Annotated in this window: 43 protein-coding genes and 1 tRNA gene; 18 read left to right on the top strand and 26 right to left on the bottom strand. The window is 42.3% G+C overall.

Features of this window, described 5'->3' with window-relative positions; translation table 11 throughout:
* Nucleotides 1-395: hypothetical protein (locus tag PF479_RS07450; protein WP_298004333.1), on the bottom strand; the 395-nt coding region annotated here is incomplete at its 3' end.
* 117 nt (nt 396-512) lie between these two features.
* Between PF479_RS07450 and PF479_RS07445 the strand changes: the two genes are divergently transcribed.
* A complete protein-coding gene (locus PF479_RS07445; RefSeq protein WP_298004330.1) occupies nt 513-1,691 on the top strand; it encodes a nucleoside-diphosphate kinase in 1,179 nt (392 codons plus the stop codon).
* A 71-nt stretch (nt 1,692-1,762) separates the two neighbouring features.
* Here the strand turns inward: PF479_RS07445 and PF479_RS07440 are convergent, their stop codons facing one another.
* Nucleotides 1,763-3,100: an aspartate kinase gene (locus PF479_RS07440; RefSeq protein ID WP_298004327.1), complete on the bottom strand. Its 1,338-nt coding sequence runs from the start codon at nt 3,098-3,100 to the stop codon at nt 1,763-1,765.
* Nucleotides 3,101-3,361: 261 nt separating this feature from the next.
* On the opposite strand from PF479_RS07440, the gene PF479_RS07435 reads away from it, so the two are divergent.
* Nucleotides 3,362-5,803, top strand: a complete 2,442-nt coding sequence (locus PF479_RS07435) for a helicase C-terminal domain-containing protein (protein ID WP_298004324.1) — start codon at nt 3,362-3,364, stop codon at nt 5,801-5,803.
* Nucleotides 5,804-5,841: 38 nt separating this feature from the next.
* Entirely contained in the window at nt 5,842-6,825 is a 984-nt protein-coding gene (locus PF479_RS07430) for a dihydroorotate dehydrogenase-like protein (protein WP_298004321.1), read from the top strand.
* Between the two features lie 72 nt (nt 6,826-6,897).
* On the opposite strand, the gene PF479_RS07425 is transcribed toward PF479_RS07430, so the two are convergent.
* Nucleotides 6,898-7,164 (bottom strand): co-chaperone GroES, encoded by a 267-nt coding sequence (locus tag PF479_RS07425; RefSeq protein WP_298004318.1) that lies wholly within the window; start codon nt 7,162-7,164, stop codon nt 6,898-6,900.
* Between the two features lie 150 nt (nt 7,165-7,314).
* Between PF479_RS07425 and PF479_RS07420 the strand changes: the two genes are divergently transcribed.
* The 4 genes from PF479_RS07420 (at nt 7,315) to PF479_RS07405 (ending at nt 13,554) form a co-directional block, all read left to right on the top strand.
* A complete protein-coding gene (locus PF479_RS07420) occupies nt 7,315-7,770 on the top strand; it encodes an SEC-C domain-containing protein (protein WP_298004315.1) in 456 nt (151 codons plus the stop codon).
* 189 nt (nt 7,771-7,959) lie between these two features.
* Nucleotides 7,960-8,805, top strand: coding sequence for an RNA polymerase sigma factor RpoD/SigA (locus tag PF479_RS07415; protein ID WP_298004312.1), 846 nt, complete (start codon nt 7,960-7,962; stop codon nt 8,803-8,805).
* A 212-nt stretch (nt 8,806-9,017) separates the two neighbouring features.
* On the top strand, nt 9,018-11,681 hold the full coding sequence (gene ppdK / locus PF479_RS07410) for a pyruvate, phosphate dikinase (RefSeq protein ID WP_298004309.1): 2,664 nt from the start codon (nt 9,018-9,020) through the stop codon (nt 11,679-11,681).
* A 235-nt stretch (nt 11,682-11,916) separates the two neighbouring features.
* Nucleotides 11,917-13,554 carry an ABC-F family ATP-binding cassette domain-containing protein gene (locus PF479_RS07405; RefSeq protein WP_298004288.1) on the top strand — a complete coding sequence of 546 codons (1,638 nt, stop codon included), beginning with the start codon at nt 11,917-11,919 and terminating at the stop codon, nt 13,552-13,554.
* Nucleotides 13,555-13,615: 61 nt separating this feature from the next.
* Here PF479_RS07405 and PF479_RS07400 read toward each other — a convergent pair whose 3' ends face one another.
* From PF479_RS07400 to PF479_RS07390, 3 genes are all read right to left on the bottom strand, one after another.
* Nucleotides 13,616-14,641, bottom strand: a complete 1,026-nt coding sequence (locus PF479_RS07400; RefSeq protein WP_298004285.1) for an ABC transporter permease — start codon at nt 14,639-14,641, stop codon at nt 13,616-13,618.
* Between the two features lie 11 nt (nt 14,642-14,652).
* Complete coding sequence (locus tag PF479_RS07395; protein WP_298004282.1) at nt 14,653-15,534, bottom strand: ABC transporter ATP-binding protein; 882 nt, start codon at nt 15,532-15,534, stop codon at nt 14,653-14,655.
* A 109-nt stretch (nt 15,535-15,643) separates the two neighbouring features.
* The gene (locus PF479_RS07390; protein ID WP_298004280.1) at nt 15,644-16,309 is read right to left on the bottom strand and encodes a redox-sensing transcriptional repressor Rex; all 666 of its coding nucleotides are present in this window, start codon (nt 16,307-16,309) and stop codon (nt 15,644-15,646) included.
* 49 nt (nt 16,310-16,358) lie between these two features.
* Between PF479_RS07390 and PF479_RS07385 the strand changes: the two genes are divergently transcribed.
* From PF479_RS07385 to pyrB, 4 genes are all read left to right on the top strand, one after another.
* Entirely contained in the window at nt 16,359-17,513 is a 1,155-nt protein-coding gene (locus tag PF479_RS07385) for a hypothetical protein (RefSeq protein ID WP_298004278.1), read from the top strand.
* A gap of 275 nt (nt 17,514-17,788) precedes the next feature.
* Nucleotides 17,789-18,937 (top strand): PQQ-binding-like beta-propeller repeat protein, encoded by a 1,149-nt coding sequence (locus PF479_RS07380; RefSeq protein WP_298004275.1) that lies wholly within the window; start codon nt 17,789-17,791, stop codon nt 18,935-18,937.
* Between the two features lie 82 nt (nt 18,938-19,019).
* Nucleotides 19,020-20,549, top strand: coding sequence for a P83/100 family protein (locus tag PF479_RS07375; protein ID WP_298004272.1), 1,530 nt, complete (start codon nt 19,020-19,022; stop codon nt 20,547-20,549).
* A 17-nt stretch (nt 20,550-20,566) separates the two neighbouring features.
* Complete coding sequence (pyrB, locus tag PF479_RS07370; RefSeq protein WP_298004270.1) at nt 20,567-22,144, top strand: aspartate carbamoyltransferase; 1,578 nt, start codon at nt 20,567-20,569, stop codon at nt 22,142-22,144.
* A 101-nt stretch (nt 22,145-22,245) separates the two neighbouring features.
* On the opposite strand, the gene PF479_RS07365 is transcribed toward pyrB, so the two are convergent.
* Genes PF479_RS07365 through PF479_RS07350 form a run of 4 tightly spaced genes read right to left on the bottom strand, consistent with a single transcriptional unit; the run spans nt 22,246 to nt 27,540 of the window.
* Nucleotides 22,246-24,801 (bottom strand): penicillin-binding protein 1A, encoded by a 2,556-nt coding sequence (locus tag PF479_RS07365; protein ID WP_298004267.1) that lies wholly within the window; start codon nt 24,799-24,801, stop codon nt 22,246-22,248.
* A gap of 44 nt (nt 24,802-24,845) precedes the next feature.
* Complete coding sequence (locus tag PF479_RS07360; RefSeq protein ID WP_298004265.1) at nt 24,846-25,817, bottom strand: hypothetical protein; 972 nt, start codon at nt 25,815-25,817, stop codon at nt 24,846-24,848.
* Between the two features lie 5 nt (nt 25,818-25,822).
* Nucleotides 25,823-26,716, bottom strand: coding sequence for a M23 family metallopeptidase (locus tag PF479_RS07355; RefSeq protein WP_298004263.1), 894 nt, complete (start codon nt 26,714-26,716; stop codon nt 25,823-25,825).
* On the bottom strand, nt 26,713-27,540 hold the full coding sequence (locus PF479_RS07350; protein ID WP_298004260.1) for a PHP domain-containing protein: 828 nt from the start codon (nt 27,538-27,540) through the stop codon (nt 26,713-26,715). The genes PF479_RS07355 and PF479_RS07350 overlap by 4 nt, the downstream gene beginning before the upstream one ends.
* A 161-nt stretch (nt 27,541-27,701) precedes the next feature.
* Between PF479_RS07350 and PF479_RS07345 the strand changes: the two genes are divergently transcribed.
* Together PF479_RS07345 and PF479_RS07340 are read left to right on the top strand one after the other, a co-directional pair.
* On the top strand, nt 27,702-28,652 hold the full coding sequence (locus PF479_RS07345; protein WP_298004257.1) for a cyclic nucleotide-binding domain-containing protein: 951 nt from the start codon (nt 27,702-27,704) through the stop codon (nt 28,650-28,652).
* On the top strand, nt 28,652-29,314 hold the full coding sequence (locus tag PF479_RS07340) for a Crp/Fnr family transcriptional regulator (RefSeq protein WP_298004254.1): 663 nt from the start codon (nt 28,652-28,654) through the stop codon (nt 29,312-29,314). The genes PF479_RS07345 and PF479_RS07340 overlap by 1 nt, the downstream gene beginning before the upstream one ends.
* Nucleotides 29,315-29,324: 10 nt before the next feature.
* Here the strand turns inward: PF479_RS07340 and PF479_RS07335 are convergent, their stop codons facing one another.
* A complete protein-coding gene (locus PF479_RS07335) occupies nt 29,325-29,693 on the bottom strand; it encodes a PilZ domain-containing protein (RefSeq protein WP_298004251.1) in 369 nt (122 codons plus the stop codon).
* Nucleotides 29,694-29,824: 131 nt separating this feature from the next.
* Here PF479_RS07335 and PF479_RS07330 point away from each other — a divergent pair.
* Together PF479_RS07330 and PF479_RS07325 are read left to right on the top strand one after the other, a co-directional pair.
* Nucleotides 29,825-29,896: transfer RNA gene (locus PF479_RS07330), tRNA-Thr, on the top strand.
* A gap of 152 nt (nt 29,897-30,048) precedes the next feature.
* Nucleotides 30,049-31,251, top strand: a complete 1,203-nt coding sequence (locus tag PF479_RS07325; RefSeq protein ID WP_298004248.1) for an MFS transporter — start codon at nt 30,049-30,051, stop codon at nt 31,249-31,251.
* A gap of 54 nt (nt 31,252-31,305) precedes the next feature.
* Here PF479_RS07325 and PF479_RS07320 read toward each other — a convergent pair whose 3' ends face one another.
* The 10 genes from PF479_RS07320 to PF479_RS07275 form a co-directional block, all read right to left on the bottom strand.
* Complete coding sequence (locus PF479_RS07320) at nt 31,306-31,719, bottom strand: hypothetical protein (protein WP_298004244.1); 414 nt, start codon at nt 31,717-31,719, stop codon at nt 31,306-31,308.
* 9 nt (nt 31,720-31,728) lie between these two features.
* Entirely contained in the window at nt 31,729-33,156 is a 1,428-nt protein-coding gene (gene pyk, locus PF479_RS07315) for a pyruvate kinase (RefSeq protein WP_298004242.1), read from the bottom strand.
* Between the two features lie 68 nt (nt 33,157-33,224).
* Nucleotides 33,225-34,220 (bottom strand): GGDEF domain-containing protein, encoded by a 996-nt coding sequence (locus PF479_RS07310; RefSeq protein ID WP_298004239.1) that lies wholly within the window; start codon nt 34,218-34,220, stop codon nt 33,225-33,227.
* A gap of 154 nt (nt 34,221-34,374) precedes the next feature.
* A complete protein-coding gene (locus tag PF479_RS07305) occupies nt 34,375-35,601 on the bottom strand; it encodes an LL-diaminopimelate aminotransferase (protein WP_298004237.1) in 1,227 nt (408 codons plus the stop codon).
* Between the two features lie 35 nt (nt 35,602-35,636).
* A complete protein-coding gene (locus PF479_RS07300) occupies nt 35,637-36,596 on the bottom strand; it encodes a hypothetical protein (RefSeq protein ID WP_298004233.1) in 960 nt (319 codons plus the stop codon).
* Nucleotides 36,593-37,000 (bottom strand): hypothetical protein, encoded by a 408-nt coding sequence (locus PF479_RS07295; protein ID WP_298004230.1) that lies wholly within the window; start codon nt 36,998-37,000, stop codon nt 36,593-36,595. The genes PF479_RS07300 and PF479_RS07295 overlap by 4 nt, the downstream gene beginning before the upstream one ends.
* A 31-nt stretch (nt 37,001-37,031) precedes the next feature.
* Nucleotides 37,032-38,123 (bottom strand): aminopeptidase, encoded by a 1,092-nt coding sequence (locus tag PF479_RS07290; RefSeq protein WP_298004227.1) that lies wholly within the window; start codon nt 38,121-38,123, stop codon nt 37,032-37,034.
* Nucleotides 38,120-39,430 carry a Mur ligase family protein gene (locus PF479_RS07285; protein ID WP_298004223.1) on the bottom strand — a complete coding sequence of 437 codons (1,311 nt, stop codon included), beginning with the start codon at nt 39,428-39,430 and terminating at the stop codon, nt 38,120-38,122. Before PF479_RS07285 ends, PF479_RS07290 begins: the two co-directional genes overlap by 4 nt.
* Nucleotides 39,430-40,728 carry a histidinol dehydrogenase gene (gene hisD / locus PF479_RS07280; RefSeq protein ID WP_298004220.1) on the bottom strand — a complete coding sequence of 433 codons (1,299 nt, stop codon included), beginning with the start codon at nt 40,726-40,728 and terminating at the stop codon, nt 39,430-39,432. The genes PF479_RS07285 and hisD overlap by 1 nt, the downstream gene beginning before the upstream one ends.
* Before the next feature lie 79 nt (nt 40,729-40,807).
* Nucleotides 40,808-41,152 (bottom strand): FHA domain-containing protein, encoded by a 345-nt coding sequence (locus PF479_RS07275; RefSeq protein WP_298004217.1) that lies wholly within the window; start codon nt 41,150-41,152, stop codon nt 40,808-40,810.
* 166 nt (nt 41,153-41,318) lie between these two features.
* Here PF479_RS07275 and PF479_RS07270 point away from each other — a divergent pair, with 166 nt between their 5' ends.
* Nucleotides 41,319-41,753, top strand: coding sequence for a response regulator (locus tag PF479_RS07270; RefSeq protein ID WP_298004214.1), 435 nt, complete (start codon nt 41,319-41,321; stop codon nt 41,751-41,753).
* On the opposite strand, the gene PF479_RS07265 is transcribed toward PF479_RS07270, so the two are convergent.
* From PF479_RS07265 to nrdR, 4 genes are read right to left on the bottom strand one after another with little or no spacing between them, the layout of a single operon-like run.
* On the bottom strand, nt 41,724-42,452 hold the full coding sequence (locus tag PF479_RS07265) for an anaerobic ribonucleoside-triphosphate reductase activating protein (protein WP_298004211.1): 729 nt from the start codon (nt 42,450-42,452) through the stop codon (nt 41,724-41,726). The two genes, PF479_RS07270 and PF479_RS07265, sit on opposite strands and share 30 nt — an antisense overlap.
* A gap of 4 nt (nt 42,453-42,456) precedes the next feature.
* Nucleotides 42,457-42,966 carry an anaerobic ribonucleoside-triphosphate reductase gene (gene nrdD, locus PF479_RS07260; RefSeq protein ID WP_298004209.1) on the bottom strand — a complete coding sequence of 170 codons (510 nt, stop codon included), beginning with the start codon at nt 42,964-42,966 and terminating at the stop codon, nt 42,457-42,459.
* A complete protein-coding gene (locus PF479_RS07255) occupies nt 42,966-45,077 on the bottom strand; it encodes a ribonucleoside triphosphate reductase (protein ID WP_298004206.1) in 2,112 nt (703 codons plus the stop codon). The genes nrdD and PF479_RS07255 overlap by 1 nt, the downstream gene beginning before the upstream one ends.
* A gap of 27 nt (nt 45,078-45,104) precedes the next feature.
* Nucleotides 45,105-45,560: a transcriptional regulator NrdR gene (gene nrdR / locus PF479_RS07250; protein WP_298004203.1), complete on the bottom strand. Its 456-nt coding sequence runs from the start codon at nt 45,558-45,560 to the stop codon at nt 45,105-45,107.
* A gap of 190 nt (nt 45,561-45,750) precedes the next feature.
* Between nrdR and PF479_RS07245 the strand changes: the two genes are divergently transcribed.
* Nucleotides 45,751-47,430 carry an AMP-binding protein gene (locus PF479_RS07245; protein ID WP_298004200.1) on the top strand — a complete coding sequence of 560 codons (1,680 nt, stop codon included), beginning with the start codon at nt 45,751-45,753 and terminating at the stop codon, nt 47,428-47,430.
* On the opposite strand, the gene PF479_RS07240 is transcribed toward PF479_RS07245, so the two are convergent.
* Nucleotides 47,427-49,655 (bottom strand): hypothetical protein, encoded by a 2,229-nt coding sequence (locus PF479_RS07240; RefSeq protein ID WP_298004197.1) that lies wholly within the window; start codon nt 49,653-49,655, stop codon nt 47,427-47,429. The genes PF479_RS07245 and PF479_RS07240 overlap by 4 nt on opposite strands.
* Nucleotides 49,656-49,732: 77 nt before the next feature.
* Here PF479_RS07240 and PF479_RS07235 point away from each other — a divergent pair, with 77 nt between their 5' ends.
* Nucleotides 49,733-50,242 (top strand): nitroreductase family protein, encoded by a 510-nt coding sequence (locus tag PF479_RS07235; RefSeq protein ID WP_298004194.1) that lies wholly within the window; start codon nt 49,733-49,735, stop codon nt 50,240-50,242.
* Nucleotides 50,243-50,249 lie beyond the last annotated feature (7 nt).

Below are 50,249 nucleotides of genomic sequence, written 5' to 3'. Positions count from 1 at the left end.
TCATCACACAATTGAAAATGTGCGTTGACAGCTCCTGTCAATTGACCGGCGGGAGCTGTTTCAGAAATCATCATTTCCAGCCGTAGTACTGCGTTTCCATAGTATTGGACAATCTCAGCTTCATCCAATACTCCTTCAGAATAGAGGGTGGAGCCGAAGAGTATTGAATTTGAAACCAGCCCTTCCAGGCGAAAATTCACCGGATCAAAAGTCTGATGATAATCTTCCGGAAAGAGAAACTCCACCGATATAACGGCTTTTTCTCCAGGTCTATAAGTCTCCTTGTCCAAGGTCATAATCAGTTCCGGGTCGGGTGGTCCGCTTTGTCCGGGAAGACTGATCTGGGAAAATAATGGAGCAAGACCGCAGATCAGAAATATTAAAAATAAATACAATTTCTTATTCATATATAGGAATATAAATAAGTTTGATTCATAAATCAATGTTGACCTCAGAGCATAACGCTGTTACATTAGGCATTATTATATTATTTAAAGGTAAAGAAAGAACAAATGTCCCAAGAACTGTCCTATATTTTAATCACACCTTATACTATTGCAAAGTCCAGAACAGGGGGTGTTCTTTCAAGACTCCTATCAAGAATTGATCTGGAATTGGTTGGTACTCAGATATTTGCTCCCTCTCAGGAACTGGCTGATGCCTATGCCGCATCCTTATATAAGCAATCAGTTGCCACAAGTTCAGCCAGTGCAAGATTGCTGAGTGATTTTGTCCTCAAGACATTTACTCCCACAAACGGTCGCCGCCATAGAGTCATGATGCTTCTTTTTCAGGGAGACGATGCCTGCAAAAAACTCTCTGATATTGCGGGAGCACTCTATCCTGAAAACAGGAGTATTGAATCCATAACGGGTGAAACAATTAGAGATACCTATGCGGATCTGGAAAAGGATCAAGAGGGTAAAATCATCTATTTTGAACCTGCCGTGATGACCCCCCGCAGTCAGCGGACGGCCATTGAAAATATGAAAATATTCGCGCCTTTTATAGAGAATGAGCCCAATATTGTAGAAAATATGGTATATCCTGATAATCAGGCGGTGGAACGGACTCTGGTTATTATCAAACCAGATAACTGGAAGTATGCCAGTTCCCGACCTGGCACCATCATCGATATGTTCAGCAGAACTGGTCTCCGGCTGATCGCATGCAAAAAATATCAGATGAGTGTTTCCGAAGCCCTTGAATTCTACGGGCCCGTTAAAGATGCCCTTATTTCAAAGCTGGGACCCATGATCGGAGCAAGAGCCAAAGTCGTGCTTGAAAAAGAGTTTAACCTGCCCCTATCCATTTCTCTGGATAAAACTCTTCAGGACAGTTTTGGTGTTGAATATGCTACGGATCAGTTTTATAAAATAATTGAGTTCATGTCCGGCACCAGACCGGATAAGTGCCCCCAGGATGAACTGGAACAACCTGGTAAAGTCAAATGCATGGTTCTTATCTATGAAGGAGTGAATGCGGTCATTAAAATCAGGGATGTCCTGGGACCGACAGATCCGACAAAGGCTCCCGGTGGAACGATTAGAAGAGAATTCGGTCATGATGTGATGGTCAATACGGCTCATGCATCAGATTCAGAAGAAAATGCACGCCGGGAAATGACAATTGTTAAAATGCAGAAAAACAATTGTGCTAAAATCATGAAAAAGTATCTTAAGAATTTGTAAATACAACTCTGACAATAAATAAAATGGCTGCCCCCTGTTGTGAGGAGAGCAGCCTTTTTTTATTGAATTTATCAGCTCAGGAAAGAATCATGCAGTTTTTGTATGGCAGAATCCGCTTTTTCCTGGGGAACAACAACGGATAAATTGATATCTGAGGACCCCAGGGAGATCATTCTCACGGGAGTCTCTTCCAAAATTGCAAATACCCTGGATATAAAACGGGAGTCTTTCCAAAGATCCTGTCCCACCATACAAATAATACTCTTATCATGCTCCACGGATATACTCGCTATAAGGCTGATCTCTTTGATGATTGATTCCAAATCCTGGGTATTTTCAATGGTTATGGAAACTGACACTTCTGAGGTAGATATTAAATCAACAGGAGTCTTGTATTTCTCAAAAATGGCGAAGATTCTGCTGAGAAATCCATAGGCATTGAGCATCTTGGAAGAGCTGATATTAATCAGAGTGATTTCTTTTTTTGCGGCAATGGCCTTCAGTCCTGTACCTGTAAGAATATGCTCTATTCTTGTCCCGGGGTGTTCGGGGTTTCCAGTATTTTTTACCAGAACAGGAATCTTGTTCCCAACCGCCGGTTGAATGGTTGCCGGGTGGACCACTTTGGCACCAAAATAGGCCAGCTCCCCGGCTTCTCTATAGCTTATGGATTGGATGGTCTTAACTCCTTTAACCGTGCGGGGATCAGAACTCATGATACCGTTAACGTCTGTCCATATCTGAATTTCATCCGCTGAGAGTGCCGACGCGATGATGGCTGCTGAATAGTCGCTGCCTCCCCGGCCCAGTGTCGTGGTGACCCCCCCCTGGGTGGACCCTATAAAACCCTGAGTCACTAAAAGGACTCCGGCTTCAGGAATGACTCTTTCTCTTATCCTGTCGTCTATTATATCCATTAATGGGGATGCTGCACCGAAGTTTTCATCGGTAAGCATAAACTCCCGTGCATCCAGAAATCTGGCTACCATATTTCTTTCCAGAGCTCGGTGGTTGATGATAGTTGTTGAGAGCCTTTCCCCGAAGGACAGAAGGGCATCCTGACTTCGGCTGGAGCATTCTCTGAGTAAAGACAGACCCTTGAGAAAGGAAATAAAATCATTAAACAGAGTATTCAATTTAGTTTCACAGTTTTTTAAATTCTCACCGCTTAGAAAGGAGTAGGCCGTGAGAAGATGAATACTCTTTAACTCTTCAAAGGGAGGAACCGAATCTGCCATTTTTCCAGATTCTGCAAGATTAATAAGTTCCAGGATGCAATCTGTTGTTTTTCCCATGGCTGAGGAAACAAGAACCGGTGCTTTATCAAGTTGAGCCTCGGCTATATTGAGAGCCTTATCTATCCAAATATTATCCTGAACAGAAGTGCCTCCGAATTTCATAACAATCATAATGTCTTCCTTTTTATCATTTCTAATATCTGTATAAATCTTTAATTTTAGTTGAAAAATATACATTTAGGGCCGTTTTGTCAACAAATCAGATCAGTTTGATTCTGTAATAGGCCTGCCATCGGCCAGTTTCATCTGCTATACTTAGTATTCATGAATAGGTCGGAAAAGCAGAGAGACTCAACACATAATTTTTTTTAAACTGATTCTGGTTTAAACTCAGGGAACCAGGTACTTTTTCACATTACCGGAGCAAAACATATGAAGCAGACCGATTTAACCGGCCGATTTATTGAGAATATCCGTTTAATAATGCTGTCTGATATTGATGAGAGTCAAGGATCTGAAGTCCTATGGGTAGCAAAAATTGATGAGGATAAAATCGTCTCCCATGTCACGGTTGTTGCCAGAGGACATGAATCGGCTGTTCCTGCCATAGCTGGTCAAATGGAAAAAGGGGATGTGATTATTCATAACCATCCGTCGGGAATACTCAGACCCAGTGATGCCGATCTAGCTCAGGCTTCCATGCTGGGGAATCAGGGAATAGGTTTCTTTATTGTCAATAATACAGTGGATGCTGTTTATGTGGTTGTGGAACCGGTATTGTATACCCCGGAAGTTCTTCTGGATGTTTCAGAGCTGGATTCCCTTCTTTCTCCAGGAGGACCGCTTTATGATATTGATCCCTATTATGAGGAACGACCCTGTCAGATCCATCTGCTGAATACCATCAGTAAGGGCTTCAACGAAGAAAAAATTATAGTTGCCGAAGCGGGTACTGGTGTTGGAAAATCTTTTTCATATCTTATTCCTGCTTTAAAATGGGCCTATATTAATGAGCAGCGGGTCGTTATCTCGACGGCAACCATCAACCTGCAGCAGCAGATTATGGAAAAAGACCTGCCTTTAGCCCAAAAACTCTGCGGAACCGATGTAAAAGCAGTTCTGGTGAAAGGCAGAAGGAATTACCTGTGTAAGAGTCGCCTTCAGGATGCACTGGATGAGAATTCTCTGTTCCGTGAAAAGGATGATTTTCTGCTCCAGATTAAAGAGTGGGGTGAAAATTCAAGAGATGGTTCTGTCACGGAACTCCCTTTTGTCCCCCCCGAAGAAGTCTGGTCAAAGGTCTGCAGCGACCCTGATGCCTGTTTTGGAGCCAGGTGCAGACATTTTGAGCAGTGTTTCGTCATGAAGTCCAGAAGAGAAGCTGCTGCAGCTGGTGTTCTGGTGGTGAATCACCATCTTTTCTTCGCCGATCTTTCGCTGCGGATCAGTGGCATGGGATTTGAAGGAGCTGCTATACTGCCGTCCTTCCATAAGGTGATATTTGATGAAGCCCATAATATTGAAAAAAGTGCCACAAGTTATTTTTCGAGCGAATATAACAGACTTCAGCTTCTCAAATACCTCAAACGTTTGTATTTGCAGAAAAAGGGACGCTCCCTGGGGATATTAGTTCGCATGGAGAAACTGATCCCTCCCCCTGCTGGCATTCTGTATTCGGAGATGATCAGAAATTTGAGATCCCAGGCGGAAATTCTGGATGCCCTGGCCTTCGATTTTTTCCCTGAGGAATCTTCAGTCCGTCTTCAGGATAACAGTCATCCTGATTATGTCAGGAAAATAAGAGAACCCTTACTGCAGACAAGGGAAAAACTGGCAGAACTTATTCAGGCATTAAACCGATGGTATGATCTTCTCCCGGAAGAAGATCTGGAAAACACTGTAGTTCTCGAATTTAAAATGATCATTAACCGTCTGAATCAATATTCAACATTTCTGAATAAATTCAGCCAGTTTGATGCAGAAGAAGAGGAGGTTGTATTCTGGCTTGAAAAAAAAATTCGGGACGGGAACTCCTATGTCCGCTTCATCATTACACCCCTTGATATCTCAGGATGGATGAAAACCGGTATCTATGACTCTTACAGTACCATCGTATTTACATCTGCTACTTTGACGATGGACAAAAGTTTTATATACTGGCAGAGAAGAATGGGATTGCAGGATCAACTTCAGGAGAGACTTGTTACCAGGCAGTTTGAGTCCCCTTTCCCCTACAAGGAAAATGTTTTGCTGGGACTGCCCGAGGATATGCCGGATCCTTCATCAGGAGAATACAGGAAGGCACTGGTTACTTCCATCAAACAGTTACTGGAATGCAACGAAGGGCGTGCACTTGTTCTGTTTACTTCCTATGAACTTCTTAAATATTGTTATGAAATCCTGCTGGATGAATGGTCACTGCCAGAGATAAATCTCCTCCGTCAGGGATTTGAAGACAGAGCCCGACTGCTTAAAAGGTTTGGAGAAGATACGGGGAGTGTTCTCTTTGCAACGGATTCTTTCTGGGAAGGTGTGGATACGCCCGGCGAGTCATTGAGAATGGTCATCATCTGCCGTCTTCCCTTCAGGGTTCCCACGGATCCGGTCTATCAGGCGCGGCTGGAGGCTGTGGTGAAAAGGGGAGGGAATGCCTTTCGCGAACTCTCTCTCCCAGAGGCTGTAATGAAGTTCAGACAGGGTTTTGGAAGATTGATGAGAAGAACCACAGATCGTGGCGCGGTTATTGTCATGGATTCACGGATCGTATCAAAAAATTACGGAATTGTATTCTTAAGATCTCTTCCGGAAACCATTGTTTCAAAAAAGAGATTTGCTTCAGTCCTTGAGGATTTGGAGAATTTCATATATGTATAACAGAAAATGTTTTATAGTTTTATTAGAAGGAGTAGCGAATGGCTGATTTACGTACAACTTATATGGGGCTGGAATTGAAGAATCCCTTCATCGTTTCCAGTTCCGGACTCACAGATTCTGTAGAAAAGGTGATCAAAGCAGAACAAGCCGGTGCTGGAGCAGTTATTTTAAAATCCCTCTTTGAAGAAGATATTGCCAATGCCGCCCAAAAGGATGGTTCGCTGGATACCTATGCCACTCACCCCGAAGCCATGGAATATATTACCCATCTGGGAATGCTACAGCATCCTGATGCCTATCTGGAATTAGTAGAACAGTCCGTCAAGGCTGTAAATATACCAGTGATCGCCAGCTTGAATTGTTATTCTGATGAATGGTGGCTCGATTATGCACAGCGGATTGAGAAAATGGGTGCTCATGGTCTGGAATTGAACATTGCTCTTGTTCCCGTATCGGTAAAAAACAGCACCGAGGATGTGGAAAAACAGATCATCAGCATCGTCAAAAAGGCAGTGAAGGCAGTCAATATTCCTGTTTCCGTTAAAATCGGTTCCTCCTTCTCATCTCTTCCTGAAATTACGAATAAAATCAGACGGGCCGGCGCTTCGGCTATTGTATTATTCAACCGTTTTTACAGGCCTGATATAGATATTGAAAAGATTGAGTTCAAGAATGGAAACCCTCTTTCATCAGAGGATGAATACGGAGTTGTTTTGCGCTGGACTGGTATTCTTTCAGATCTGATCGATTGTGATTTTTCAGCGACAACCGGGATACATACAGCTGAATCGGCCATTAAGCTTATACTGGCAGGAGCCAATACCGTTCAGATCTGCTCAGTCTTATATAAACATGGTATATCATTTCTAACAGAAATGATTCAGCAAACCGAAGAATGGATGGATCGAAAAGAGTTTGTTAAAATTTCAGATTTTTTCAGTCTGCTCAGCATGGATGATGATGAAGAACGAAAATACTATCAGAGACTACAGTATGTGAAGGCTCTCAAAGGCCTGAAGTAGTCGTCTTCAATTCCTTAAAATGAAAAAAGCTGCTCATTACGAGCAGCTTTTTCTGTTTTTGCATAAGAAGAATTATTCTACAATTGCAATGATATCCTGCATTTTAATGATGAGGTGATCCACATCATTAATGCTGATTATTGTTCCTGCGTACTTGTCATACATTACCTTGTCACCTGCTTTCACAGTGATCAGCTCCTTATCGTCACCAATGGCCACAACGGTTGCAGTCTGAGTCTTTTCCTGAGCAGTTTCAGGAATATACAGACCAGAGGCAGTTTTGGTTTCTGCTTCAACTACTTTCAGCAGTACACGATCTCCTAAGGGTTTAATTGTCATGATAGATCCTCTCAATTAATTTAAAAGTTATTCATCTGATAATATACGGATTCTGGATAGGGGGGTCAAGAAAAAAGGACTATGAAAACAGGACTGTCGAATTTTCTTATTTTATTTGCTTCCTTTTAATTAAATTATTATTTTCAAAACATGGTTGCCCGGCAAAAAAATAATAAAGATGAACAATCTCTTTACGAAATGAATCCCTATGGAATGCCCCGCCAGAAGAACAGCCGGGAAGATGACCATCAGGCTTTTATCGCCATTCAGGTAGAGCGATACCTCAAACGAAAAACTCAGAAGCGTTTTTGCTCAGAAGCAGAAAAAGATGTCATCCTTCAGATTATAGGGGAGTATTGGAAGAATATAAGTGAATCCCCCCAAGTGGGTCATATGGATACAGATGATAAAATAAATACTTTTTATCATCAAACTCTTGTTTTTCCTTATTTTGTTGCCGACGAGGAGTCACTCATATGCATCGATTTTACAAAAAAAAGAAAATTGCGGTCTGATGATGACTGTTTCTGTGGTAGTGGTAGACCCTATAGAGAGTGCTGTGGAGGCATCAATACCCTCAAAGATCTATTAAATGGTTCATTCTGACACATAAAAAGGCTTTTAAACCATGTCTGGGTCAGGCTGACTCAAGGTTCTTCATTTTAAATTTCTATCAGTCATTAAAAATAAGATTTAATATTAATAATTTCTTTTATAGTAATCAATTATATTTAATAGTGGGATAGTCCTGAATTTTGGCACGGTATTTGTACTTATATAGGCAGGAGGACCTCAATGGCCTATACAAAATACAACGATGATGAAAATATTCTTTCAATATACCTGAAAGAAATAAATAAAATTCCTCTTTTAACCAGGGAAGAAGAAGATGATATTGCAAGAAAAGCTGTTAAAGGTGATCAGATTGCCAAAGACAGACTCGTGCGGTCCAATCTGCGTTTTGTTGTTAATGTTTCCAAGAAATATCAGAATCAGGGACTCCCTCTGGATGATCTTATCAGCGAAGGTAATATTGGTTTAATCAATGCTATCGAAAAGTATGATCCAGAAAAAGGATATCATTTCATATCCTATGCTGTATGGTGGATCAGACAATCTATTCTTAAAGCTGTGTATGAAAAATCCAGAATGATCAGACTCCCCTTGAATCGGGCCAACGAGCTGGTCCAGATTGAAAAAGTCCGTAAGGAATTGACCAAGATAAATGGAGAAGATCCCGATGCAGAAGAAATTTCAAATAATGTAGGGATCCATGTGGATGATGTCAAAAAATTGATGAACATTTCGAGAGACCTTGTCTCTCTTGAATCACCGACCCACAGTGAAGACAGTGTCTTAGGTGATTTTATTGAAGATGATCAATACAAAACTCCGGATAATCTGGTCATGGATATATTATTGTCTGAAGATATCAACAGTGTTCTTTCTACTCTGACTCCTAAAGAATCAGAAATACTAGAAAAAAGATTTGGTTTGAATGGTATAAAGCCTCTTTCTCTCAAAGAAATTGGAGATCACTACGGTTTGACTAAAGAAAGAATCAGACAGATCGAGAAAAAAGCCATTACCAGACTACAGCATCCCTCCAGAATTCAGTTTCTGAAAGCTTACGTTGCCTGACCTTAACAATTGTATAGTCTCCTCCTAGTGACAGCTATACGCCTGATTAGTGTTATGTTTTCGATCGAGTAGAATAAGCTATACGTCTGTATAGCTTATTTGGAATTCACCTCTCATATTTCCTTGACAGTTTTTCAGACCGGAATTAACATTTGGTAAGTTAATATGGATTATCCGTGTTAATTGAAAATTTAGTCGTTAAGAGGGACAGTATGAGTCAAGAAAAATTTGTTTACTTTTTTGGTGGAGGATCCGCAGAAGGAAAATCGGAAATGAAAGATACCCTGGGGGGAAAGGGTGCCAACCTGGCAGAAATGACAAATCTAGGAATTCCCGTCCCTCCTGGTTTCACTATCTCAACCGATGCATGTGAACTCTATTATGAAAACAATAAAGCCTATCCCGATTACATAGTTAAAGAAGTGGAACAACACCTCAAGAAACTGGAAGCCCAGATGGGTATGAAACTGGGTGATCATGATAATCCGCTTCTTGTCTCCGTTCGTTCCGGTGCCGCTATTTCCATGCCGGGTATGATGGATACGGTCCTGAATCTTGGATTGACTGAAAAAGCAGTAGAAGGCCTGGCCGCCCGATCAGGGAATGAAAGATTTGCCTGGGATGCGTACAGACGATTTATTCAGATGTTCGGGGACGTCGTAAAAGGAGTTCCCCATCATGCCTTCGAAGGTGCTCTCGATTCAATTAAAAGAGATAAAGGCGTTGAAAACGATAATGAACTCGATGCAGCTGACCTGAAAAAAGTGGTGTCCCGTTATCTTTCTGTCTATAAGGATGCTGTGAAGGAACCATTTCCCCAGGACCCCAAGGTTCAACTCTGGGCCGCTATTGATGCTGTTTTCGGTTCCTGGAAAAATGAGCGGGCCGATAAATACCGGGCCATCAACAAGATAGAAGGTCTCAAGGGAACGGCTGTGAATGTCCAGTCTATGGTATTTGGTAACTTTGGAGATACTTCCGGAACGGGAGTCTGTTTTTCAAGGGATCCATCTTCCGGTGAAAATTATTTTTACGGTGAATACCTTATGAATGCCCAGGGCGAAGATGTTGTTGCCGGGATCAGAACTCCGGAAAAACTCAGCACTCTTCAAAGTGGTAGCCCTGCCGTCTATGCAGAGCTTGTTGAAATCAAGGATAAACTTGAAAATCATTATAAAGATATGCAGGATATGGAATTTACAATCCAGGATGGGAAACTGTATATACTTCAGACCAGAAATGGTAAAAGAACCGGTCAAGCCGCAGTTCAGATTGCAGTAGATCTGGTCAAAGAAAAGATGATCGACAAAAAGGAAGCGATCATGAGGGTAACATCGTCACAGCTGGACCAGCTCTTGCACCCTATGATTGATCCGAAAGCTATGAAAGAAATTAAGCCTATAGCCAAAGGACTCAATGCTTCACCCGGTGCTGCCTGTGGTAAGATTGTTTTTACTGCGGAAGAAGCAGAAGCTTGGTTCCTGAAAGGGGAGCAGGTTATTCTTGTCAGAAAAGAGACATCTCCCGAAGATATTGGTGGTATGAATGTAGCTCAGGGAATCCTGACATCCACCGGGGGGATGACCTCTCATGCTGCCGTCGTCGCCCGTGGAATGGGAACACCCTGTGTAGCCGGTTGTAAAGAACTCATCATCAATGAAGAAACAAAAACCATGACTGTCGGGACAAAGATTTTCAAAGAGGGTAACTGGTGCTCTCTTGATGGTACGGATGGACTCGTATATGAAGGAGTTATTGATCTTATTCAGCCCGAACTATCCAGAAATCTCAATGAGTTTCTGCTCTGGACAGATGAAGTCAGAAAATCAGCCAGGAGAAAGGGTGTAGCAGACGGTTTCGGCATCAGAACAAATGCGGATTTACCTGCGGATGCGCTGAAGGGGCGGGAATTCGGTGCCGAAGGAATCGGCCTATGCCGTACAGAGCATATGTTCTTTGATGAAGAAAAGCTTAAATCCTTCAGAATCATGATTGTTGCCGACAGTAAAGAGAAGCGAATCGAGTCTCTGAAAAAGATCATGCCCCTCCAGATTGCTGACTTTGAAGGAATCTTCAGGTCCATGGACGGTCTTCCTGTCAATATCAGACTCCTCGACCCTCCATTGCATGAGTTTGTACCCCGTTCAAAAAGAGACATAGCCGAGCTGGCAGACATCATTGGAATCAGCAAAGAAGATCTACAGATCAGATTGAACTCTCTGGAAGAACAGAATCCTATGCTGGGGCATAGAGGCTGCCGTCTTGGAATTACTTATCCGGAGATTTACGACATGCAGGTCGAGGCTATTGCCCGAGCAGCCGTCAAGGTTCAGAAAGAAGGGATAAAAGTTCTTCCAGAAATAATGATTCCTCTTATCGGAACATATAAGGAATTTGTTCCTCTGCGAGAAAATGCCGAGAAAGTTCTAAACTTCGTGTTTAAAGAGACAGGTACGACCGTGGAATACCAGATTGGAACCATGATTGAAATACCAAGAGCGGCTCTGACAGCGGAAGATATCGCCAAATATGCAGATTACTTCTCCTTTGGAACCAACGACCTGACTCAGATGACCTTCGGGTATTCAAGAGATGATGTAGGGACATTCGTCCCTGAGTATATTAACAAAAAGATTCTCAAAGCCGATCCATTCCAGACCCTTGATCAGCACGGTGTTGGACTTCTGGTGGAACTGGGGGTTCAGAGAGGACGATCAACTAAGGCCGATCTGAAAACCAGTATCTGTGGTGAACACGGCGGTGATCCGGATTCCATCGATTTCTGTTATAGAACCGGACTCAATGTCGTATCCTGTTCTCCCTACAGAGTACCCATTGCAAGACTGGCTGCCGCTCAGGCTGTCATTAGAAACTGATTTTTAAGGGAAATGAAATTGTTAATTTTATTCCTTTAAAGCATATTTGTGTTTGGGGTCTTCTGTGTTACAGAAGACCCTATTTTATTAATCAGGAATATGTGAATCCCGGGAGATTGTCTATCCTGAAAATGATTCTTCTGTATATCCTTTAACTATTGACTTTAAATAACTTTACCTCTAAGTTTCAAGGCGAAAAACTTTAAAAAATCTAAAAAAATTACAGGAGATTCTTTTGATAACGGCAAGTAATATAACTCTCTCTTTCGGTAAGAGATTTCTGTTCAAGGAAGTGAATATAAAATTCACTCCCGGAAACTGCTATGGTCTTATCGGTGCCAATGGTTCCGGAAAATCAACATTTCTAAAAATTCTGTCTGGTGAAATAGATCAGGATTCAGGAGATGTGATTATTCCTCCGGGAGAACGACTTGCTGTTCTTGCACAGGATCATTACGCATTCAATGAACATTCAGTCTTAAACACAGTCATCATGGGACACAAGAAGCTGCATGAGGTGATGGTGGAAAAAGATAATATATATTTGAAAGAAGATTTCTCCGATGCCGATGGTATGAGAGCCTCCATACTGGAAGGTGATTTTGCTGATCTGAATGGATGGGAAGCCGAAAGTGAGGCGGCCACTCTTTTGGCTGGTCTGGGTGTAACAGAAGAGATGCATTCAAAACTGATGAAGGATGTGGATGATACACTCAAGGTCCGAATCCTCTTAGCCCAGGCAATCTTCGGAAATCCTGATATTCTCCTCTTGGATGAGCCAACCAACCACCTGGATATAGAATCCATCCGCTGGCTGGAAAACTTTCTCTATGGTTTCAAGAATACGGTCATTGTGGTTTCCCATGACAGGCACTTCCTCAATAAGGTCTGTACTCATATCGCCGACATTGATTATAACCAGATTCAGATCTATGCCGGAAACTATATGTTCTGGCAGCAGGCTAGTCAGTTATCTGCAAATCAGCGTAAGGATCAGGCTAAAAAACAGGAAGCCAAAGCGGATGAACTGAAAGCATTTATCCAGAGGTTTTCAGCGAATGCCTCAAAATCCAAACAAGCCACTTCCCGTAAAAAAGAACTGGATAAACTGGAAATAAACGAACTGCCTAAAACTTCAAGGCGTTTCCCTTATGTCGGTTTTGAACCAGACCGGGAGCCGGGTACAATCATTCTGGAATTAAAAAATATCAGTAAGACCGTTGATGGCGAGACACTTTTCAAGAATTGGGATCTCACCGTTGATAATGGAGACAAAATCGGTTTTGTCGGCCCTAATAACCAGGCGAAATCAGCCTTTATGGAAATTATAATGGGCAATCTGAAACCTGATACAGGTGATTTTAATTGGGGTGTCACCACTTCTCAATCATATTTCCCTAAAGATAATACCGGTTTTTTTGATACTGATGAAAATATGACTGAATGGCTCCGTAAGTATTCGGAGGAACAGGATGATTCTTATGTCAGAGGATTTCTGGGAAGGATGCTTTTTTCCGGTGATGAATCACTTAAAAAAGTGAAGGTTCTTTCGGGAGGTGAAAAAGTCCGCTGTATGCTTTCAAGAATGATGCTCAGTAAATCCAATGTCATTGTCCTGGATGATCCCACGGCTCACCTGGACCTTGAATCCATTACATCCCTCAATGACGGACTGATTAAATTCAATGGCATTGTTATATTCAGCAGCCATGACCATCAGTTTATCAATACGGTAGCCAACAGAATTATCGAGTTTACTCCCGGTGGAGTCATTGACCGTAAAATGACTTTTGAAGATTACCTTGACAGTGATGATGTCAGGGCAATGAGAGATCGGATGTATGGTGGTAAGCATGAAAGGATGACAATCTAAGCACTTGATTTCCCAATAAAAAAAGGTCCCGTAAGGGACCTTTTTTATTCTAACAAAGCCTTCAATCCCATTTAAAAGTCAAGGCGGCAATGGCCAGGAAGAGCAGTGTCATTCCTGTGAGAATCAGCAATTGAGGTGCAATGACGACAATTCCAGCTCCCTCCAGCATGATTTTTCGAGCCCCATCAATAAAATGAGTCAACGGGAGGAGCTTGGAAATCTTTTGAAGGATCTCAGGTGATCCTTCCAGGGAGAAAAAGACTCCAGATAAGATTATCATGGGAAATGTTACAAGGTTCATCAGTCCGCTTGCCAGTTCTTCACTCTTGATTCTTGCTGCAAATACAAGTCCCAGGGCGATCATACAGAAGATGGCAAGGGCTGTTATCAGAATCAGATTCAAGTAGGATCCTAACATCATAAAGCGGAGAAAAATATTGGTCCCTGCAAAAACAACGACCGATGTCGTTAGAACAATCAAAAAGCGGGATGCCATCTGGGCCAAAATAAAATTAAGAGAAGTGACAGGAGTAGCCTTTAGTCTTTTTAAAACGCCATTTTTTCTATAGCGGACAATGACGAATCCCACTCCGAAGAGGCAGCTGAAAAGCATATTCATTCCAATGACTCCGGGAACCAGCCAATCCACATAGCGAATCGCCTTGCCTGTCAGTTCTTCCCGCTTAAAATTATTCAGACTGAGACCTGACTCCGGGTTCAAGGACGCTAAGAGTTGGAGAACCTCTGCATTTTCTCCCTCTTTATTTATATAATAAGCATTCTGTTCAAAGTCTATTATCATATCCAGTTGATGATGCCTTACTTTTTTGATCAGATCTTCCTGTTCAGAATGATCCATGTCATATTCTATAAATTCAATCTGACTGATGCCTAAAAAGTTAAATTCCTGTTCTGTAGGAACAGGACCGATCAAACCGATCTTGAAGAGAGTATTGTTTCCTGATGAAAAGGCAAAGGAAAAACCAAAGACAAGGACCAGAGGAAAAAGAATATTCCAGTAAAATGTCCCTTTATCTCTGACAAATTCCATTGTTCTGGCCTTAACCATGGCTCTGAATTGTTTCATTATCGGCTCCTTCAGCTGCGTAGGGACGAACCTGTCAGTTTAATAAACAGGTCTTCCAGATTAGGTTTGTGTATAGACAGTCCCATAAGGTTCCAGGAGCATTTCTGAAGATCTTTGAGTGTTTCGTCCAGTACAATCGTCTGAATTTCAAGATTATCCCCGACTATAATACCGCCTTCCGGTAAAGTTCCAGAGATTTTTCCGTGGTGGGGGACTCTGACAAGAACTCCTTCAAAGTGTTTATCCAATAACTCTTCGGGTGGTGCACATTCCAGTATGATCCCTTTGTCCATGATGGCGATTGTATCGCATAGCCTTTGAGCTTCATCCATGTAGTGAGTCGTCAGCAGGACTGTTGCATTTTCTTTTTTGATATTTTCGATTAAATCCCAGAAGTTCCGCCGGGCTTGAGGATCCAGACCAGTTGTGGGTTCATCTAAAAAGACTATTTCCGGTCGGGGAATGATGGCCAGGGCCAGGAGCATCCGCTGTCGCTGGCCTCCGGATAGTTTTCTGTTGTCTCTGTCCAGAATATCCTGGAGTGAACAGATCTCAATCAAATCATCCATTTCCCGGGGAGCAGGATAAAAACTTCTAAAAAGTTCCAGTGTTTCCTTGACGGTTATAAACTCAGGAAGGGATGTACTTTGAAACTGTATCCCCACCTTTTGTTTGAAATGCTTGTCAATTGGTTTTCCCCGGAATAGTATTTCACCACTGTCAGGAGGGATGATCCCTTCCATTATCTCTATGCTGGTCGTTTTTCCGGCCCCATTGGGTCCTAATAGACCAAAACAACTGCCCTGGCGGATTGAAAGATCAATTCCTTTGACAGCCTCAACAGAAGCATAGCTTTTTTTAAGATTAACTACTTTTAGAATATCATTCATCATTCAAAAATAATCAGTGGAAGAGGAGAATGCAAATTAAATATGAGTTAAATCCTATTTTATATTCTGAGACAATAACTCATACTCTTTCAATCATTTTAGAAAGATTGATTCATTCGGATTCATTTTCCTTATAAAAATGAAGGTGAAAAGATAAAACCGCAAATCCCGAGGATAAATCTTCCATCAAAACAAGAATTCTTTCAGAGACTCTCAGTTTGACATTGGTAAAATTCCAGATGGCCTTAATGGTTGTCTCATCGATAATCTCGGCTACATTCTGGGCTTCAGACGGAGGAACAGTCAGAATAATCATGGTAGCACCGGTCAGATTTACCAATGCGTCAAGCTTTTGAACATCTGAAATGATGATACCGTTCTTTTCACTGCCGATTTTTTCAGGACTGGCATCAGCAATACCAACAATCGTGAGGCCATGGATTTTTAATTCTCCATATTTCATCAAAGCGGAGCCAAGGTTTCCGGATCCGACGATGATGGCTTTGTGATTTTTATCCCAATTCAGAAAAGACTGAATCGCCTGGGATAATTCATCCACAATATATCCGATCCTTGGTTTGCCGATGATGCCCGTTACTGCCAAATCCTTACGGACCTGAATGGGTTCAAGATCCAGCTCTTTGGCAATTTTTGTTGCCGAGATGATCTCGAAACCCTCATGAGAGGCTCGCTTTACAAGATTCAGATAGGATGGTAGCCTTCTTATTGTCGGGATACTCGCTACTTTCTGTTTATAATTCTCGTTAATTTTGCTCATTTATTATTCCGTGGATAAAATATCAGGACCAAAATTATAATATTACAATATGGATAAAATGAAAAGTCACTATTCAGATTCAATTTCAGCTAATCTAAAAGAATACCATAAAGTCTGTGTCGAAAAAATAGTGCCCGGTGGGGATGGACTCGTTCGAATGGATGGCAAAGTTGTCTTTATCCCTTCTGTGCTTGAGAATGAGATCATAAATTTCAAGATGGTGAGTGAGGGGAAAAAATTCTCCCGTGGGCAAGTTCTTCAAATTCTCCAACCCTCAAAGGACAGAGTCATCCCATTTTGTTCCTTCTATGACCGTTGCGGTGGTTGTAATTTGCAGCATCTGTCCTATGACCGTCAGTTGAGCTTAAAAGAATCTTTTGTGCGGGAGCATTTCAAAAGGTTGGCAGCTGTCGATTTATCCAATGATTTTCATTTTGTTCCCTCAAAACCCAAAGGATTTCGAAACAGAGTTCAATTTCATAAAGCTGAAAGGGGCTGCGGTTTTAAGACTCGTTCTTCTGATAGAGTCATTCCCGTAAATCATTGTCCGGTTCTGACAGAGTCTCTTAATGTTTTTCTCTCCCGGGAAGAAGGAATAAATCAAGATCGAGAGACCTTTTTCGGTGTGGGTGATCAATTCTACAGGGATTCCATTCTGGAAAATATCAAAGTTCATATAAAGGGTATTCCCGTCCATTTTAGAACGGATCTGTTTTTTCAGAGTAATCTATCCCTGTTACCGGAACTCCTTGATTTCAGTCTCGGTGGATATTCGGGAAACCACGGAATGGATCTGTATAGCGGTGTCGGCCTTTTTTCGGTATTTATGAGAGACCACTTTTCCTCTATAACAGCGATTGAACTCAACCCGAAAACTGAATCCTTCTACAAACAGAATATGGCAGGATATCAATATGACTATTATGGAATGTCCCTGGAGGATTGGCTGAATAAAAAATCAGGAAAATCTGCTGATTTAATCGTTGTTGATCCTCCCAGGACGGGACTGTCACCCAGTGTGCGATCATTTATTCTTAAGATGAATGTTCCTCAGCTGGTCTATGTCTCCTGTGATCCTGTGACTCAAGCCAGGGATACAAAGGACCTTCTTGCCGGAGGATACAAAATTGAGGCTGCCCGGGGGTTTGATTTTTATCCTCAGACTAATCATATGGAAACTGTCCTACGGTTTAGAAAAGACTGAGGTATTTATTCTTTCTGATCTTTATTTTTTTTTCATATCTATCAGAAGGAGTCGCCTGGGAAACAGCCATAGCCGGTGTACTAACAACTCCTCCGGCACAGGGACGGGACGGTAGGATCTACAGTACTGCCGATGACAGGGCTCTTCATTGCCTGGACAGTGTTTCCGGTAAAGAATACTGGCGTTTCAGGCCTGGAAGAAAGTTAAAAGACTTTACCATCGTGTCTCCCGATAGCAGTATCCTGATCTTATCAAGTGAAAATGAACTCATATCGGTGAGCCCGGGGGGGAGGGAACTCTGGCGTTTTCCCCTCGAGAGCGCACCAGTCCTTCCTCCTGCTGTCGATTCCTATGGCACAATTTATCTGATGAGTGATTCTCGTACTCTTATGTGTCTTGATAGAACAGGACGTTTCGTCTGGAAGAAAACCGTTGACATCTCTGCCGTGAATCTCTATGCCCTCTATGATAGAATTTTAGTAATAGGTCACGATTCTACCACCGTGTATTACACGGATGGAGAGTTGGCAGGTCAAATAAAAGAAGCGCCCCTTCATCTTCTGTTTCTGGATCCCTATCTTTACTGGCAAAAACCCGATGGTTCCTGGAACCTGGTTGATATGGATACTCTTGAACTGAGTCCTGCGGAAACAGTTCTGCCTCCGGGAACACTATATCCTGAAGATCATATCCTGGTCAGTTATGAAAATAAGATCATTTCGGGCAGAAAGGACTGGTTTATGGAAGCCATGGAAGCCGGTGAAGACGCCTATCATCCCTATTATCAGTCAGGATCAAATCCCGGAAGATCCAGAAGCATCAATATACTGCCGGGTCAATCTCAGAGGCTGTCCCGATTCAAGGAGAAATCAGGCAGCCCCTTATTGCCGCTGCTGCAGATTGATTCCCAGTTTCTCTCTCAAATTCTTAAAACATATGAATCTGTGAAAAGTTTTCAGGAACTCATCCGGATGGAATCAGACTATGATCTCGTCTTTCAGGAAATATTATCAGACAGTTATGTAGTCAGTTCCGATGTTTACAGGGAGAGTCTGGATGAGTACAGCCGGTATAGAATTTATAATATCCTCTGCCGCTGGGGTAATCTGAAAAGCAGAGAAACCCTTCTATTTTTATCAGAACAGGAACAATCCCCCCAGAATATAGCACTCATTATGGATGGATTAGGACGGATAGGTCTGGATGTTGACGGCAGGAGCATGGTTTGCCTTCAAAAATCAGCAGACCGGTTTCCCCGTGATTCAAATGTACTTCTGGGCGCTGTCAGGAATGCCTCTCTATTAGCCCGGTACAACGGGGGACGGGCCATTCTGAAAATGATGAACTTCTACACAGAATTACAGCAAAAGAATCCAAATGGTTCCCTTATGATGCTGATTCGGACAGAGTTGAAGTCATTTTAAAAAAACAAGCTGAATTTTCAAAGAATTATTTCTATAATAGAACTTATATCCCTAAGGATATATCTGTTTTTGGAGGCTTTCCTTGAAAAAAACTGCCCTTTTTATAAATTTCATTCTAATTTCCATGACTGTTGCCTATGCTCAAACAGTTTCTGAAGAAGAGCTCCGAAGCATAGGGAATAAAAGTGGTGAAATCATTTTTGAAAATTATGTCGGACCCGTCACGGAGTTCAGCACTCGGGAAGAGATACGCGGGATTGGATCTTTCCTGGCAACATCAGATGGAAATGAAGTCAGCTGGAGTAATAAATCCAGGATCATCCGCTCTTACCAGCCGGAGATCCCCGAGGGTCTGGATGCAGATATCCTGGTGATACTGCCGGATGCGGGGGTGGACCATATCAGGAATCTCCGTTTCATACTTTCGGCTTATTTACAAAATACTTTTGATTATTCCCTGAGTAATGCCGACGTTCTTGCCGAGTTTGTGACCTATTACAATGCTGTGTATTATAAAAATCTGGAACATTTTTCAAGCCGATATAAACCTGGTGTCCTCCTAAATATTAATGCCGGGAATGCCGGACTTTCCACACATTATTCTGTATGGGCCGGAAAATCCAGAATCATAATCCCACTTAAATCTGGAGATGCAACCCTGCAAAGCTCTCTTGATACTTCCTTAATCTCGACTCCTGAAGTGATTGAAGAGATGCAGAAGGAAGATGACAAGGCCTTGGACAGCCGTCGGGAAATGGTCGAGATCAGGGAAGAGGATCTCGACAAGAGGCAGGAAGTCCTGGATGAGGAAAAGAAGGCTGTTGTCGAAAAAGAAAAGGAAGTCACTCTAGAGTTTGAAACAAAAAAAGAGGAATTGAAAAAAGCAGAACCTGAATCCATTCAAGAAAAAGTTCTTCAACAGGAAGTAGAACAACTGGAAGAAAAGAAGAAGGCCGTTGAAGAAGAGAAGAAGACTGTTCAGGAACAGGAAAAAGAGATAAAGAAGGAGCAGCAGGAAGTTGTCGAAATGCGGGAAGAGATCGCCAGTGATGAGAACCTTCTGCTCAAGGAAGAGACCAGGGCAACGGGGACCGTCTTGTCTAGTGAAGCCATCCCCGAACCGGAAGGCTTCTGGTTCATTCTGGTTGATAAATCGGGAGATCCAGCGAGTTTTGGAAGTCTCTGGAAGGTCACAAAGGACGGAGTGCCTCTGAAGCAATCAGAATTGAACAGCATCCGGGGAACGAACTATAAAGACAGCAGTGAGGGAATCATTGTCATCGCCGGAAAAAATGACGATAGAACTCGGGTTAAAGCCCTGCTCCTTGATCATGGCACCCTGGAAATTCTAAAAGAAGGGGAGACCGAGATTTATCCGGGAAGTTCTATATGGACACAGGGGAATAATCTATTTATGATTAGCCGCAATGGTCAGAACTGGTCTGTGGGTATGTATTCCCAGTCACTGAAATTATTGCAGCTCAGCTCCCTGAATGTTCATCCCGATACGGGTCTGGTTTTTATTGAAGACCGCGTCCTTGTTCAAAGCGTATCCGGAGGAGTCAAGGCGCTCTCTGTATCCAGTCTGAAAGAAATAGAAATTACAGAATAACGAGGTATGGAAAGCATATGAAGAGTGTCTTTGCAGGCAGAACCATCGCAGTGGTCAATGACCTATCTAGGGACGAACAGCTGTACTTATATAGAAAGACAGCCCAGCTAAAGAAGAAGTATCTGAGCAATGAAGATGTGTCTGAGTTCAGAATCTCTGACCCCGACATGTCGGCTTATCTGATTTTTATGGAGAACAGCACCCGAACTAAAGAATCATTCAGAAATGCCGTCCAGTTTCATGATATCAAGTTAAATGTTTTTGACCCCGGGACATCCTCTTGTACAAAACAGGAAAGCTTTTCCGATACCATAAAAATGCTCTTTGGTTACAGCAAACGATCTCTGTTTATTATGCGCACCGGAGAAGAAGGGGTCTGCCATTTTCTGGAGGAAGAACTGGGAGAATATGCCCATAAAATGTCCTATGACAAGGCGGCATTTCTAAATGGCGGAGATGGAAAGCATGAACATCCTACTCAAGAGTTCCTGGATGAGTTCACCTTTCTTGAAAAAAAAGACTGGGACAATGATGAAATTCACATTGTCTTGACGGGAGATCTGTACCATGGGCGTACTGCTCACTCCAAGGTCGACGGACTGAAGATATTCAAGAAGGTCCGGGTCGATCTTGTTGCACCTCCAGAACTGGCCATGCCGGATTACTATGAACGCCGCATGATTGATAACGGATTTGATCTTAGAATATTTGAAACAATAGAAGACTATCTCAATCAGGATGATGTGGCGGATATCTGGTATTTTACCAGGCTGCAGCTTGAAAGGATGGGAGACAAGGTTAAAGAAAAAGAGCCTCAGTTGAGAACCGCAGTGACTTTTAGAAAAGAATTTTTGGATAAAATCCCGGCAAACTCCAAATTCTACCATCCCCTGCCGCGTCATAAAGTCTATCCTGTTATTCCTGATTTTTTAGACCATACAAGCTATAACGGGTGGGATGAACAGAGTGTTAATGGTTTTTTTACACGAACCATCGAGATTGCCATGGTGGGAGGAAAGGTCGGATCTGACTTTGACGGTCTGGGACTGGAGAGTCATAAGAAAGAGAAGAACTTCATAGAAAAGGTTCCCCTTACCAGGAAATCTCATGTGGAAGACCACTACAAAGTGGGAATTAAACCCGTCAATTCAGGCATCGTCATTGATCATATCGGCTCCGGTGAGGACCTGGAAACCATTTGGAATCAGATTGATAAAATCAGAAGAATCCTAAAATTAAACTGCAGAAGTTCTCATGGAGTTTTTCATTCAAATGATAGAACTGTCTACAAGGGTATTATTTCTCTTCCGGATATCCTGGAACTCAGTGACACCGAAATCAAGAAACTGGCTGCGATTGCTCCGGAATGTACCTTGAATATCATCAAAGATGAATCAGTACTGGAAAAGTTCAGACTCCATATGCCCCCTCAGATATATAATTTTGAAGAGATTTCCTGTAAAAATGAAAACTGCATCTCCCATCCCGAGAAACATCAGCATGTAAATACATATTTTCTAAGGTCAAAGGATTCAAGATTTGTCTGTAAATACTGTGAGAAGAGTCATTCTTTTGAGGACATCTGGGATATTTGATTTTCAATCAGTCAAAGTTCTTAAAAAAATGCTGATCCATCCTTGTCCTTCAGTAGCAAGGGGGTCAGCATTTTTTGGCTTCTTTGAAACTATCAATAAAGTCAGTCCAGAAGATAGGTATTTTCGGTTCCAGAATTCTGATGATCTGAAAAGGGATCATTCAGAAGAAAATCAATCATATTGTCATCAATCTCTTCAAAACCGGATGTGTTCTTGTCTGAGTATGGGTCCTGCAGGAGTTCTACTCCAGGAGCAGAAATAAGGGCAGATGAAACATCATTCAGATATTTTTGCGTCAGAGCCTCATCCCTTGTCTTTTCAAAGGCATGGATAGGACAGTATGTTGTGGGCTGGGTACCTGCCAAAAATATTTCATGCCGGGTACGGGGACAAAGGTCTGTAGGAACCATACCTGAGAGATCACAGACATCCATTTCAACCAGACCGGAACTGGGTTTCGTGAACCCTTTGACAGGCACTCTGCTGTTTATATAGGACATGTATTCACCCCAGATCCAACCGGTTGCTGTTGCACCTGTCTGATTAACTCCCAGGGTGCTTCCTCCCTGATCAAAACCCGCCCACATGACCGTCGTGTAATAAGGAGAAAATCCTGCCGTCCATGCATCCGCCCAGTTTTGAGTGGTTCCTGTCTTGCCACCCATGGGCATTCTGTCAAAACCTTCTACATAACGGGGCAGGTGGCTCAATGTTCCACTCATTGTGGTTGTATGGAGTAGGTCTACCATTATATAGGCTTCTTCCGCTGACATGATCTGGAGGTCTTCTTTTTTCTGCTGATTTCTAAGATCCCGTTCAGGATTGAGAATGATATTTCCATTTCTGTCTTCCACATAACGGATGGCAAGAGGTTCTACGCCTCTCCCCTGATTCGGGAATGTGGCATAGGCCTTTGCCATGCGCAGAGGACTGACTGTAATAACGCCCAATCCCAGTGGATAGACCCTGGGGAAGCGTCTTCCAATCTCCTGTGGGTCTGTATATCCCAACAAACGTGCCGCCCGGCTGATGGCCGATTCAAAACCAATCCCGTCAAGTACTGTGATGGCCGGAACATTCATCGAATTGGCAAGGGCATCCCTCAGAAGAACATTTCCTATCCATTCACCTTTATAGTTCATGGGGGTGTAGGATGATCCGTCAGGATTCCAGAAGACTTTGGGGCCGTCATAGATACGGGTGGCAGGTGTAAATTTCCTGGATGAGATGGCAGCAGAATAGTAGAGGGGCTTGAAGGATGATCCCGGCATCAGCTCACCGTCAACAGCGCGGTTAAACTGATTGGATCGGTTAAACTCACTCCCTCCGACCATGGCCAGAATGTAGCCGGTCTCGTTATCCAGGGTAATCATAGCAGTTTGTACCGTTGACTGCTGGTTTTTCATTCTGTTGTCACCATATATGAACTGACTCAGAGATTTGAGTTCTTCCATTCCGAACATCATCGAGAGCATATCCATGGTGGGATTTACACTGTTTTTAAAATCCTCTTTCGCTCGTTTTTTGTCCTGTGAGCCGGCTATCCGGATATCTTCAATATTCATGGTCAGGGACAGGAGATCTATGATGGGAACGTATACATCATCCACAATATCCATTCTGTTACCGGTGCTTTCCTGGTAAGACTTATTCCAGCGTGCCAGCCCCTTGATGGTCAGTTCATCCGCCTTCTGCTGAAAGTCAAGATTCAGTGTCGTATGAACGATGTACCCGTCTCTGTAGATATCCTGCTTGCCTAAGAGCATTTCATCCAGCTGAGAACGGATATATTCACTGAACCAGGGAGCCTTATCTTCACGGGCAAAGAATGCAGTCGTTTTATTGTCTCTGGACCAGTCATATTTGTTTGTCCAGTAATCAATTAATGTTAATTGGGCATCTTCTGGGCTTAAATAGCCTCTGTTTACCATCTGATTGACAATTTCGGTCTGGACTATTTTTGCCTTTTCAGGAAAACGAATGGGCGAGTACAGTCCCGGCCGGACAAGCTGTATAACCAGCATGACCGATTCAGCCACAGTATTTTCTTCGGCTGAATGATCAAAATAAAATTTGGAGGCTGCTTCCACACCATAAGTATTATGACCGAAGGGCATCTTGTTGATGTAGAGTTCCATGATCTCATATTTTGTCAGCTGTCTTTCCAGCTGAAAAGACCACCAGAGCTCTTTAAGCTTCCGTGTTACCGAGATATCACTTCTGTCTGCATAAAGGTGACCAGCCAGCTGTTGTGTCAGAGTACTGCCACCTGAAAAATACTGCCCGGTAATGATCTTGAAACCAGCTCTGAGTGTTCCATAAAGAGAAAAGCCGTTATGTTTGAAGAAATCCCCGTCTTCTCTTGTAATAAGAGCATAGATGAGGCTTTCTGGAAGGTCTTTTATGGAGACGATTTCACGTTTCTCATCCGAAAAGAATTCGGTGATCAGGTTTCCGTTTATATCCAGAATCTGGGAAGGTAATGCAGGATTATCCTCACCGAAATTCTCCATATTCATGATGTTGAAATTTGTAGCCACCACGAGGCCCGCACTGATCCCGACACCAGCGGTGATAAGAACCAGGAGGGACAATAGTATTATCAGAATTAGTTTTCTGTTACCCGAAAAAATCATAGACTTAAAAGTACGTGCCACTCAATACTTTGTCAAGATGACAGGATATTTTGAGAGACCTGTTTTCAGCGGAAATCCATAAGAATCTCAGGAACCATTGTTATGGTCATTTTCTGCTCCATTTCTGCATTAAAGTCACGGCTGATTCTGAAATTCCCAAGTTCAAAGCGGATACTGTGGCTTCCAGGCTGAATTTCAATTGATTCATCCAATTCCGGGGGTGTCAGAAGACGTTCATCCAGATAAACGGATAAACCAGCAATGGTCTCAATGGTCAGCAGGGGAAGCTGATATTGGAGGACATGATCAAGGCTGAGGGTTTGTCCTGCCTTGAGAGTGAAGGAGAGGGAATCTTCGTTTCCCTCGTCTGTTCTGATATCAAGATTATGAAGACCTGCTCCCAGAATGTAGGGACCTCCGGGCCAGTCATAGCTTTTATTGTCAATGCTGATCCTTATTCCATCCTGGAGTTCTTCACCCCTGTCGTTTAATACATGGAGATCTAAAGAACCTTTATTGAAGAAAACCGGAGTCATCTCAATGGTTATATCTTTATTATAGACAGAGTCTGGTATTCCTTTTGTGATAGGAAGAATCGTGAGAACCATGGGGAAGTTCTCCCTGCTGTCTGTGTCGGAGAGGAGATAGGACAATCTGTCTGGTGACAGGGTATGGTTCTTGTCCAAAGGGATCAGCACATTCAGGGAATCCGAAAAAGTAAGAAAATGCATAAACGCCTGTGTCCCATTGTAGCTGCTTTTCTCCTCGGAAAAGTCCCCTTCCAGATTTTTATAGAGATACAAGGCAAAGCTGTTCCGGTATATAACCATCTCATCGTCCGCCAAAACAGTCAGCTTCAGGCCCTGGATGAGGGGGGAAATATTTTTCAGGTCTATACCGCAGAGATTTTCTATTCGTGTGTTGATACGGGTATTTCCACCGAGGGATAAAGTTCCAGATACAGGACCCCGAATATTTTCGGCAGTCAATGAGAATGTTAATGTTGTATACATAAACAGAAGTAATATTTTTTTCATAGCACTCATTCCCTATCATTGAGAAGAAGATTCTCAGGATCAACTGTTTTAATATTTTTCCGGATTTCAAAGTGCAGATGAGGACCGGTGGATACTCCGGTATTTCCAGATTCTGCTATTTGAAATCCTTCGAGTACCCTCTGGTTTTTTATGACCAGAATTTTGTTCAAATGACCATATAAGCTAGTATAACCGTTCTTGTGTTTTATTATAATAAATTTTCCATAATCTTCAAATTCTCCTGTAGATATAACAGTCCCGTCGGCGCAGGAAAAGATGGGACTGTCCAGGGAAGCCCTGTAATCAGTCCCCCGATGCAGTCCCCATTCTCCTGTCACAGGGTGATTTCTGTAGCCGTAAGGCGAAGTAATGATGCGTTTATTCAGAGGAGAAAGAAAAAGAGGCAACACAAACCTGGCTTTATGCCTGGAGGGTAATGCCAGCCCCTGGTAATACTGAACCTCATGTTTCTCATTTTTAATATTCAGAATAATGGTTAAACTTTGTTTATCCTCGAGAGCCTCTCTGAGAGAGAGCATCCAGGATGACTGGGATTCCGTATAAAGATACAGTCCAGGTGCTGATGGAATAAGAATTTCATTTTCTATTGAAAAATCTGCATTATTCTCAAAACCGTTGATCGTTGCTACCGTATCGACAGGCAGGTTGAAGGCTGCTGAAAGCATGATGAGGGTATCTCCATCCCTGGGTTTATATCTGTAAATGGACAAAGGCGGTGGGGGAGTCCCTCGAGCCTCATTAAAATACCATGACTCCGTCTCTTTCTGCTGTTGTTTAAATAATTTGTCCTTATAACTGGAGGTTTCATGAATAAGAGGATATTGGGCATATAGGGAAAACGACACCATGATAAGGAGCAGGTTTAAAAAGTGCTTCATTTAAATGCTGCCAATAATTCATCCGGAACCGGTTTATTTCCTCCACCCATTCCCAGAGAGCGGTCTTTTCTGTTGGCGCCGTGATAATCGCTTCCACCTGTAACAAAGAGTCCGCATTCCCGGGCTACCGTTTCAAAACGGGTGGCCTGATTTTCCGTAGCTCCCGAATGCCAGGCTTCCACTCCATCCAGTCCCATTTCTTTCCATTCCTTGAATCTGACAGGAAGTTTTCCCCAGGACAGGTAAAGAGAGAGAGGATGAGCAATAACAGCATAACCACCGGCATCATGGATGAGACCGATGGCCTGTTCCATTACCATGACTTTTTTGGGAAGGTAAAATTTTTGACCTGCTCCAAGGAAACGGTCAAAAGCCTGCTTGATATTTTTGGCAAGCTTTCTTTCTACAAGAATTTTTGCAAAATGCGGACGGGCAATAATTCTCCCGCCTGCTGCACTCTTCAAGTCCTCTTCACTGATATGAATGCCTTCATCCCGAAAAAGGTCCAGCATTTTACTATTCCTATTATTTCTGTGACTTCTTACTTCAACCAGAAAATCAGAAAGTGTTGAATCTTTCCATTCTGTTATGGCAAGTCCTAAAAGATGCAACTCTCCGGGATGATGTTTTATTTCCAGTTCAATTCCGGGAATAAACTGGATACCCAGAGCCTCTGCGGCTTTCTGAGCCTCTTCCAGGCCGTCCAGGGTGTCATGATCGGTGAGAGCAAGGGCTGTCAAGCCCAGTTCTGATGCCTGTCTGAGAAGTTCCGATGGTGTACAAGTTCCGTCAGATGCTGTTGAATGAGTATGAAGATCTACCATAAAAACAGAATAAAAAGTTTAATCCCTAAATGCAAGAGATGAGAATAAACCTTTTCACCCTAATTTATTATTGTGAGTCCTTTCATTATTGCCTATAATAATGATTGACACTATGGAGTCCTAAGAATTAATATCTAAAATAGTTTGAGCCAGGAGCCGGAATGCCCCCAAAAGCCATATCTTTTAAAGCAAACTCAATTGTCTACTTCAAGGGTGATAAGGGTGAATCCGTATATATCCTGCAGAAAGGGCAGGTCTCTCTGAATTATCTTGATATTCAAACCGGTCAGGAAATGCATGACTATGTCCAGACCGGGGAATTTTTCGGAGTCAAGGCTGCCTTTGGCAAATATCCCCATGATGAAACGGCTGTGGTCATGGTTAACTCCACGGTCATTCAGTTTACAGTAGATGATTTTGAACAACTCTTATCCAGCAACAGCCGCATCATAATGAAAATGCTTAAAGTATTTTCAAACCAGCTCAGAAGGATACATAAACAGGTTCGCAGCCTCATGTCAGTTGATGAGCAGGTGGATGCCGAAAAAGGCCTGTATTCGGTAGGGGAGTATTATTTTAATAATAAAAAGCATTTACAAGCCGCCGATGCATTCAACAGATATCTGATTTATTATCCCGCCGGGCGCTATGTCGATGAAGTCAGACGGAAAATTGAATATGCAGAAAGCAGGAAGGACTCTATCGAATCAGGCCCTTCTGCCCCTGTCGCAGCTCCGCGAGTTGAATATACGATGGAAAAAGCCCTCGCCTTAAGAGACAAGGGGAATTATGTTGAAGCTTTAAAAGCCTTCATTATTCTTTCTAAGTCAAATCCAGATCAAAAGATCCTGACAGATTTTGAAGCTGGTATCTGTGTGTTCAGGCTGAAAAAAGGAAATGAAACTATCAAACATTTTACGGATATTCTAAAAAGAAATCCTGCCCATTCCCGCATGGGTGAAGCACTTTATTATATTGGAAAATCATATCTCATGCTGGATGACAAAGAAAAAGCTAAGAGTTTTTTGAATAAATCCTCCTCGCTGCTGGATGAAGGCTGTCCCGAACAGCGTGATGCAGTACTGCTTCTTGAACAGTTAGGGGGCTCCTGATGGCTTTAGATCTATCCGTATTCAATCGATTTGCTGTTACATTTAAAGCCGGAGCCGTCATATTTTGTGAGTATGAACCGGGTGATTCATTTTATCTGATTCAATCGGGAAAAGTTAAGATTGTCAAAATCTTCGGAGCCATCGAAAAAACTATTGATATACTTCAGCCCGGGGAATTTTTTGGTGAAATGGCACTGTTGGAAGAAGCACCCAGAAGTGCAACCATTATTGCCACAGAAGAAACTAAGCTACTTGAGTTCAACAGAGAGAATTTTCAGATACTCATGTTGGGAAACCCCCAGATTGCGCTGAAACTTTTGAAACTTTTCGCAAAAAGAATCTATGATCAGAAGAGACGGTTCCAGATTTTGACATTGGAAGATGTTCATGCCCGCGTGGCGGATGTTTTTCTTATGCTCTCTGAAGGTGAGGAGATTCCAGCCGATGAAGAGAACCAGGGAGTGAGAACCTTTCATTCCTCTATTGATGATATTGCTCACTGGGCAGGCATGTCTCCCGAGGATTGTAGAAAAATTCTGGATCATTTTGTCGCTCAAAGACGTGTAGAAGTTTATGAGGGACGAATCATCGTCAAAAATATTAATGACTTCAAGAGATTTGTATCATCCCGCAGGAGTAATCAGGATAAGAAAGAGTCCTGATTATCCATTGTCAGGAATAATCTTTAAGAAAAGAAAGTTCTTTTTCGATCTCACCTTCATTGGGTACATTCAATTCAAGAAGTCTTCTTAGATGAATCATACTGTCCAGATCGATTTCCCTGAAGAAAAAACCTTTCTTAATACCATCTTCGTGAACAAGAACAGAAATTGTTTTGATCTCAATCTCAGTTGACATCAGCTTAATCCTCAGATCATAGGCTTCACCCTTCTGCAAAGAGCTGTCGCTCATGTTGAGGAGTATGCCTTTGAGGGATATGTTGATCAATTCGAAAGGAATCTGTTCGTCGTCACTTAAATGTATATACCCATGTGTCTTGAAATCGGCGCGGTAAAACTTTCTACTGTTGCTGGAATCCATCTTATTTCCCCTATAAAAACATTATCGAATTAAATGAGGAAACTGTCAATTTTTGATCATTATTTTTGTCTTTGAATTTTCAGAATTGAACTTGATATTCTGGGGTCTCTATGTATAATAACTACGATCATGCCAAAATAGCTCAGGGGTAGAGCAACGCTCTCGTAAAGCGTAGGTCGTGAGTTCGAATCTCACTTTTGGCTCTATTTTATCCTTTTGAAAGAGGATAAAAAAATACGATTCAAATATGGTTTAAAATAAGCTGAAACTGCTTGAACAACCACAGAATCAGATTTCAAAGTTCTCATTCCTGATATAGAGAATGGCTTTATTTCTTATTTATGTGGAGTTTTTTATGAAAACCAGCTTATCCCGGAATATCGGTCTTGATTATTCATTTACATTTTTATCCAACCTCAATCTACTCCATGCTCTCTGGATGATATATCTGAGCCTGAAGGGTTTTTCTTTGCTGGAGCTGGGCCTTTTGGAAGGAATCTTTCATATAACCTCCTTTCTGATGGAAGTCCCCACAGGGGCCGTGGCAGACCTCTGGGGACGGAAAAACAGCCGTGTCATGGGACGAGGCTTCTTTATTGCCAGTCAATTCTTTCTCTGGTTTTCCGATCAGTTTGTTTTTCAGGCCGCAGGATTTATTCTCACTGCCATCAGTTATAATCTCGAATCGGGAGCAGGAGAGGCTCTGGTGTATGATTCTCTTGTTACTCTTGAAAAAGAAAATAATTTTATGGGAATCAGGTCCAGGAAGGAGTTGATTTTTCAACTTTCATCCATCATCGCCTTCTTATCCGGGGGCTATTTTGCCACCAAAGATTACAATATTGTGTTCACAGCGACTATCACTCTCGCCATTTTTTCTCTCATCAATGCCTTCTTTATGGTTGAGCCTCCTATTAACAGACAGGAGAACAGTCAAAGTGGCTCGATTGTTCTGAAAATAATTAATTCTCTGATCAAACAGAGCAAAGACAGCATTCTGGTCATAAGAAAAGAAGTCAGGATTGCTTATCTGATTGTATTTACTGAAGGAATCTTTGTCTTCTCCACCTGTCAGTATTTTTATCTTCAGACCTGGTGGAAATCCGAGGGGTTCAGTGAGTGGTATATGGGGATTGTATTTGCGGCCCAGTGTATCATTGCCGGTTTATCAGGATTGGCGGCGCCCGGACTGGACAAAAAGATCGGAGAATTCCGTCTCCTGCTGTTTCTGCCTGTCCTTCTTCTTTTCTCTCTTTGGGGTGTGGCTCTTTCTTCCTGGAAAGCCTTGTTTTTTATATTGACCGGATCTCTTGAAGGAGTTCTGATTGTCACGGTCAGCGATTATATTAATAAATTGATACCCGGAGAGTTCCGGGCCACCATCCTTTCTTACCAATCCATGGTGTTCAGTCTTCTTATGATATTGCTTTTCCCTTTAATGGGTTGGCTGGGAGATAAGTACTCCCTCATATTATCCTTCAAAGTCATTGCTGTTACAGCAACAGCACTCTATGGAATTTACATTTTTACTGTTTTCCGCAGATACAGTAAAGGATGATCCGAATCATGGGATGAATGAGCAGACGGGAATCAAGCTCAGAAAAAGACTGCACTATTGAGTTATTTCATCTTGTACAGAATGGAGCTTGATTCTGTAATAGAGCCAGAGAGCATGGAAGAGTATAAAAATAATCAGAAAGGCCCAGAGAGCGGGAGGATTTCCATGAGTATGATTCATCAGATTTATAATAAATCCGACAATCGCTGTCATTGACCATATTATCTTAAGATTCAGCATAGCAATGAATGTTTTAATATCTGAATTTCTACCTAAAAAAGATTCAATACCGATTCCGAATAAAGCGGCGGCGCATATCCTGGATGCAACAGGATCAACGACAGACCATCCCAGAAGCTTTAAAAAGGCAACGGGAATGATCATAAGGGGAAGTGCGGTAAGGAAATCGGCCACCAAATCAAGAATAAACCAGACTCTCAGTTGCTTTTTTAACATTGCAGTATTCAATAATTTCTTCTAAACCTTTTCTATTTTAATCATATTTGTAGCGTTGCTTTCCAAAAGGGGTATACCAGTGGCATAAATCACAGTATCACCCGCGGCCACATAGCCTCGATCCTTTGCCAGTCTCAGAGCCTGTTTCAAAGTACTGTCTGTATCACTCACATTCTCGATTTTTTCGCCCCGAACACCCCAGACGATACTCAGGTAGCGAATTGTCTTTTCACTCTCTGTGAAGGCCAGTATGGGGACTGAGGTTCTGTATTGACTGAGAAGCAGGGCAGTCCTGCCTGAACGGGTAATGGCTATGATAAATTTAGCAGCTGCCTGTTCAGCCATGATACAGGCGGCATTACATATAGAAGCTTCGTGAGTTTTCAATTTTTCTCTACGTCTGAGGCTTACCAGCCGTTCGCTTGAAAGGTTTTTTTCTGCGGTTTTTACAATTTTTTTCATAATCTTAACTGTTTCCAGAGGATACAATCCCACAGAAGTCTCTCCGCTCAACATGACAGCATCGGTACCATCAAAGACAGCATTAGCAACATCACTGGCTTCTGCTCGAGTGGGGCGGGGGTTGCTGATCATGGAATCCAGCATCTGAGTGGCAGTAATAACGGGTTTGTTTTCACTATTGCATAAAGAAATTATTTGTTTTTGAATAACAGGTACGTCTTCAGTCGGAATCTCGACCCCCAGATCTCCTCTGGCCACCATAATAATATCTGCTTCTTCCACGATACCCTGCAGATCATCCAGAGCTTCAGGTTTTTCAACCTTTGCAATGATAGGAAGATGACAGCCCTTTGATTTCAGGAGGGCTCTCAATTCCCGAATATCCTCTTTTCGACGAACAAAAGAGAGGGCAATGTAGTCAACTTCGGCAGTTGCTAAAAACTCTACATCTCTCCTGTCCTTTTCGGTGAGAGCAGAAAGACTGATGGGAACCCCCGGCAGATTTATCCCTTTCCGGGATTTGAGAATTCCATCATTCATCACTCTGCATTTAATATCGGGAGCCGACACCTCGATGACTTCCATCTGTATCAAACCATCATCGATGAGAATCTTGTGTCCCCGGCGGATATCATCGGCTAAACCGGGATACCCAGCTGTGAATTTGCCGGGAGATTTATTTTCAGGATCGCTGCATAATATAATTTCATCCCCTTCTTTAACAGGGACTTCATGCTCAAGTTTACCCAATCTGATCTTGGGACCACTCAAATCCGCCAGAATGGGAAGATGAATGCCCATTTCAGCAGAGGTTTTATTGACATATTGAATAATTTTCAGGAGTTCCCCGGGTTCTCCATGGGAGCAGTTTACCCTGGCGACATTCATTCCGGCTTCAATCATTTTTTTAAGAACATCCGGATCAGCACAGGCTGGTCCGATTGTACCGATTATTTTTGTACTGGAAAAATCACTTTTATATATCATGGAATTAATTATCATTCACTTTTAACAAAAAAAAAAGCAGATATTTTATGAAAATCTAATCCAGAAGATCAGGCTGTTTCACTGGCCTTGTTGGCTATGATGATAAACTCATTTGGTGAGCGAATTATTTCAGACTGAAAATCAGCTAGACCGTAGTGAAGCAATTTATACGAGGGTGTCGTAGACAGGGTTTCTTTGATATGTTTAATCACATCCAGGGCATTGTTTTTCTCACAGTCCGGCAGGATCAGCAGCATTTCGGCTTTACCAAGACGAAAAAGAGTATCCGTTTCTCTAATCCTCTTGAAAATGCCTCGTGTAATTGAATTTATATGCTCATCACGGCTTCCGTTTAATTCCATATAGCAGACTGTCAGGGGGATCTCATAACGCTCGGCCCATTTCATAGTCTGCTTCAGGACTTTCATCCCCCCAGACCTGCTGAAGATTCCCAGAATAGGATCTCCCTCCTCTGATGAACCTTGAGAATTTTTAAGCTGGTTTAAATTTCTACGGCAGTGATTCAGGTCATCCCGGTACAGATTACTTTGCCTCAGGGACACACCCAGAGACAAAAGGAGAAGATTTAACAGGATAGCCCCGGAGTTTATGAATTCTATAGGGCTGAAAATCCCATGAAAAATTGAGACAACAATGTACTCAATGGTAAAAATAATATAAAAAATCAGATTGGTTTTGTGAGATATAGGAAATGAAAAAAGGAAATAAACTGCAAAAAAAGCCAGTACTATATTGTAAACTATCAGGTTCTGATAGGTATTGAGAGAGAATAAGAGGAGTGGACAGACTATATTTAAGGGCAGACAGGCTCGTATGATATCCTTGTCACCGAGCACTTTCTTTCTATCAAGATTTAATATTATCGTTCCCAGCCATAGAGTACAGAGGGTCTGGGAAATCTGAAAATAAGGTTTGAATTGCTGTGAGAGGAGTGTGTATAACAGGAATATAGAAGAAAGAATGAATAAAGTAACGAGAGAGAAATATATTTGTCTGCTCTTGTCTTTAATACTCTCTGTTCCCGATTCATTTTCAACAGTCATTCATATCTGTCCAATGTTCTTTTTTGTATATTATTATTTTCGGTAGATAATCATCAGAAATTGACCAGGAATCGACAAAAATTATGGGATTCATTTTTCTGAAAAAGGAAAAGATCTCCCGAAATGATCTTCCCCCTTTTCAGAATTCAATTTTTTAATTCTTAAGTGCCTGTGTAATCCTGTCCATGGCCTGCATCACATTCTCCAGACTGTTAAAGGCACTGATGCGAATATAACCTTCACCGCATTGTCCAAAACCACTACCCGGAGTTAATACGACGGCGGCCTTGTTGAGGATCATATCAAAAGTCTCCCAACTGTCTTTTCCGGTATTCACCCAAATATAGGGAGAATTGACTCCTCCTGTGCAGGAATAACCGGCTTCTTTCATTTTTTTAAGGATAATGGAAGCATTATTCAGATAATAATCAATAAGACCACGAACCTGAATCTTTCCTTCTTCAGAATAGATCGCCGCCGCTGCTTTCTGTACTGGATAGGATACTCCATTAAATTTGGTAGAGTGTCTCCTGTTCCAAAGATTCTGAAGTGAATATTCATTTCCTTCGGAATCCCAGACGATGCAGGCAGATGGAACAACCGTATAAGCACACCTGGTTCCGGTAAATCCGGCAGTTTTGGAAAAGCTTCTAAACTCAACAGCCACTTTCTCCGCCCCGGGTATCTCAAAAATACTGTGGGGAATTTCAGGGTCTCTGATAAAAGCCTCATATGCAGCATCAAAGAGAATGAGCGCCTTGTTGGCAATGGCATAATCCACCCATTCCTGAAGCTGTGCTCTTGAGGCAACGGCCCCTGTCGGATTGTTTGGATAGCAGAGATAGATCAAATCAGCTTTAACTCCCTTAGGACCCGGGACAAAACCATTCTCTTCGGATCCTTCAAGATAATTGAATCCTTCATAACGGGCGCCCATAGCTTTTCCGGAGCGTCCTGCCATGACATTTGTATCCACATATACCGGATAAACTGGATCCGGTATGGCAATGGAGGCGGATGTGGAAAACAATTCCTGGAAATTCCCTGTATCACATTTGGCTCCATCGCTGACAAAAATATCATTGGCAGTAATAGAGACACCACGACTCTGGAAATCATTTTCGGCAATAGCCTGTCTCAAAAACTCATATCCCTTCTCGGGACCGTAGCCCTTAAAGCTGGCTTCTGAAGCTAATTCATCAACACCATCGTGAAAAGCCTTCAGACAGGCTTCTGGAAGAGGCTTGGTTACATCGCCTATTCCCATTTTGATGATATCTTTTTCCGGATGATTTTTCTGGAATTCCGCTACTTTTCTGGCAATCTCTACAAACAAGTAGGAAGCCTGTAATTTGGTATAATTTTCGTTGATTTGTATCATAATGATCCTAGTATAATAAATATTAAAAAAATGATCTATTCCTGCAGAACAGGTTCCATCTGCAGAATCTGTTCATATTCATTTTTCATTTTTCTATTCAATGCCCTATGGAACCTTTCTACTTTCTTATTGACAAGATAAGAGGCCGGTTTGACTTTTTTTCTAATGATCTGTCCGGGAAAGGACTTCAGGGCTTCTGAAATATTCTCTTCGTTTATAAATCCTTCAATTCTGGAAAGGGGCTTATAGGAAGTCGGGTAATAGAGGAGGATCAGGACATCTGTCCTCATTCCAGCAGTCCTGTGCTGGTCCTGATCACTGCTTGTCAGATACCGATTTTCCAACAGTGTATCTTTAATTTCTATGGCGCTGAATCGATCAAGGGGCCATTCATGGATCATCTGGAAATAGAGTAGGCCTTTAAAGGGTAGTTCAACTCTATTATTTTCCATCAGGATGGGGCTGTGAATCAGAAAATGAGTCCGATCAGAATTTTTAATACCAGGTCTGAAAAGGGAGTAATATACAGAGGCCTCATCGGAATTTGTAATAACCATAGTTTCCTGATGATCAAGGGAGTTATAGAAATCCCTCATATAAATCAAGAAGTCGACATATTCCTGAAATCCGCAGAGAAGGGGATCCGTGTTAAATAGTAATTCCGACTCACTGAGTGCGGCTGAATCGTTTTTCAGATATGACAATATCTCCTGGTCACTATTCCCTTCCAGAAACCAGAAGCCGATGTTGAGACTGTCCTGGTCATGAAGCACAGGAAGGAGATACCTTAAAAGCTCAAACTGTTCCGGTGCCTGGCTGTTCCCTGAGATCAGGATTTTCCGGCCGTTTTGAATTTCCTGGTCTAACAAGATGGCAATTCCTCTGCGGGGTATGTCATTATACTGTCGTTGTTCTTCTGGAGTAGGTGTTGATATAGTTTGAACTCGGCAGGATAAAAAAAGAAAAAGAAAGAAGAGCAGGGCTGTATGTTTCATATTTTTTTAATCTTGATATTCCTTTCTGAAAGAGTTTTAAACAGTCTCTTCAAATCAAGAGGACTCAAAGTGATCCGCACTGGTCTGAAATCTCGGGAATGGATGCGGCAGGAGTGATTTCCCAGAGGTTCAATCAGGGTGATCCTTTCCAGGGTATGAACCTCTGGATTCTGGTAGTAATGCAGATTCAGAGTCAGCTTTTTCTCTTCCAGGAAGAGATAAGGACGTCTGTTGCTCATGATGATAATAATCAGGATGAGTAAAAACCCCAGTGAATACCAGATCAACTCAGAACGGTTAAATCGAACCAGAAGAGGTCTATAGGCCAGAATAATGGGGATCAAAAATAAAAAGTTAATGAGCCGGGCGACCACGTGTTTTCTGAATACAATAAGTTCATTCATAGAAATCCATCAGCTTTTCAGGATTGAGGTCCTAAAGATCATCCACAACAAAAATCCCCTTATCTCTGATCAGAATATCATCAAAATAGATCCGTCCTCCACCGTATTCAACGGTCTGAATACAGACAAGGTCCCAGTGCACCGAAGATTTGTTCCCATTATCAGCCGTATCATAGGCATTTCCGGGTGTAAAGTGAAAGCTTCCCATGATTTTTTCATCAAAGAGTGTATTTTTCATGGGATGAAGGATATAGGGATTAACACCGATAGCAAACTCACCAATATACCGGGCTCCCTCGTCCGTATCGAAGACCTCATTGACCCTCTTTGTATCATTGGACTCGGCTTCGACAATCTTTCCTTTCTCAAAGCGGAGTTTAATATTTTCATAAATTAAACCCATATATTCGGCTGGGCAGTTGTAAGCGAGAGTACCTTCAACGCTCTCTTTGAGGGGTGCCGTGAAGACTTCTCCATCTGGAATATTTAATTTGCCGTCACATTTAATGGCTCTCATTCCCTTGATGGAAAACCGGAGATCCGTTCCGGGGCCGGTGATCCTGACCCGATCGGTTTTTTCCATGAGTGTCACCAGCTTATCCATGGCTTTTGACATTTTGCTATAATCAAGATTGGAGACCTGAAAATAAAAATCCTCAAATGCTTCCTGACTCAAACCGGCCGCCTGGGCCATAGAGGCGGTAGGATAGCGGAGAACAGCCCATCGTGTATTTCTGATCCTCTCCTTCATATGCACCGGTTTGACATATTTTTCCATATAAAGTTTCATCATCTCGGGGGGGACATCGCTGTTTTCGAATGGATTATCCACACTTCCGATTCCAATATAGGCATCCATTTTGCTCATGCGGAGGCGGTCTGATTCAGCCATAATATCCAGCTGCTCTACCGAGGTATTCATTAGCAGGGCTCTCAGAAGACGTTCGTTGGTATGACTGAAAAAAGGAATGCCTCCTGCTTGATATATATGATCAACAAGGATTTTCACAAGAGGCTCAGCCTGGTTCCCGTTCATATGAATGAGGACCTTCTCTCCTGGTTTCAGTTCGATAGAATAGTGAATTAGTGAGTGGGCCAGTTTTTCGAGACGCGGATCCTTCATGGTATACCTCGATAAAGTTTCTTGATTTCTCCAGCCAGAAAAAAGGATCCCAGGATGAGAATAGGGTCGTCTGCACCCAGTAATAATTTCAATGCCCTGGAGGGATCTTCTTCCAGTATACAATTGTCAAACATAGAAGCAAATATCTTATGCACGGCAGAAGGATGGCTTTTTTTGAAATACCCGGGTGTCGTTATGACAATGGAACTGAAGCTGTCTGAGAGGAGGGATGCAATATCATAGACTTCCTTGTCATCCTGGCAGGCAAAAAGGAGATTCTTATGCTTAAATCGGGCAGACAAATCCAAAAATGTATCCAGAGCCATACGGACTGACTGGGGAGTATGGGATCCATCACACAGAATCAGCGGCTCGGTGGACAAGACTTCCATATGGGCCAATAATGATGCTTTTTCAAATCCCTTAAGCCAGGTATGAAGCTCCTCATCGGGAAACAAGAATATTAACAATTCGAGGGCCAATGCAGCGTTCCAAGGTTGAATATGACCAATCATGGACAATTGACCACGAAGGACGGGGCCTTCCCTCTTATTCAGGATGAATCCTGTACCATCCAGGTTTACCGAGGATTCAATGCCGGAAATGGAATCCGGGAGATAATGGAAGGGCGCGTTCTTTTCCAGTGATATCTCCCTGAACAGGGCTTCAACCTCTACTCTCTGTGGGGAGGAAAATACAGGAACTTCTTTTTTTATGATTCCCGCCTTCTCACGGGCGATGGACAGGATCTCTTCACCCAGCCATTGGGTATGCTCTTTTTCAATAGGGGTCAAGACAACCGCCTCAGGATGGACTGTATTTGTCGCATCCAGTCGCCCCCCCAGGCCTGTTTCAAGGACACACCACTCACAGTGCTCTTTTTGAAAAAGCAGGTAGGCAAGGAGGGTCAATAACTCAAATGTCGTTGGTTCTGTATACCCGGGTAGTTCAAAATCGAGTTGTTCCCGGATATGGTTTATCATATCAACATACAAATCATCGGGAAGAACAGATCTATTGACCTGAATCCTCTCTCTATAATGATTAACATGAGGAGATGTATACAAGCCGGTTTTTAAACCTTTCTGAGCCAGTGCCGAGGCTAATAATACCGATGTGGAGCCCTTGCCTTTGGATCCGGCAATATGAATGATTTTGAAATCATCTTGAGGATTTCCAAAATGGTCCAAGAGGCTGAACATCCGATCGGGACGGTATTTTTTTTTAAGGTCTTTTACATTCTTTTCCAGATTGGTAAAGGATTCAATCCATGCAAAAGCATCATCAATATCTGAAATTCTCTGCATTAAATCCTTCTTTTTTTAAGAGCATCCCCATGAGTCGTAAACCCTTCATAGTCGGAAAGGCATTCAACAAAGGGAGACATCTCTTTCAATGCGGATTCGGTGCTGTAAATTACCGAAGAGTATTTGATAAAATCTCTGACCGAGACGGCCGACCAGGTCCGGGCATTTCCACCTGTAGGGAGAACGGCGTTCGGGCCCACAGAGTAATTGGCGATGGAAAAGGGTGTGTTCTCCCCCAGAAGGATCTCTCCGGCATTTCGGATCAAAGAGAGGGCATGAAAGGGTTCTCTTGTCTGGATTTGAAGGTGTTCTGTAGCCAATTGATTGGCAATTTCCGCGGACTGCTCCAATGATTCAGTCAAAATAATGCCACCGTACCCCTTCATGACATCCTCAACAAAAGTTTTTCGAGGCTCCGGCAAACCAGCGCATAATTCTCTGATTTTTGACTCACAGCGATCGGCCAGGAGAGGGTCATCGGTTATTAAAAGAGCCGCAGAATCAGAGCCATGCTCGGCTTCTATCATCAAATCCAGGGCTACTTTCTCGGGATTTGCGAAACCGTCGGCAATGACGATGGATTCCGATGGTCCCGCAGGGAGACCGACATCCACCTGGCCATAGAGTATTCTTTTCGCCGCACTGACATACATACTTCCCGGGCCGCAGAGTTTATCCACTCTGACAATAGATTCGGTACCAAAAGCCAGGGCGGCAATCGCCTGGGCTCCTCCCACCTTATACACCTCATGGACCTTGCAGAGACGGGCAGCATAGAGGCAGGCCGGATCAACCGTTCCATTTTCATCCGGTGGAGTCACGACACAGACTCTTCTGACACCGGCTGTGACCGCTGGAATGGCCAGCATATACAGCATGGAAGGGAAGAACCCTCTTCCCCTGGGAACATATAAACCCACCGAGTCAATAGGCATGGCTTTTTCTCCAGCCAGAAGACCAGGTTGGATTTCTATCATCTTCATGGATTCAGGCTTTTGAGTCTCATGAAAACGTCTGACGTTTTCGATCGAATAGCGCAGTGCCTCTTTCACTTTTTCTGAAAGAAGAGCCTCAGCTTCTTCAAACTCTTTGGTGCTGACCCTTAGTTTCATATCCAAAGAAGTTTTGTCAAATTTATGATTGTACGACAGGAGGGCGGCATCTCCTCCGGTTTTTACATCTTCGATGATCTTTATTACACTCTCTTGAACGTCTCTAATATCTGTTTCAGACCTGGAAAAAAGGAGTTCCTTCTCCTGTTTCTCCATATCTTTCCAACTGTATCTGTTGATTTTCATAAATTTTCCTTATATTTCTCTTTTTAAAAATTCAGAGACTATGAGATAAAATATACTGATGAGCTGAGGATGTAAAGAATCAGATCATGGTCATTTCGATTCTGCTGCCCAGGATAAGTTTATCCCCCTGTTTTAGTTTTATATATTTTCCGGGGGTAATTCTTTTTCCATTGATCCAGGTCCCATTACTGCTGTTTCTGTCCTGAACAAAGTAGCTGCCCCTGATTTGCTGGATTTCCAGATGAAAACGGGAAACCAGTCCATCATTGATGACAAAATTATTATTTTTATCTCGCCCGATTGTCATGCGGCTGGTAACTTTTATTTCTTTCCCATTAAACAGGAGACAATGGATGTCTTTGTGTCCTAGTTTACCAAGACGACGGCCAACAGGACTATCCTGAATTATTGTTTCATCTTTCATTGGAGCTTCTCCTATTATTGATAGTATAATAATTAAAGGTGCTGGCATAGTTTTTTTCAAAAAGTTAATCAGTTCCTTTAAAGGAGATGGTTCACCTTCAATTTTATGATCTATACTACCGATATATAATGTATCATTACTGAAAGCATTTAGTGGGAGGCTTCGAATGAAAGCGAATGCTGATTTTCCAACAATCAATGAAAAACAACCCGACGGCATTAGCCCCGGTGGAGTACCTTATAAAGTACTGGTCATTGACGATTCCATGTTTGTGAGAAAACAGATCAGTCAAATTCTTACATCTGAGGGATTTGAAGTCGTTGGACAGGCTGCCGACGGTGTGGAAGGCATCGAAAAATACAAGGAATTGTCTCCCGGTGTTGACATTGTAACCCTCGACATTACTATGCCCAAAATGGATGGAGTGTCGGCTCTGGAACACATCATTGCTTTTGATCCAAAAGCCAATGTTGTCATGATCAGTGCCCTTGGCAAACAGGATTTAGTCAAAAAGGCTTTGATTGCCGGGGCCAAAAATTATATTGTCAAACCCCTGGATCGAAAAAAAGTTCTAGAAAGAATTGCTGCCATACTCAAGTGATACACAGGAACAGGGTATTCCCTGTTCTAGAAACCCCTTATAAAGCTCTCTCAGCAACATAGTGTCCGTTGGATTGTGTGCATTATAGGCTGTATCCAGGCAATTCCCTGGTTGAAAAGAATTCAATACATAGGATGTACAGCCTCTAATCATTCCAGAAATTTCATCTATCATTGAAACATCGATAAAATCCGGATGAACAGTTGTTCTGAATTGAGAAGGAATGCCCGATTGAATAATCATTTTAATCGAATCCTGAATATTCGATTGATCCTTCTGAAAAACAGCAAAGCGGTCATATGAGGACAGGGATGTTTTGATGTCCATGGCAATGAAATCAGGAGGAGAATCTGACTGAATCAGATCCTGCAGACGATCCGATAAAAGACCGTTTGTGTCTATCTTGACTGGAAGATGACAACTTGTTTGAATTTCCTTCATAAAAAGCTTTAAGTCTTTGTATAAAAGCGGCTCCCCTCCGGATATTACTACCCCTCCCAGAAGGGAAGCCCTGTTTTTTAAAAAATTGATCACTTCGTCCCTGCGGACGAATCCCTCTGTTCTTCCCAGTACCAGATCGGGATTATGACAATAAGAACATCTCAAATTGCATCCAGGAAAGAAAAGGACGGAGGCTACTTTTCCAGGATAGTCTGCAAGAGATGTCTTTTGCAGTCCGACAGAAGAGGGCAGATGCATTCTATCAGGCTGTTACGGATTCCAGGTTAAAAAGGGATATAACCTCCGAGGGATGACCGGTTCTGAAGATTTCATGACCATCGGCAGATCTGAAAATGACTGTGGGAGCTGAAAAAACCAGATTTTCCGATGCCGCTTCCAGGCCCCTTTCCATATCAACATTCAATGTTTCACCGACGATAGAAATCTGATCCAGAACTTCTTTCATGGCAGGACAATGGGGACAGCTGCTTCTATAAAAAAAGCTGTAGCTGAGAATCCCCTTGGAATCACCCATCAGTTTTTCAGTTACAGGACAGACTTCCTGTATGAGAGTTTCAGCTTGTTTTCCATCCATTTTAGTAAAGGCGACTCTCTTTTTGTACTCTTCTTTTTTACCAAGGTTCCAGTTTTTTACCGATCTGTAATACCCCACGATACGGGAGTATACTTCTGTGGTTGTACCTTCCACCTGTTGCAGCTTCATTTTGAGTGAAGAAATTTCAGTCTCTAATTCTTCTATTCTGTTCTCCATCAGATTTCTCCTTCGGCCATTATCCTGGCTTTTTCATTTTCGAGTATTTCAATTTCTTTTTTTATTTTTTTCTGTTCTTCTTCACAGCAGAGAGGACAATTAAAGTGTTCTCCTCTGATGTAGCCGTGTATTTTACAAATTGAAAAAGTGGGGGAAATTGTAAAATAGGGTAAGCGGTAATTGTGAGCGATGGCCTTGACCAGTTCCCGGCATGCCATCCAGTCATGTATTGCCTCCCCCAGGAAACCATGAAAGACAGTCCCGCCGGTATACTTGGCCTGAAGATCATCCTGAAGATCCAGGGCTTCGAAAATATCCTGGGTGTAATCCACGGGGAGCTGGGTAGAATTCGTATAATAGGGATTCTCATTGTTTCCTGAAGTTATAATATTCGGAAAATGTTTCTTATCATGCTTGGCCAGCCTATAGCTTGTACTTTCTGCAGGAGTAGCTTCCAGATTGAAAAGATCCCCGGATTTTTCCTGATAGTCAGACAGGCGTTGTCGCATATGATCGAGAATCTCTGCTGCAAAGTCATGAGCATCGGGATCTGTGATATCCTGACCCATAAAGTTTTGGAGACACTCATTCATCCCCACCAGTCCGATGGTGGAAAAATGATTATTTAAGTGTGATAGATAGCGTTTGGTATAGGGAAAAAGCCCTGCATCCAGAAGCCTGTTGATTACTTTGCGCTTGACAACCAGTGATTCCTTAGCAAGATCCAACATTCTGTTCAGGTTTTCATAGAATCCTGATCGGCTGGATGACAGATATCCTATCCGGGCCATATTGATGGTTACAACACCAATGGAACCGGTAAACTCATCCGAACCGAAAAGACCTCCCCCTCGCTTGCGCAGCTCTCTTTTATCCAGCTGTAAACGGCAGCACATAGATCGGACGTCTTCAGGATTCAGATCTGAATTAACAAAATTCTGAAAATAGGGCGTGCCATAGCGTGCGGTCATCTCAAAAAGAAGTTTTGCATTTTCACTATCCCAGTTGAAATCACTGGTGACATTGTAGGTGGGAATAGGGTAGGCAAACCCTCGTCCATTGGCATCTCCCTGTATCATCAATTCAATAAATGCCTTATTGATCATTTCCATTTCTTCTTTGCAGTCGCCGTAAGAAAAATTCTGTTCTTCACCACCGACAATGGCTGGTTTCTCTTTCAGGTCACTGGGACAGATCCAGTCAAGAGTTATATTCGTGAAGGGTGCCTGAGAACCCCAGCGGGATGGTGTGTTTACACCGAAGATGAAACTCTGAATACATTGCTTGACCTCTTTAAAAGAAAGATTGTCAGTTTTGACAAAGGGAGCCAGATAGGTATCAAAACTGGAAAGAGCCTGGGCTCCAGCCCATTCATTCTGCATAATGCCCAGAAAATTGACTATCTGGAAGATCAGGGTCGAAAGATGACCCGCTGGACAGGAGGTGATCTTTTCGCTGACCCCTCCCAGACCCTCTGTAATAAGCTGACGAATTGACCAACCGGCACAGTAACCGCTGAACATGGAGAGATCATGAATATGCATGGCACCGCTGCGGTGTGCTTCGGCGACATCTTTGGAGTAAATATTTTTAAGCCAGTAATTGGCCGTTATGGTTCCTGAATTATGGAGGATCAATCCTCCCAGTGAGAAATTGACATTGGCATTTTCGTTGACTCTCCAGTCCGATTGTGAAAGATAACCATCCATGGTTTCATTAATATCGAGCATCAGCTTTCTTGTATCACGAATAGCTTCATGTCTGGCCCTGTAAAGGATGTAGGCCCTTGCAATATCAACCTCGTTATACTCAATCAGGACTTTTTCCACTGTATCTTGTATTTCTTCAACGGCGGGAGCCGAATTGGGGTGCCTATCAGACAAAAGAACGATTAAATTGGCTTCAACGTTTTTTGTGAGCTTGTTACTGAGCTCATCGTCTTTTCCATGAACTGCCTCAACTGCTTTTGAAATGGCTTCTCTTATCCTCGATCTGTTATAGGGAACGACTCTGCCGTCTCGTTTAACAACACGCTTTATAACAGTTTCCGCGGCTGATAAACTCTTTGCATCATCACCCAGAAAAACTCTCCAGTCATTCTTTAGCTCCATTCTCCCCTCCACGGTATTTTGAACTCTTTAGCTTTTCAGGGTATCAATAATGTTTACAAACTCTTCCACATTTTCAAAATGCCTGTATACAGAGGCAAAACGGACATAGGCAACCTTATCCAGGTTAAAGATCTTAGTCATGACCATCTCTCCCAGTTCAATGGAGTTGATTTCATGGCTCGATTTACCTTTCAGGTTTGCCTCATCCTCAATATCATGAAGCATACTGTCCACCATCATCTGGGATATGGGACGCTTTTCAACAGCTCTTTGAATTCCCCGCTCCAGCTTTTTTATATCAAAAGGCTGTCTTGTATTGTCTTTTTTAACAACCATAAGAGGTATTTCTTCAACCTTCTCATAGGAAGTAAAACGGTAGCCGCAGGAAGAGCATTCTCTGCGCCTTCTGATAGAAGTACCGCTGATGTTCTGGCGTGACTCAATAACCTTATCATCCATATTCTCACAAAGGGGACATTTCATGAATCAACTCCAGGACCCTATCTGTGGGGCGCCACATGATGTGCTTTATTTTCCTGGAAATGAATTTATCACACTAAATATGGATTTTCAAGGTAGAAAACACTTATTTACTAAAAAGAAGCTGAATAATTAACATTGATAAATCATAGAAAAATATATATAATTATTTTTGATCCCCGAGGAGTAAATTATGCCTTTCTTATTAAAAATAAATACTATAAATGAATTTCATAAGGAAGCGGTAAAAAGATACGAAAAACGGCCATTCCTTTACTTTGTGGATGATGAACCTATTAGCTATAAAGAGTATGGGCAGCAGGTTGCTGAGTTGAGAAGAAAGCTCGTTCAGCAGGATTTAAAGAAAGCGGATGCTATTGTTTTACTAGGTCCAGCCTCTCCCAACTGGGCCATTTCATTTATGGCGGTCATGTCTGCCGGCTTCGTAGTTGTGCCTGTTATGGAAGAATTTCCCGATTTAGATATCGATCATATCATTGAGAATTCCGGCTGTGCTGCTGTGATTTTGGCACCCCCTTATGTCGGCAAAGAGAGTCTACCTGCTCTGAAGAATAGAACTCTCATTTCAATGGATGATTTTTCGATCATAAAGCAAGGTGAACAAATTAAGAGAGATCAACACATTAATCCTTTCACCGATCGAAGTGACACTCTTTCCCTCCAGGCGGATGATCAGGGATGCTATCCCACAGATCCTTCGGATGTGGCAGAACTACTCTACACCTCGGGTACAACCGGATTTTCCAAAGCCGTCATGTTAACTCATAATAATCTGGTGACCAATCTGTACGAGGGAACAGATCTTATTGATGAATGTTTTGACGAAAATGCCATCCTTCTGTCACTGCTTCCTCTGGCACACTCATTCGGTTCCACATCTGCTTTTCTTTCTACCATGTATAAGGGCCCACGGATTTGCTTTTTGAAAAGAAAGCCCACACCTGAATACCTCCAAATTGTCTTTCAGAAGGTTAAACCAACAATTCTGGGCGGAGTTCCTCTGATCTTTGAGAAGATTTTTCAAAAGAAAATTGTGCCCCTCATTGAATCAAAGAGCTTATTGAAAAAAGCCACTACAATGTCACCACTTTTGAGGAAAGGATTTTACAGGATCGCAGGAAAATCCGTTATGAACTATTTCGGGGGGCGTATAAAATGTATCATAATCGGCGGAGCTAATTTCAGCGAGCAGGTAGAAACATTTATGAAAGAGGCCCGCATACCCTATCTATTGGGATACGGACTCAGCGAGACATCTCCTCTGCTTACATTTTCTTCCTTGAAAGAATCCCGTTTCGGTTCTGTGGGAAAGGCTGTGAGAAATACTAAAATTCGGATCAGTCATTGCGATGAATCCGGCATCGGAGATATTGAAGTCTTGGGACCCCAGGTTATGAAAGGCTACTTTAGAAAAGAGGAAGAGACGGCGACCGTATTCTGCCCTGACGGCTGGTTCAAGACGGGGGACCGGGGCATTCTGGATGGGGATGGATTCCTCTATATCAAGGGACGAAGCAAAAATGTGATCGTCCGCAGTTCCGGTGAAAATATATACCCAGAAGTCATTGAAATCATGTTGTCGTCGACTCTTCTGATTGAAGAATCGATTGTCTATTTGGATGATCAGCAGCTTTCGGCGTTAATATATCCAGATCAGGATCTTTTTTTCAGGGACTATGATGGGGATTGTCAAAATGAACAACTGCTGAAAGACATGGATGCCTTGATAAATCAATTGAACCAGAAGCTGCCTCTTTTCTCGCGCATCTCTAAATTTGAGATACAGAAGAGTGCCTTTGAAAAGACAGCTACAAGAAAAATAAAGCGGGGTCTCTATCTTTCCAATTACTAATTTTGTACTGAAGGAGATTGAATCTCCGAGAAAGAAATTGTTTTGGAGACAATAGTATGTCTTTCCAGGTCTATCTGTTTCTTATCAAGTTCAACCATGTATGTGGATTTATTTTTTGTTACATGAAATTCAATATTTGGTGAAGAATCTCTTGAGAATATAAGAGGAATCTTCAAGGGCATGGGTGGATTTAATCCAATAGAAATCTTCACAGACTTTAAGTCGGGCTGAATCTCATAGGGGTAAGGACAGTCATAGAGTAAAATGGTCGCATCTGAATTGATATTCAGTTGGATCTCTTCGGGTTCCAATTCCGAATAAATTGTGAGATCAATGATCCTTCTGTCCAGAAACAGATCCGTTTCCCATTGAACTTCCAGTGGATTCCCTTCAATTTCTCCCTGTATCCTCATTTCATTCCCGATATCAGTGAAGGGAACGACTGTAGATCCCAGAATCAGTCTTCCCGAACCAATATTTCCAGGACTGCTCAGAAGAACTTCCCGATGCTGAGAATCTAGATTAAATTTGTCCGTCAAGATGAGATTCTGCCTGAATCCGGGACTGAAAGGCTCCAATTGAAATGAGAAATACACCATGAAAACGGTGGTGAGAGCCAGAACCAGAGTCATCAATGCTGTTTTCACTTCCTGACGGCTTTTATCATAATGGTGATGATAAAAGCTTAAACTGGAAATCATACAGATCAGCGGAAGAGTAATGAAGGTGAGAACCCAGTTTCCTTTAATTCTTGAAAAAATTGAAAAATCATACACCGTGATATAATCTCTGCTGAATAAAAAAAGAAGAACCAATAACTGAGGCAGTATGGACAGGATCATAAATACTCTTTTACTGACTTTCTGTCGGGATGTGACAAAAAGAAAAACAAAAATAAGGCTGATCAGCATGATTGGACTAAAGGAAATATTAAAGAGTGAGACAATGATAAGATTGATAAAAGATATGATGAAGGCGAAATATGAATAGAAATGCGGGTTTCTGGGAAAGGGGAGACCTCTCAGCATATTGAGAAAGAAAGAAGATAAAAACAGAACTGTAATTGATTTTAGTATGAAAAAATAGAGGGGATACTGTTTCCAGAGGTCCGAATACCTATGAAGTGCCCTTAATTCTTCAAGCATGAGGGTTGAAATCATAAAAAAAAGGAAACTAAGATAGACCATCACAGGTATAAGCCATAATTGATGCCTGAATTTTCTGTAATTCAGATAAATACTCCGCTGTTGAAACAGGGGAAGTATCAGAACTAAGCTGATCATGAATACATAGAGAATGAGTAAATTCCTTTCTGAAAGAAAGGAAACAATTGATCCGTCACGTCCCAGGTAAAAATAATTTGTCTCCCAGTTCTCGGGAAAATCGTGTTCGTAAAGCTTTGTGAATTTGTGTAGAAAATCCAGATACAGAACCGCCTGGTTTTCGATTGGAGCACCTCTGCTGCCGCTGCTGATCAGAGCGGCAGCCGGAATATCTTCGTCGAGGTATTTAATGATGGGAAGATAACGCGTGGACAGTCCTGCTCTATTGATTAAAAGAGCTGTACTATCAATTCGGGATTCCAATCCAGCCGCGGTTAAACTAATCCTGAGGCCTTCCATCAACCAGGCAGGTGCATTTAAGCCTGGTGTACTTCCGAAAATTTCAGGTATTTCATGTTTTTCTTTTAAAAGAAGATAAACCAGACATGAATCTGCCTGATATGAATAATTTTTTAAAAAAGCTGGGGATCCTACATATCCTCTTTGAAAATTATCCGCACTTGAAAATAAAAAAATGAGTGTGATGGGGGGAGTCAAGGCTGTCCATTCATTCATAAATGCCAAGGCTAATGCCGCATTTAATGCCAGATCATTCCCTGCTTCATCAGCATTCACCGGGGTGTCTACAGGGACGGCCAGAATCAGCTGCTCCTGGTTTTTGCCTGGTATGGTCACGACCAGATTGCTGGAAAAAGAATGATAATCTTCAATATCTGTTAATCCCTGAAATTCATATGAAAAATTCCTGGAAATTAAAAAATCTTCAATATAGGAAAAAACAGCTTTTTCATCCTTCGAACCCTCCTGTCTAGACTCCATCCCTGATATGAAATCCAGGCTTTCACGGAAAACAGCGGGACTGTCTTTAATTGTATTCTCCTGGGAATAGAGAGCTATTTTAAGAAAGAGGAGTAGTACTAAAGGAATTAATCTGCGGGACATGAATCAAGAATAGGAAAAACCATGGCATGCCGTCAATATTGATTATTTTTTTTTAACAATTATGCTATTATTATTTCATGGAATTAATTCCCGAAATAAAGAATAGAGTGACTGCTGGATCTTTCCAGGACCTTCCCATTCCTGAGGACTCCCTTGATCGAGTACTCAATGCGGGCAGAATAGCCCCCTCGGCTAAGAACAGGCAGCCCTGGCGTTTTATTGTTCTGAAAGATCCGGAGATCAAAGAAAAATTAAAAAATAGTGCCTATGGGGATGAACGTTTTTCTGAGGCTCCAGTAGTTATTGCCGCCTGTACGACAAATATCGGCTATAGGATGCCTAATGGAGAACTGTCTTATCCTATGGATTTGAGTTTTGCCATTTCCTTTATGATGATTCAGGCTGAACATGAAAATCTGGGTTCCGCCCTGGTTACGACTTATCGGGAGGATGACGTCAAAAATTTACTGACGATTCCCTATTCCATGAAAGTCGTGATGATGTTATTAATCGGTAGGGTGGAGAAACCTGTGGATAAAGAAACCAGATTACCCGTGAACAGGGTTATTTATTTTGATCAGTGGTGAAATGTTA

Source organism: Oceanispirochaeta sp., from assembly GCF_027859075.1.
Taxonomy (GTDB): Bacteria; Spirochaetota; Spirochaetia; order DSM-2461; family DSM-2461; genus Oceanispirochaeta.
The sequence above is the reverse complement of the archived record's forward strand: the minus strand, read 5'-3'. Positions and strand labels throughout refer to the sequence as shown.

Excerpts from the sequence above, each read along its gene's own strand:
- PF479_RS07415 (WP_298004312.1), top strand. The coding sequence starts at position 7,960 with ATGGCCTATACAAAATACAACGATGATGAAAATATTCTTTCAATATAC.
- PF479_RS07295 (WP_298004230.1), bottom strand. The coding sequence starts at position 37,000 with ATGAATGAACTTATTGTATTCAGAAAACACGTGGTCGCCCGGCTCATT.
- PF479_RS07430 (WP_298004321.1), top strand. The coding sequence starts at position 5,842 with ATGGCTGATTTACGTACAACTTATATGGGGCTGGAATTGAAGAATCCC.
- PF479_RS07275 (WP_298004217.1), bottom strand. The coding sequence starts at position 41,152 with ATGAAAGATGAAACAATAATTCAGGATAGTCCTGTTGGCCGTCGTCTT.
- PF479_RS07425 (WP_298004318.1), bottom strand. The coding sequence starts at position 7,164 with ATGACAATTAAACCCTTAGGAGATCGTGTACTGCTGAAAGTAGTTGAA.
- nrdR (WP_298004203.1), bottom strand. The coding sequence starts at position 45,560 with ATGAAATGTCCCCTTTGTGAGAATATGGATGATAAGGTTATTGAGTCA.
- PF479_RS07240 (WP_298004197.1), bottom strand. The coding sequence starts at position 49,655 with ATGTCCCGCAGATTAATTCCTTTAGTACTACTCCTCTTTCTTAAAATA.
- PF479_RS07270 (WP_298004214.1), top strand. The coding sequence starts at position 41,319 with ATGAAAGCGAATGCTGATTTTCCAACAATCAATGAAAAACAACCCGAC.
- PF479_RS07300 (WP_298004233.1), bottom strand. The coding sequence starts at position 36,596 with ATGAAACATACAGCCCTGCTCTTCTTTCTTTTTCTTTTTTTATCCTGC.
- PF479_RS07285 (WP_298004223.1), bottom strand. The coding sequence starts at position 39,430 with ATGCAGAGAATTTCAGATATTGATGATGCTTTTGCATGGATTGAATCC.
- hisD (WP_298004220.1), bottom strand. The coding sequence starts at position 40,728 with ATGAAAATCAACAGATACAGTTGGAAAGATATGGAGAAACAGGAGAAG.
- PF479_RS07335 (WP_298004251.1), bottom strand. The coding sequence starts at position 29,693 with ATGGATTCCAGCAACAGTAGAAAGTTTTACCGCGCCGATTTCAAGACA.
- nrdD (WP_298004209.1), bottom strand. The coding sequence starts at position 42,966 with ATGGAGAACAGAATAGAAGAATTAGAGACTGAAATTTCTTCACTCAAA.
- PF479_RS07395 (WP_298004282.1), bottom strand. The coding sequence starts at position 15,534 with ATGATGAATGATATTCTAAAAGTAGTTAATCTTAAAAAAAGCTATGCT.
- PF479_RS07235 (WP_298004194.1), top strand. The coding sequence starts at position 49,733 with ATGGAATTAATTCCCGAAATAAAGAATAGAGTGACTGCTGGATCTTTC.
- PF479_RS07265 (WP_298004211.1), bottom strand. The coding sequence starts at position 42,452 with ATGCATCTGCCCTCTTCTGTCGGACTGCAAAAGACATCTCTTGCAGAC.
- PF479_RS07420 (WP_298004315.1), top strand. The coding sequence starts at position 7,315 with ATGGTTGCCCGGCAAAAAAATAATAAAGATGAACAATCTCTTTACGAA.
- PF479_RS07440 (WP_298004327.1), bottom strand. The coding sequence starts at position 3,100 with ATGATTGTTATGAAATTCGGAGGCACTTCTGTTCAGGATAATATTTGG.
- PF479_RS07400 (WP_298004285.1), bottom strand. The coding sequence starts at position 14,641 with ATGAAACAATTCAGAGCCATGGTTAAGGCCAGAACAATGGAATTTGTC.
- PF479_RS07390 (WP_298004280.1), bottom strand. The coding sequence starts at position 16,309 with ATGAGCAAAATTAACGAGAATTATAAACAGAAAGTAGCGAGTATCCCG.
- PF479_RS07310 (WP_298004239.1), bottom strand. The coding sequence starts at position 34,220 with ATGACTGTTGAAAATGAATCGGGAACAGAGAGTATTAAAGACAAGAGC.
- pyrB (WP_298004270.1), top strand. The coding sequence starts at position 20,567 with ATGAAGAGTGTCTTTGCAGGCAGAACCATCGCAGTGGTCAATGACCTA.
- PF479_RS07325 (WP_298004248.1), top strand. The coding sequence starts at position 30,049 with ATGAAAACCAGCTTATCCCGGAATATCGGTCTTGATTATTCATTTACA.
- PF479_RS07345 (WP_298004257.1), top strand. The coding sequence starts at position 27,702 with ATGCCCCCAAAAGCCATATCTTTTAAAGCAAACTCAATTGTCTACTTC.
- PF479_RS07290 (WP_298004227.1), bottom strand. The coding sequence starts at position 38,123 with ATGAAGGATCCGCGTCTCGAAAAACTGGCCCACTCACTAATTCACTAT.
- PF479_RS07245 (WP_298004200.1), top strand. The coding sequence starts at position 45,751 with ATGCCTTTCTTATTAAAAATAAATACTATAAATGAATTTCATAAGGAA.
- PF479_RS07355 (WP_298004263.1), bottom strand. The coding sequence starts at position 26,716 with ATGAAGCACTTTTTAAACCTGCTCCTTATCATGGTGTCGTTTTCCCTA.
- PF479_RS07255 (WP_298004206.1), bottom strand. The coding sequence starts at position 45,077 with ATGGAGCTAAAGAATGACTGGAGAGTTTTTCTGGGTGATGATGCAAAG.
- PF479_RS07305 (WP_298004237.1), bottom strand. The coding sequence starts at position 35,601 with ATGATACAAATCAACGAAAATTATACCAAATTACAGGCTTCCTACTTG.
- PF479_RS07385 (WP_298004278.1), top strand. The coding sequence starts at position 16,359 with ATGGATAAAATGAAAAGTCACTATTCAGATTCAATTTCAGCTAATCTA.
- PF479_RS07360 (WP_298004265.1), bottom strand. The coding sequence starts at position 25,817 with ATGAAAAAAATATTACTTCTGTTTATGTATACAACATTAACATTCTCA.
- PF479_RS07445 (WP_298004330.1), top strand. The coding sequence starts at position 513 with ATGTCCCAAGAACTGTCCTATATTTTAATCACACCTTATACTATTGCA.
- PF479_RS07340 (WP_298004254.1), top strand. The coding sequence starts at position 28,652 with ATGGCTTTAGATCTATCCGTATTCAATCGATTTGCTGTTACATTTAAA.
- pyk (WP_298004242.1), bottom strand. The coding sequence starts at position 33,156 with ATGATATATAAAAGTGATTTTTCCAGTACAAAAATAATCGGTACAATC.
- ppdK (WP_298004309.1), top strand. The coding sequence starts at position 9,018 with ATGAGTCAAGAAAAATTTGTTTACTTTTTTGGTGGAGGATCCGCAGAA.
- PF479_RS07435 (WP_298004324.1), top strand. The coding sequence starts at position 3,362 with ATGAAGCAGACCGATTTAACCGGCCGATTTATTGAGAATATCCGTTTA.
- PF479_RS07350 (WP_298004260.1), bottom strand. The coding sequence starts at position 27,540 with ATGGTAGATCTTCATACTCATTCAACAGCATCTGACGGAACTTGTACA.